The following is a 56,719-nucleotide window of genomic DNA, read 5'->3' as shown; positions in this document are numbered from 1 at the left end:
ACTGAGCCTGCGCAACCTGCAGGAAACTCACATTCTGTGGGTTGATCAGCTCAACACCTATGACGTCCTCGACAACGACGATGTCATCTTCACCAAGGGCGCCCTCGAGACTTTCCTCGGTACTAAGGAGGAGACCAAGTGAGCGCACTCGAATCCACCAAGAACCCGCGCGACATCATCTTGAAGCCTGTCGTGACTGAGAAGTCATCGATCCTGATGGATCAGGGCAAGTACACATTTGAAGTTGATCCTCGCGCCAACAAGACCGAGATCAAGATTGCTGTCGAGGCAATCTTTGGTGTCAAGGTTGCCTCTGTCGCGACCCAGAACCGTAAGGGTAAGGAATACCGGACCCGCAACGGAATCGGAAAGCGCAAGGACGTCAAGCGAGCAATCGTGACCGTTCGCGAAGGCACCATCGACATCTTCGGCGATCAGGCCTGAAGGCAGCCGGAGAGGTAGAGGAACATTATGGGAATCCGCAAATACAAGCCCACAACGCCGGGCCGTCGCGGCTCAAGTGTGTCGGACTTTGCTGAAATCACGCGTTCTACGCCAGAAAAGTCGCTGCTGCGTCCGCTGAGCAAGACCGGTGGTCGTAACGCGCACGGCCGCGTGACCTCGCGTCACCGCGGTGGTGGCCACAAGCGCGCCTACCGCGTGATCGACTTCCGTCGCCATGACAAGGACGGCATCCCCGCCGTTGTGGCTCACATCGAATACGATCCGAACCGCACCTCGCGCATCGCACTGCTGCACTACGAGGACGGAGCCAAGCGTTACATCTTGGCACCGGCCAACCTGTATCAGGGTGACCGCGTGGAAGCAGGCCCACAGGCTGATATCAAGCCAGGTAACTGCCTGCCGCTGCGTAACATCCCTCTCGGTACCGTCGTGCACGCAGTTGAGCTGCAGCCCGGTGGTGGCGCGCAAATCGCGCGTTCCGCTGGAGCGTCTGTGCAGCTCGTTGCCAAAGAAGGCCGCTTCGCGCAACTGCGTATGCCTTCCGGTGAAATCCGCAACGTTGATGCTGCATGCCGTGCAACTGTTGGCGAGGTCGGCAACTCCGATCACTCCAACATCAATTGGGGTAAAGCAGGCCGTATGCGTTGGAAGGGCAAGCGCCCCCACGTTCGCGGTGTTGTGATGAACCCGGTCGACCACCCGCATGGTGGTGGTGAGGGCCGTACCTCTGGTGGTCGCCATCCGGTGTCACCGTGGGGCAAGCCCGAGGGCCGTACCCGTCGTCCGAACAAGGCCAGCGACAAGCTTATCGTGCGCCGTCGCCGGACCGGCAAGAAGCGCTGATAAGGAGCTGAAAATATGCCGCGTAGTTTGAAGAAGGGCCCCTTCGTCGACGACCACCTGCTCAAGAAAGTCGACAAGGCCAACGAAACCAATTCAAAAGCCGTCATCAAGACATGGTCACGCCGCTCAGTGATCACCCCAGACTTCCTGGGCCTCACATTTGCGGTGCATGACGGCCGCAAGCACGTCCCGGTGTTCGTCACCGAGGCGATGGTGGGTCACAAGTTGGGAGAATTCGCTCCCACTCGTACCTTCCGAGGCCATGACAAGGACGATCGCAAAGGACGTCGGCGCTGAGCCGGCCCTAGGGAAGAAAAGGCAGGATTTCATGGAAGCCAAGGCGCAGGCGCGTTACGTTCGCGTCACGCCCCAGAAGGCACGCCGCGTGGTGAACGAAGTTCGCAACAAGCGTGTCCTGGAGGCAGCCGACATTCTGCGGTTCGCTCCGCAGGCCGTCGCAACCGATGTCCAGAAGGTGCTTCACAGCGCTGTCGCCAACTCCAAATTCAAGGCTGAGCTGGCAGGGGAGGCTTTTGACGAAGCCGACCTGCTGGTCCTCGAAGCCTTTGTGGACGAAGGCCCGACTATGAAGCGTTTCCGCCCCCGCGCACAAGGACGCGCCGGACGGATCCTCAAGCGCACCAGCCACATCACCATTGTGGTGGGCACCAAGGACGACAAGCAGAAGGGAGACCAGTAATGGGGCAGAAGGTTAACCCAACCGGGTTCCGTCTGGGAATCACCACCGATCACCGGTCCCGCTGGTTCTCCGACTCAACCACCAAAGGCCAGAGCTACGCAGATTACGTAGCCGAAGACGTCGCCATTCGTCGCGCTTTGTCTGAAAGCCTTGAGCGCGCCGGCATTTCGAAAGTTGACATCGAGCGCACCCGCGACCGCGTGCGCGTCGACCTGCATACCGCGCGTCCCGGCATTGTGATCGGACGTCGTGGCGTCGAGGCAGATCGCCTGCGTCAATCTCTCGAGAAGCTGACTGGCAAGCAGGTCCAGCTCAACATCCTCGAGGTTCGCAACCCCGATCTGGACGCACAGCTGGTTGCTCAGGGCATCGCCGAGCAACTCGCAGCACGTGTCTCGTTCCGTCGCGCCATGCGTAAGGGCATCCAGTCCGCACAGCGTGCAGGCGCCAAGGGTATTCGTGTCCAGGTGTCCGGCCGTCTGGGTGGAGCCGAAATGTCTCGCTCCGAGTTCTACCGTGAAGGCCGTGTGCCGTTGCACACCCTGCGCGCGAACATCGACTACGGCTTCTTTGAAGCTCGTACCACCTTCGGTCGCATTGGCGTCAAGGTGTGGATCTACAAGGGCGACATGACCGAGCGCGAATTTGCTCGCCAGCAGGCTGAGCAGCAGAACCGCGGCGGACGCCGCGGTGATCGTCGCGGACCCCGTCGCGGCGGCCGTGGAGGCCAGGGACGCGGTGGACGTCAGCGCAACCAGGAACGCGCAAGCGAAAACACGCAGCCAGAAAAGGCTCAGACTGAGCCCCAGGCCGAACAGCCGGCTGCCGATCAAGGAACGGAGGCCTGAGTCTTATGCTCATTCCCCGTCGGACCAAGTTCCGCAAGCAGCATCGTCCACACCGCACTGGTGTGGCTAAAGGCGGCACCGAGCTGGCCTTCGGCGACTACGGCATCCAGGCTCTTGAAGGCGCCTATGTCACGAACCGTCAAATCGAGGCAGCTCGTATCGCGGTGACCCGTCACGTGAAGCGTGGCGGCAAGGTGTGGATCAACATCTTCCCTGACCGCCCGCTGACCAAGAAGCCCGCAGAAACCCGTATGGGTTCCGGTAAAGGCGCTCCTGAATGGTGGGTCGCCCCCGTCAAGCCGGGCCGCATTATGTTCGAACTGGGCGGCGTTTCCGAGGAGCTCGCTCGCGAAGCTCTGAGCCGTGCCCAGCACAAACTTCCAATGAAGACCCGATTTGTGGTCCGAGAGGGTGGTGAACTCTGATGGCCGACAAAGGTCTGACGACCGCCGACCTGGATGCAATGGACGCAGCACAGCTGTCCAAGGAGCTCGAGAAAGCTAAGGCTGAACTGTTCAACCTGCGCTTTTCCCAAGCCGTCGGTTCTCTCGAGGACCATGGACGCATGAAGGTAGTTCGTCGCAACATTGCCCGGATCTACACCATTAGCCGTGAGCGGGAGCTCGGCTTCCGCACAGCCCCCACTACGAAGGAGTGAGTCGCATGTCCGAGACCACTAATGAGGCTGTCGCACGTAATTTCCGTAAGGTTCGTCGTGGCTACGTGACCAGCGACAAGATGGATAAAACCGTCGTCGTTGAGCTCGAAGACCGCATGAAGCACGCACTTTACGGCAAAGTCATGCGTAAGAGGAAAAAGGTTAAGGCCCACGACGAGAACAACGAGTGCCACGTCGGTGACCTCGTTCGCATCATGGAGACCCGCCCGCTGTCAGCCACCAAGCGCTGGCGCGTCGCGGAGATCATCGAAAAGGCGAAGTAATTCGTCCTCATAGACCATCATCCGTTCGGTCAGGCTCTAGTGGCGCAACCGCGCTGCGATGAGAACCGGCACGACGACAGGAGTCACACACAATGATCCAGCAGGAGTCGCGACTGAAAGTCGCTGATAACACAGGTGCAAAGGAGATCCTGACCATCCGTGTTCTCGGCGGTTCGGGTCGACGCTACGCCGGAATTGGCGACACGATTGTCGCCACCGTCAAAGACGCTATCCCAGGCGGCAACGTCAAGAAGGGCGAAGTCGTTAAGGCGGTCGTCGTACGTACGCGTAAGGAAACGCGTCGTTCCGACGGTTCCTACATTCGATTCGATGAAAATGCCGCAGTGATTCTCAACAGCAATGGGGAGCCACGCGGGACGCGTATTTTCGGACCTGTCGGCAGGGAACTGCGCGACAGGAAGTTCATGCGCATCATTTCACTTGCCCCGGAGGTGCTCTGATGGCAGCGAAGATTCGTAAAGGCGACCTCGTCGAGGTTGTCCGTGGACGCACGTCAGACGAGGCCAAGCTCGCCAAGCGCAACGAGCGCCGCGAAGCTGAGGGCCTTGAACCCCTCAAGCCAGGTGACAAGGGCCGCCAGGGTCGCGTCATCAAGGTGTTCCCGAAGGAACAGAAGGTCCTGGTCGAGGGTGTCAACCTGAAGACACGTCATGTGCGCCAGGGACAGTCCCAGAACTCAAGTGGCGGCATTGAAACAGTGGAAGCACCGATTTCACTGTCCAAGGTCGCTCTGGTTGATCCCGACACAAAGCAGCGCGTTCGCGTGGGCTTCAGGGAAGACCAGGTTGAGCGTGACGGTCGTACCCGCACCGTGCGTGTTCGCGTGACCCGTGGTCGCGTGGCAGCAGGTATCGAGCAGGGCAAGGAGATCTGATCATGGCCCCGCGTCTGAAAGAAAAGTACAACTCAGAGATTCGTCAAGCGCTGCGTGACGAGTTCAAGCATAGCAACGTCATGGAGGTGGGCGGTCTCACCAAGATCGTCGTCAACATGGGCGTTGGTGAAGCCGCTCGTGACTCGAAGGCACTTGAAGGAGCACTGCGCGACTTGACGGCAATCACCGGCCAGAAGCCTGTGACGACCAAGGCCAAGAAGTCCATCGCACAGTTCAAACTGCGTGAAGGCCAGCCCATCGGCGCACACGTCACCTTGCGTGGCGATCGCATGTGGGAGTTCCTTGACCGTCTTCTGTCGACCGCTCTGCCCCGTATCCGCGACTTCCGCGGACTGTCATCGAAGCAATTTGACGGCAACGGCAATTACACCTTCGGTCTGTCGGAACAGTCCATGTTCCACGAGATCGATCAGGACAGCATCGACCGCGTGCGCGGCATGGACATCACAATCGTGACCTCAGCCCGCACCGATGAGGAGGGCCGTGCACTGCTACGTCACCTCGGCTTCCCCTTTAAGGAGAACTGACCATGGCTAAGACGTCTCTCAAGATCAAAGCCGCGCGCGCCCCGAAGTTCGGTGTCCGTGGCTACACCCGGTGCAGCCGGTGCGGACGCCCGCGCTCGGTCTACCGCAAGTTCGGACTGTGTCGAGTCTGCCTGCGTGAGCTCGCCCTTCGTGGCGAACTCCCAGGCGTGACAAAGAGCAGCTGGTAAGCACTACGTCGTAGGTCCCGGGGACCCCGGTGGAAACCGCGACGAGGAAGGGGAATTAGTCCCCATGACAATGACTGATCCCATCGCAGACATGCTGACGCGTCTGCGTAACGCAAACTCGGCTCAGCACGAGTCGGTCTCCATGCCGTACTCCAAGCTGAAGGCCGCCATTGCGAACATCCTGGTGGAAGAGGGCTACATTGCCTCGACCTCCGTCGAGGATGCTCGCGTTGGCAAAACACTGATCCTCAATCTCAAGTACGGCTCCAAGCGTGAGCGTGCAATTGAAGGTCTGCAACGCGTGTCCAAGCCAGGCCTGCGCGTTTATGCGAAGTCGACGAACTTGCCGAAGGTCCGCGGCGGACTGGGTGTGGCTATTCTGTCCACATCTTCTGGTCTGCTGACTGACCGTCAGGCATCCGACAAGGGTGTAGGTGGGGAAGTCCTCGCCTACGTCTGGTGAGAGGGGGAACCGACAATGTCACGAATCGGTAAGAGCCCAATCACAATCCCGTCGGGAGTTGACGTCGACATCAAGAGCGCCACAGTCACGGTGAAAGGCCCCAAGGGCGAGCTGAGCCATGAGCTTCCTCATCTGATCTCAGCACGCGTCGAGGACGGCCAGATTATCGTCGAGCGTGCGGATGACGGCCGCGAAGCCCGTTCACTGCACGGACTGAGCCGTTCACTGATCAACAACATGGTTGTGGGCGTGACCCAGGGCTTCAGCAAACAGCTCGAGATCACCGGCACCGGTTACCGCGTAGTCGCCAAGGGCAAGGACTTGGAATTCTCGCTGGGATTCTCCCACACCGTTCCGTTCAAGGCCCCTGAAGGCATTGACTTCACGGTTGACTCACAAACGAAGTTCACGGTCTCAGGCATCGACAAGCAACTCGTCGGTGAAACTGCAGCGCGGATTCGTAAGATCAAGAAGCCTGAACCGTACAAGGGCAAGGGTATTCACTACGTGGGTGAAACGATCCGCCGCAAGGTCGGAAAGGCTGGTAAGTGATGGGCTACTCCGTCAAAGGCAAAGGCAAAGTTGTTGCGCGTAAGCGTCGCCATCAGCGTCTTCGCAAGAAGATCAGCGGCACTGCCGAGTGCCCGCGCTTGGTCGTGACCCGTTCGAACCGTCACATGGTCGCACAGGTCATCGACGATACGGTTGGCAACACCCTCGTGTCCGCTTCCACGATGGAAGACGAATTTGCTTCGGCAGAAGGCTCGAAGGTGGACAAGGCTCACCGTGTAGGCCAACTGATCGCAGAGCGCGCCAAAGCTGCTGGCATCTCCGCAGTGGTCTTCGACCGCGCAGGATACAAGTATCACGGCCGCGTCGCGGCTGTCGCAGAGGCCGCCCGTGAGGGCGGATTGAACCTCTGAAAGCGACTGAGGGAAAGAGAGATCAACTGATGGCTGCAGCGCAGCGAAGCAGAAACGGTCAGGAATCCTCCGGGCGCAACGAACGTGACAGCGAGCGTCGCGATCGCCGCCAGGGGCGTAACACTGACCGTCGCGACAACCGTCGCAACGAAGACAAGAACCAATACATCGAGCGTGTCGTCACGATCAACCGCGTATCCAAGGTGGTCAAGGGTGGACGTCGCTTCAGCTTCACCGCTCTGGTAGTGGTGGGCGATGGCGAAGGCACTGTCGGCGTCGGCTACGGAAAGGCCAAGGAAGTTCCCCAGGCTATTTCCAAGGGCGTTGAAGAAGCTAAGAAGTCCTTCTTCCATGTGCCCATGATCCGCCGCACGATCACTCACCTGGTCCAGGGCGAAGATGCAGCCGGAATCGTGCTGCTGCGTCCCGCTACACCAGGTACCGGCGTTATTGCCGGCGGCCCCGTGCGCGCCGTCCTCGAGGCAGCTGGCGTACAGGACGTGCTGACCAAGTCGCTCGGATCCGACAATGCACTCAACATCGTCCGTGCAACGGTGGCAGCTCTGAAGCAGCTGGAAACACCTGAAGCAGTGGCTGCACGTCGCGGACTTCCGGTGGAGCGTGTTGCTCCGTCCGGCATGTTGCGCGCACAGGCAGAAGGCGAAGCGGAAAAGAAAGCTCAGGCCGAGCAGAAGGAAGCCGCCAAAGCCTCCGCAGGGGTGAGTGAATAATGGCAAAACTCAAGATCACGCAGGTTCGATCAACGATCGGCGCCAAGCAGAACATGAAAGAGACCATGCGTACCCTTGGGCTGCGCAAGATCCGCCAAAGCGTTGTGCGTGAGGATTCCGAGTCAGTTCGCGGAATGATCAACACAGTGCGACACCTGATTACAGTGGAGGAGGCTGACTGATCATGGCGAAATCAACGTCGAACAAGACGACTGAGGAAGCCTCCGCAGGCATCCTCAAGCTGCACGACCTGCGTCCCGCCAGGGGAGCCAATAAGGCCAAGATCCGTGTGGGTCGTGGTGAAGGCTCCAAGGGTAAAACCGCCGGCCGCGGCACGAAGGGCACCAAGGCCCGCCGTTCCGTCCCAGCTGGCTTCGAGGGCGGCGCCAAGCCGATTCATGTGCGTCTTCCTCAGCTGCGCGGATTCAAGAATCCGTTCCGCGTGGAATACCAGGTGGTTAACGTCGGCAAGCTGCAGGAACTGTTCCCCGAGGGCGGCTCCGTTTCATCGGAAGACCTGGCTCAAAAGGGAGCTGTTCGTGACGGACACCCGGTCAAGGTCCTCGGAGGCGGGGAAGTGACCAGCGCATTCACCCTGGATGTGGATGCATGCTCACAATCGGCTCAGGACAAGATCACGCAGGCTGGTGGCACCGTCACGGTGCGATAAGTCTGAAACACGGTGGGGGTGGTTTGTTAGCCAAACCACCCCCATAGTGTCGCAGGGCGATCACATGGGCGCAGATGGCGCGCCATTGGGTCGCCCTCGGCAATGAACTAACGAGAAACCGCGGTGTAGCCAATCCAATTGACGTGAGACGTGCTAACTCGGGTAGGCTAGGCACGGTGAGTAAAGTTGTGATTGCGTCAAGCTGTCACACCATCAACCTAGGAAGAGGAAGCCGTGTTAAGTGCCTTCACACAGGCGTTCCGCACTCCTGACCTGCGTCGGAAGTTGCTGTTCTCCTTGATGATCATGGCGGTATTCCGCCTCGGAGCATTCATCCCGACCCCAGGCGTCAACACTGTCAACGTGCAAAAGTGCCTGGCAACTCAGGAAGAAGGATCCCTGCTCGGGCTTGTCGACCTGTTCTCAGGCGGCGCGTTGCTCCAGCTGTCGATCTTCGCGCTCGGCATCATGCCGTACATTACGGCGTCGATCATCGTCCAGCTTCTGCGAGTTGTCATTCCTCGATTCGATGACCTGCACAAGGAAGGTCAGACGGGTCAGGCCAAGCTCACGCAATACACGCGGTACGGCACAATCTTCCTCGGCGTACTGCAGTCGACCACCATGGTGTACATGGCGCGCTCGGGCAACATGTTCCCCGGCTGCCAGCACGACATCATAGCTGACCGGTCCATCCCCATGTACCTCGTGATGATCGTTACTATGACCGCGGGTACCGCCGTCATCATGTGGCTGGGTGAATTGATCACTGAGCGTGGCATCGGCAATGGCATGTCACTGCTGATCTTCACGTCGATCACCGCTCGTATGCCTGCTCAGTTGTTCTCGATCGGACAAGGTGGCGGCTGGGGCAAAGTTGCCGCAATTGTCGGCATGATTCTCGTAGTCGCACTTGCCATTGTCTACATCGAGCAATCACAGCGCCGAATCCCCGTTCAGTACGCCAAGCGCATGATCGGCCGCCGCATGTACGGCGGTTCCTCGACATACATCCCGCTGAAGATCAATATGTCGGGCGTTATCCCCGTCATCTTCGCGTCATCGATCCTGGCTATGCCGGTGATGATGGCGAACTTTGGCTCACCAGAATCGACGTGGGTGCAGTGGGTGCGTTCAAACTTCAACCACCAGTCATGGCTCTACCTCGTGCTGTACGCCCTGATGATCCTCGGCTTCGCATTCTTCTACACTTCCATCACCTTCAACCCGGACGAGGTTGCCGACAACATGAAACGCTACGGCGGTTTCATCGTGGGGTACCGTGCTGGACGCCCGACCGCTGAATTCCTGCGTTACGTCATGAACCGCATTACCACGGCGGGTGCGTTCTACCTGATGATTGTCGCCCTTGTACCGTCGCTGATGATGATCCCACTCGGTCTGCAGAATGGACAGATGCCGTTCGGTGGTACCACGCTGCTGATTATGGTCGGCGTCGGCCTGCAGACCGTGAAAGAAATCAACACTCAGCTCGAACAACATCATTACGAGGGATTCCTTCGATGACAGCTATTATCCTGCTCGGTCCTCCTGGAGCGGGCAAAGGAACTCAAGCAAGCATAATTGCATGCAAACTCGGCATCCCGGCCATTTCAACAGGGGAAATTTTCCGCACCAACATTGCCGAACAGACGGAACTCGGCATCCTCGCACAGTCCTACATGGATCGCGGCGAACTTGTTCCCGACTCGGTCATCAACCCGATGGTGCATGCTCGCCTGAAGGCGCCTGATGCCGCTGAGGGCTTCCTGCTCGATGGCTATCCGCGCACTGTTGAGCAGGCACATGCTTTGCGTGACACGCTCGCTGACCTGGGAACCGAACTTGACGTGGTGATCGAGCTTCAGGCGGATGAAGATCAGGTTGTGCACCGCATGCTCAAGCGCGCAACCGAACAGCACCGCTCAGACGACACTGAGCCGGTTATCCGTCATCGCCTGGCGGTTTACCATACGCAAACTGAGCCGGTCGCCACGTACTATGTCGATCAGGATCTGCTCGAAGCAGTCGATGCGAACGGGTCGGTCGAAGAAGTCAGCGAACGCATTTTTGCCATTCTCGATTCACTGAACGGTGCCGGCTCCGGGAGCGGTGCTGACTCAGCGGACGGTGCCGGCGCGGATGAGGTGACGGGCGGCCAGGCCACCCTCGACGATCCTCGTGATCCGTGGTTCGAAGCCCACCAAAACGGTGAAGGAGAGTGCTGCGGGGCGGAAGAATTCCCCGAAGATGACCCAGCCGAGGCTTCGGAGCCTGCCAGCTCCAGCTCGTCTGACCAGGGCGGCGCTGCTGCCTCGGCAAATGCGGATGCTTCGGTCTCAGAAGGTCGCTGAGGACGATGGGTCACGCGCGTATTGAGCTGAAAACCAGGGATCAGATTCTGCAGATGCGTCGCGCAGGTTTGATCGTGGCGGATATCCACGCAGCACTGCGCCGCGCGGCTCAACCAGGCGTCACATTGACGGAACTGGACCGCATCAGTGCCGAAGTGATTTCCCAGGCGGGAGCGACCTCGAATTTCCTGAACTACTTCGGTTACCCGGCGACGGTCTGTATCAGCGTCAATGACACTGTTGTGCACGGCATTCCGAATGATGATGTCCTGCGCAACGGCGACATCGTCTCCTTCGACTGCGGAGCCTACGTGACGCACCACGGCCGTGGCTGGCACGGTGATGCCGCGTTCTCCATGATTGTGGGCGATGAACAGGCCGCATCTCAGCGCCGGCGTGAACTCAACGAAGTGACGCGCGCTGCTATGTGGCGTGCGATCGCAGCGTTGGCTTCTGCTCGCCGCGTCAGCGCGGTGGGACAAGCTGTTGAAGACACCTGCGAGGATTACCGGGACACGTTCGGGTGGGAAGCACAGATCGTTGAAGAATTCGGCGGACACGGCATCGGAACGGCGATGCATCAACCGCCCGACGTGTTGAACTACCGTGCGACCGGGATCAGCCCGCGTCTGAAGCCAGGTATGGTGCTGGCGGTCGAACCCATCCTCGTGTCGGGCAATCCTGCGACGCGCACCGAAGCTGACGGGTGGACTGTGCACACGCTGGATCACAGCGATGCCGCGCACTGGGAGCACTCCGTTGCCATCATGGAGGAGGGCATTTCAGTCCTGACTGCGCCAGACGGTGGGGTAGAGGGCCTGGCTCCTTACCGAGTAACCCCCATTTCACTGGACTGATACACGCAGCCTGCGTATTTCTGATTGCTGTGTGATCGGCGCTCCAGGCGTCGCCCTCGTCAATATGGAAGGCAACTCGAGTCCGGCGCGTGAGGGATATCCCACTGAATGGGCTTCACCGGCGTTGCATCCTCCTCTAGAATGGACAGTCGGGCTGACTTTCTTGCCGATTGGCGAGGGGAACGCCCGCCACGGTTTCGGCCGTGAGCCCTACTGACAAACGTAGAGGATAGACGGAGGACATGGCGAAGAAAGACGGAGTTATTGAGGTCGAAGGCACCGTTATTGAGGCGTTGCCGAACGCGATGTTTCGTGTTGAGCTCACCAACGGTCACGAAGTTCTGGGATACATCTCAGGAAAGATGCGTCAGCACTACATTCGTATCCTGCCTGAAGACCGCGTAGTCGTCGAGCTCAGCCCGTATGACCTTGAAAAGGGTCGAATCGTCTACCGATACAAGTAAACCGACACAACAAGCGTCGCCTGGCGACGTGGAGGTGCACCATGAAGGTCAAGCCTAGTGTCAAGAAGATCTGTGACAAGTGCAAGGTGATTCGTCGCCACGGCAACGTCATGGTTATTTGCGACAACCCCAGGCACAAGCAGCGTCAAGGATGAAAGCCGTAGCTGCTCAGTGGCAGTGAGCCACTGGCGGGCGATTTGCCCACAGCACACCGTCGACCGCGCAAGCGGGACCCCTGGTTCGGAGGCCGGGGCTGATTGATGGATCAGAGACGGGGTGACGACCTCCGAAAACCATGTGGAGAAAAGTCATGGCACGTATTGCCGGCGTTGACCTCCCCCGTGAAAAGCGGATGGAGATTGCGCTTACTTACATTTACGGTGTGGGACGCACCCGCGCCAAGGAAACACTTGAAGCAACCGGGGTCAGCCCCGACCTTCGCGTACGCGACGCCAGTGAAGAAGATATGGTCAAGCTGCGCGACTACATCGAGGCCAACTTTAAGGTCGAAGGCGACTTGCGTCGTGAGGTCCAAGCCGATATCCGCCGCAAGATCGAGATCGGATGCTACCAGGGCATGCGCCACCGTTTTGGCCTGCCTGTTCATGGTCAGCGGACGAAGACAAATGCGCGTACCCGTAAAGGACCCAAGCGCACCGTGGCTGGCAAGAAGAAAGCCACCAAGTAACTCATAGAGCTGGGTGATGAAACCTGGCCCCTCGACTTCAAAAGGAAAATCAATGGCTGTCAAGTCTACTCGCTCATCTTCGGCGCGTAAGCCGCGTCGTAAAGAGCGCAAGAACGTCACGCACGGTAAGGCGTTCATCAAGTCGACGTTCAATAACACGATCGTCTCCATCACCGATCCCACCGGCGCTGTCCTGTCATGGTCATCGTCCGGTCAGGTCGGTTTCAAGGGCTCACGTAAGTCCACCCCGTTCGCCGCTCAGCTTGCCGCTGAGGCTGCAGCACGTCGCGCGCAGGAACAGGGCATGAAGAAGGTTGACGTTTTCGTCAAGGGCCCGGGCTCCGGCCGCGAAACGGCGATTCGTTCGCTGCAGGCCGCTGGTCTTGAGGTTGGATCCATTCAGGATGTCACTCCGCAGGCTCACAACGGTGCACGTCCCCCGAAACGTCGCCGCGTCTGAAAGACCCGTGTGAGGGACGAGGGCGACCCGTCCGCGTCCCACGTCACGATGTTCCCACACAAGTGGGAACCATCTGCACCCTGTTTTTTCCGTCACTGTTCGCGTGACGGGACCACAAATCCGACATCATATAGCGGTTGTCGGAAAGAAAGGACCAAGACGTGCTCATTGCAGAACGCCCCATCCTCTCAGAGGAGAAGGTGAGCGATTACCGCTCCCGTTTCACTCTTGAGCCACTCGAGCCTGGGTTTGGATACACACTGGGTAACTCCCTGCGCCGTACATTGCTGTCGTCCATTCCGGGCGCAGCGGTCACCTCGATCCGCATTGACGGTGTGCCACACGAATTCCACACGGTGGAAGGCGTGAAGGAAGACGTCGCTGAGATCATCCTGAACATCAAAGACATCGTTCTGTCCTCTGAAGAGGATGAGCCTGTCGTGATGTACCTGCGCAAGGCTGGCCCCGGTGAGGTCGTCGCAGGGGATATCACTCCTCCTGCAGGCGTGGAAATCCACAACCCTGACCTTCATCTGGCAACGCTCAATGAGAAGGGCAAGCTCGAGATTGAACTGACGGTTGAGCGTGGCCGTGGCTACGTTTCCGCTGCTCAGAACAAGGATCCGCAAGCTGAGATCTCCCGCATCCCGATCGATTCGATCTACTCGCCGGTGCTCAAAGTGACATACAAGGTGGAGGCCACCCGTGTCGAGCAACGCACCGACTTTGATCGTCTGATCATCGATGTGGAAACCAAGCCAGCTATCAGTCCGCGCGATGCTCTCGCGTCAGCCGGAAGCACCCTGGTGGAGCTCTTCGGCCTCATGCGTGAACTGAACGAGGAAGCAGAAGGCATCGAAGTGGGCCCATCGACTACCGATGAGACCCTTGCGCAAGACCTGGCCTTGCCGATCGAAAGCCTGAACCTGCAGTCCCGTTCGTACAACGCGCTGCGTCGACGCGGCATCCTCACCGTGGGTGAACTCGTTGCCCACTCTGAGGCTGACCTGCTGGATATCCGCAACTTCGGAACCAAGTCCATCGAGGAGATCAAGGAAGCCTTGGCATCCTTGGGTATGACCCTCAAGGATGCAGTCATGCCTGAACGCGCCGGCGGAGAAGACGCCGGAAACGTTCAGTTCAGTGACGACCAGTCTTTCTGATCGAATCCACTTTGCGTCCGTGCCGCCTCCAGCGGCCGTCATCGATGGACGAGGACGCCCAAACAAACTGTGTAGGAGAAACTCATGCCCACCCCTAAGAAGGGCCCACGTTTGGGTGGCAGCCCAGCGCACCAGAAGCTGCTGTTGGCTAACCTTGCTGCTCAACTGATCGAACACCGTGCGATCACCACGACCGAGGCCAAGGCCCGCGCGCTGCAGCCGTACGTTGAAAAGCTGGTCACTAAGGCAAAGCGCGGCGACATTCACGCTCGCCGTACGGTTGCCCGCAAGATCCCGAACAAGGATGTCCTGTACATGCTGTTCGACGAGGTCGTTCCGGCCATGGATCCAGAGCGCAACGGTGGCTACACCCGCATCACCAAGCTGGGGCCGCGCCGCGGCGACAATGCTCCGATGGCTCGTATTGAGCTTGTCATGGAGAAAGTCGAGAAGAAGGCTGTCGTTGCCGACGCTGAGCGTACCGCTTCGAAGGCTGCTGCAAAGTCCGGTAAGGATTCCAAGGCGACCGGCAAGGCTGACGAAAAGGCCGAGACCGAAGCTGAAGCAGCAGAAACAGCCGAGCCGGCTGCTGACGAAGCCGCTTCACAGGAGTCAGCTGACGACAAAGCTGAAACCGAAGCTGAGGAAGCTGCCAAGTAGTCATGCACCGTCGTGACCTGCTGATCTGACTGGCACTGCGCTGATTGAGCGGTGACCAGTCCAGCGGATGGCTGATCGGAAGCTGGGTAAACCCCGTGTGGGTTTACCCAGCTTCCGTGTATTCGCGCGGTTGGTGTGCCGGCCGTGTCGGATGCTCTTTAGGTGGAGCCGGTGTGCACTCGCCCCTCGTTCCCCAACTGTCGATCTCACTGGGGCCGCGCAGCACGAACCCGACCCGAAATTGCTGTGACCAGCACGGATGTGTTGCAGGCCAGTCGGTGACCCCGCAGAGTTCACGCGAGTTCGACAGTTGGGGACATGCAGGGGAGGGGTAGAGCCGCGGATGGGTCGCCCTCGTCAATGAACAGGAAGCTGGCGCGGGGCGGACAGCTCGTTGGAAACCCGAGGTGAGAGCAAGCCATTATGCTAAGAACATGTCTGAAGAGATGACCCTCGCTGTCGACTGCGGCGGGGGCGGAATCAAAGCCTCAGTGCTCGACTCGCGCGGAACGCTGACCGCATCGCCGGTGCGCACGCCCACGCCCTACCCGCTCCCTCCCGAACTGCTCGTCAAGACCACACAGGACCTTGCCGCGCAACTGCCTGCCGCCACGCGCGTCACGATGGGAATGCCTGGCATGCTGCGCCACGGAGTGGTCATCACGACTCCGCACTACATCACGCGTGACGGCCCGCGATCACGGATCCTGCCTGAACTGGTCGAGCAATGGGCCAACTTCGACATGGGACGGGCACTTGAAGCTGCTCTGGGCATGCCGACACTGGTGCTCAACGACGCTGAAGTGGCCGGCGCAGGTGTCATCACGGGCACGGGCCTCGAAATGATCGTGACCCTGGGGACCGGGCTGGGAAACGCGGTTTTCGATTCAGGTGTGCTCGCGCCGCACGTGGAAGTATCGCAGGGATTTGTGCGATGGGGACTGACCTATGACGACTACATTGGCGAGCATGAACGCCTCCGGCTGGGAGACGCGCACTGGTCTCGACGAGTGCGCCGAGTGATCGACGGCCTGCGCCCGATGTACGTGTGGGATCGCCTGTACCTGGGTGGTGGAAACTCGAAACGCGTCACGGCGATGAACCGGGCCAAACTCGGTGACGACGTGGTGATCGTTCCCAATGACGCCGGCATCATCGGCGGTGTTCGCGCATGGACACTGTGAGGGCGCGGCTTGACCTGGCATACGACGGCACCTTCTTCCACGGCTGGGCCGCACAGCCCGGACTACGCACCGTGGAAGGTGAACTGGTTCGAGCCCTGTCGCTGATCGCCCGCCAGGAAGTGGCGGTGACTGTGGCGGGACGCACCGATGCGGGAGTGCACGCAGATCATCAGGTGGCTCACGTCGACCTGCCGGCGCAGGTGTGGGACAGCCTTCCGGGAAGGTCCTCGCGCACACCCGAAGATGCGCTGGTTGACCGTCTGGCCTCTCTGCTTACCCGCGCGCACGGTGATTTCATGAAGGCGCACGGGCTGGTGTCGCCGAGAGGGTACTGCGACGTTGCGCTTCTGAGTTCTCATCGCGTGCCGGAAACCTTCGATGCGCGTTTCAGCGCTGTGGGGCGTCACTATGTGTACCGGCTGCTTGACCAGCGCGCGGGCAGTGACCCCTTTTCCGGGCGACGCATCTGGACGGTTCCTGCACGCCAGACGCTTAATTTGGAAGCCATGGCTGAAGCTGCTTCCAGCGTCATCGGTGAGCATGATTTTCTGTCCTTTTGCAAGCCGCGTGAGGGCGCGACCACGATCCGTACGCTCCGCCAGCTGGACGTCGTGGCGGCGGGGGAAACGTCGCCGATCCTGGTGCGCGTCCATGCTGACGCTTTTTGCCACTCAATGGTGCGATCCCTGGTGGGAGCACTGATTGACGTGGGGACAGGCCGCCGCTCGCCGGCGTGGATGAGACATCTGCTGGATGCGCGTTCGCGTGAGGCAGCCGCTCCGCTGGCTCCGGCGCATGGCTTGACTTTGGCGCACGTGGACTATCCGCCTGCCGATCAGTGGGCACAGCGCGCGCAACAGACCCGCGCGGTCCGCTCTTTGGGCTGCTGCTAGGTGGACTGTTTTGCTGCCGTGTTGCAGATGACCGGCTTCGTTGGGATTCAGGATGGACGAGGGTGGCTCGGGCTTCCTGAGTCGAGCTCGTCGGAGTGGAGGATGGTGGTGCCTACTTTTTGTGAATGCGCTTGGCACTGGTGCGCCACGTGGGTGTGGTACTGACGCGCGTGTGGTGAGGCTCGCGAGCTGTGTGCTCAGCTTTGGGCGTTGAAATCGAGTCGATGAGCTGGCTGACAGCGGTTGCCGTCATGTCCTGCAGTGGCCACATCACCGTGGTCAGGCCCATGGAATTGTCTTCGTGCGCATTGTGATCGCCGAAGCCGATGACGGACAGATCGTTGGGGACATGCTTACCCAGGTCGCGTGCAGCGGAGAAGACGCCCGGTGCCTGTGTGTCATCAGCGCACCATACTGAATCAATGTCGGGGTGGGCGGTGAGCATGCGCATGCAGGCCTCGTACGAGTCGTGAGCACTCCAGGTGGGCAGGGAGAGAAACTCTGCGCGGTCCTGGAAATGCTCGAGGACAGGTACCTGACGGAAGTGGTTGATGTTGGGGCCTGCAAGGTAGAGGGCCCGTGACGTGTCCGTGGCGTCGAGGTCGCTGAGGATTTCCCGGACTCCTGTTCCTTCATCAATGCTGACGAGGCCCACTCCGCCGAAATGGTTCGAGGTTTCAATCATCGACATCCACATCACTGGAATGTCGAGCTGGCTGAGCAGGGGGCCAACGAACTGCTGGGTGGAGGTGGTCTCGCAGATTGCACCTGCCAGTTGAATATCGGAGAGCACCGATTGAATGAAACGGCGGTTGGCGGCATCGCCCTCAGGTTGGAAGAGCGGCAGAAGAAGGTAGCCGCGACGTTGAACCTCAATCATGGCTGTGGTCAGTACTTTGTGGACGACCGGCACGAACGGGTCTTCCGGCAGTTCAGCCATGATCAAAGCGATGATGTTGGTGGATCCTCGCCTCAGTGATCGTGCCGCAGCGTTGGGGACGTAGTTCATTTCACGGGCGACGTTCGTGACGTGCTCGATCGTAGCTGGTGCAATCTTGACTTCGTGCCCGTGGCCGTTGAGTATAAGAGAGACGGTGGATGGTGCGACGCCTGCTTTCCGAGCGACATCAGCCCGAGTTGTCCGTGTCATGGTGAATTCCTTCAAGAAAAAGTACCGCGAAGTCAGCCAGAGCGACGCAGCTCTGAGCGGTAACACAGTAACTATATCGTGTTAGTTCTGGAAAAGATATTTGGGTATTGGCCCTTTCGTGGATGTGCTGTATGAAGCTGGATTGACGTGGCCTGGCCGGAGTGTGGACTATCGTCTGGATACGCAGGGCGTCGATGCGTACAGCTGGCCGAACGCGCGGGAATTGCATCTGATTTTGAGGTGCCAGAGTGTGTGGTATGAGGTTTCTTACATTTGTGATCGACGGTGAGAAACGGTGGGTGGGTGCGGGGTGTGTCGCTCACGATATTTCCGATCGAAAACGTGCGGAAACGTGATGAGCGTTAAAGTCTGACGTACCGGTTTTGTCGCCGGTCGTAATCAAAGTGAGATCTTTGGGGTTAGTGAAAACCGTAAAAATGTCTTATTCTTTCACTGTCACCTAACACGAGATAGTTAGAGAGACGTCAACCGGCACGCAGCCGGCTGGCTTTCTTCTCGACCAATGGAGGTCTTTAAATGAGATTGACACGAGCAACACGCGGCGCCCTTGGGGTGCTTGCCGTTTCATGCCTGTCATTAACAGCGTGTGGAGGCGGAGCTGAAGAGAGCGGAACATCATCAGCCAGTGGCATCCCAACGCCCGACGTTGCCTGCGACATTCCAGAAGGCAACGTTGACGGCAGCGTTGTTGACACTTCGAAAGTGGAAGGCGAAATCACCTTCCAGACACAGGGCCTGCAAACCGATTTCGCCGACTTCTTCCAAGCCAAGATCAAGGAATTCGAAGAGGCAAACCCGGGGACCACCATCAAATGGACCGACCAGGGCGGAGGTACAGACTTCGACCAGGCCATCACATCCCAGGCAACAAACTGCAAGATGGCAGACGTCGTCAACGTGGCATCGTCATCCATCCTGGCGCTGTCCAAAGCCAATTTGCTGATGGACTTTGACGTCAAAGCACCCCAGATCGGTGACAAGTTCGTTGAAACCATCTGGAACTCAACGAACCTCGGCGCTCAGGATCATCACACCGCGCTGCCCTGGTACTTCGGCCCCTACATCACCACATACAACAAGGACGTCTTCCAACGTTCCGGACTGGATCCGGAAAAGGCGCCCTCGACAATGGACGACCTGCTGGACGCGGCAGCCAAGGTGGGGGCAGCCGGAAACGGCGACTATGGCATCTACGGATCACCAGACTGGTACCTGGTTGCGCAGCTGCATGGAATGGGCGTGCAACTGCTCAACGATGACCACACTGAGTTTGACTTCGCAGATAATGCAGATGCAGTCCGATACGTCACCAAGATGGCGGAACTGTACAAGACCAACGCCATCCCGAAAGACTCCCTGACCGGCGAGCCCGACCCGTCCAAGGCCTATTCCAATGGAAACCTCGCATTCGGCACTCCGAACGCCTCGTTCCTGAAAGCCATTAAAGACAACAACCCGCAGGTCTACGAAGCAACAGGTGTTGGCCCGTTCCCAACAAACGAAGGTATCAAACCTGTCTATGAAGGCCAGTACGTCGGCATCTCCGTGACCACCCAGAACGCGCCGCTGGCGATGAAATGGGCCGAGTTCATCACGAACGCCGAAAACGAATACGCCTGGGCACATGACGGTGGAGCAATCGTCTTCCCGGCTGCTACCGAGGCACTCGACAAGATTATGGAAAACCCGCCGGAGGTTGCACAGGATCCTGTCTTCAAGGCTGCATATGAACAGGCCGCAAATGCCGCTAAAGACGCAGAAGCATACTTGGACGTCTTCTACGTCACCGGTTCAGTTCAGAAAGCACTGGTCGACAACGTCAACCAGGCCATCCGCGGCGAAGTCAGCCCAGAGGATGCACTGAAGACTGCTCAAGAACAAATGAACCAGCTGCTGGACGATCTGAACTCCTAATTATCCGGAACCAGCGAAGCGTGTGTGGGCTTATTCAGGTCATCACATGACCACCATGAATAAGCCCACACCGCCTGACGCGGTCCACTTTTACGAACGAAGCGTACCCAGAGTGATGGAGGATAGCACTCATGGCGACTCAGAAGAAGACAAGCGCGCGTAGTCTCAATGGCGCAGCACGGTTCCGAAAATGGTGGGTGCCGTGGCTGTGGGTCACAATCCCCGTGCTGTGTATTATCACTTTCTATATCTACCCATTCATCAACACGGTCGTGACGTCCTTCACCAAGACGAAACCACTTGGCAGGCTCGGACGCTTCAACGGAATTGACAATTACGCGCACATTTTCTCCGACCCGGTGTTCTGGGAAGCCACACGCAACTCCGTGATCTACGCGCTGTGCGTTGTTCCCCTGATGGTGCTGCTGCCGCTGCTGCTGGCACTGCTGGTGCGCCAACACGTGCCGGGAATCGGCTTCTTCCGTGCCATCTACTACGTGCCGGCGATCTGCTCGCTTGTCGTCATCTCACTGGCGTGGCGATACATCTTGGACCAGAAAGGCCCGCTGAACTCCTTTTTCGAAGGTATCGGGCTGATCCAGTCGCCCATTCCCTTCCTGTCCAACGAGTGGCTGATCCTCATCTGCGCAATGATCATCACCTTGTGGCAGGGGTTGCCGTACTACATGATCCTGTATCTGGCTGCATTAACCAACGTTGATCAGTCTTTATACGAAGCAGCCGAAATTGACGGTGCAGGCAGCGTCCGCCGCTTCCTGACGGTCACCGTGCCGGGCGTGCGGGTCATGATGTACCTGGTCGGTGTCCTGTCGACGATCGGATCACTGAAAATCTTCACCGAGGTATATCTGCTGGGCGGAACGAACTCGCCCACACAGACCCTGACCATGTATATCCGTAACCGAATCATGGACCCAACGTTTGGATCACTGGGACAAGGCGACGCCGCTTCGGTGTTCCTGTTCCTGATCACATTCGGATTCATCATTGCCTCACAGAGGCTGCAGAACAAGGCGGAAGCATAATGACTCATTCACCCATGCACGCACCTGTCGCGACTGCGCCTCACACCAGCAAACTCAGCGAGTACCGCCACCGCCGCAAACTTGAACGCCAGAGCCGCCAGGTCGCATCCCGGCAAATACGCGGGTGGCGCCTCGTTGGACGCTACGCGGTCCTCATCATTGTGGCGTGCCTGCTGGTCGGCCCACTCTTGCTGCCTCTGCTTGTCGCATTCAAAGCCCCAGGTGAGCCCGTCTTCGGCCAGGGGGCAACGCTCTTTCCGCAGGACTGGTCGCTGGAATCCTTTGCGCGCCTGTTTGAGCGCACCAACATTTTGCTGTCCATCCGTAACTCGGCAATTGTGGCAGCGCTGCTGGTGACATCCAACATGGTGCTCTCATGCCTGGGCGGCTACATGTTGTCCAGGCGCGGATGGACAGGGCGAAACATCATGTACTTCGTGGTGTTGTCGGCAATGATCTTTCCGCTTGAATCCATCATGCTGTCCCTGTTCTCAATGATGGTGCACGTCGGACTGTACGATCATCTGCTGGGAGTGTGGCTGCCAATTCTTATTGGCCCATTCCAGATCCTTCTGATGCGCGCGGCCTTCATGGGAATCCCAGACGAGATCGAAGACGCAGCACTGATCGATGGTGCAGGCGAGTTGCGTCGTTTCTGGACGATCTTTCTGCCCCAGGTTCGCGGCACCCTAACGGTTGTCGGCCTGACAAGCTTTATCGGCGCGTGGTCTGACTTCCTGCTGCCACTGATCATGCTGCCCAGCCCGAAGAATCAGACACTCATGGTGACCCTGTCAGCCATTCAGAATTCCCCGCAGGGCACGAGCTACCAGTTGGTTCTGGCCGGAGCGGTCGTCGCCCTCGTGCCGGTTGTTGTGGTCTTCATGTTTTCTCAGAAGTACTTTTTCCGCGGCATTGAAGCAGGCGGCCTGAAGTTCTGAGCTTCATCTGACCCGGTTCGTCCCGGAAGGGATGCTGCGGCGGACGCGGATTTGCCGGGCCCGTTGAGCAAGCCGGTTCGCACTCAAGCTGCACGTGAATCACAGGTTCACGTGCAGCTTCTTCTTTCCGCCACGATCGAGGCAGCCCGCGCGTGAACGACGACATCTGCGGCTCTTCGTGCGAGCCTTTGCGATACGTCGTGTTGAGTGTTCCCCGGGGTGTGCGGGCACGGACTTTCCTGCCCCGCCCCATGTGTCGTTTACGACGAACCATGGACGAGGGCGACTACGGTCGCAATTGGCTGGCCTGCATGAATGCTCCGAGGGGTCTCCCACTGTCGGGCGAGCGCGCCTCGAGATCGACAGGAGGGGCACATGGACGGTACGGGCGGTCAGCGTCGCATCTGCAGCACGCTTCTTCCCGCTCCCCAGGTTCGAATTCGGCGGCGCTACGCTGTGCTGCAACAGCATGGGGCCAGTATCGTTGCTGGTCAGCGCGTAGGTGGCGGTGCCTACCCTGCTGAAGGCGCGTCGAGTTCGAACCTGGGGGGATGAAAGAAAAGGGGGAGAAGGGCGAGAGAGGAAAAGCAACCATGGGTGCCGCACGGCGCATGGATACGACGAAACACGGGGCGAAAGAAGGCCCTCGTTTAAGAAGGGGTGCTTCCTTAAACGGGGGCCTGACCGTTCACAGTCGAAGCCGAAGACGGCCCCGATGTGCGGCCAACCTATCGTCTGACAGCAAAGGAACGCCTGCGTGCAGCGTAGATGCTGACCGCTCCTGCCCCGAGAACCATCAGAGAAAACGGAATCACCTGTGCTGATGCACCCGAGTGCGCCAGGAAGCTCCCTGAATTGGTGCTCGATTTGCGCTGTTGATCGGACGACACGCCGGTGGTCGCAGGAAGGGATTGCGCAGAGCCATCGCTTTGTGATGACTGGGCTCTCTGGCTGTCAGCAGACTGCGGATCGGTCTGCGTGCCCTGGTCGGCAGTCGGAGACTCGCCGACCCAGTACAACAGGCGAGCCTGACCGCCACCGATATTGGACAGCGTCACCGTTAAATCAGAATCTGCGCTGCGAGACTGCGTCAATGGCGCGGGCTGAGCTTCAAAAGTGTTCGGATCAACCATCATGAGTTTCGCGTTGTCAAAAGGTTTCTCCACATGCAGTGTGACGTCCTGAGCGGTTTGCGCATATGAGCCGTCATCGGTTCGGGTGCTCAAGCCGTAAGAAGGCCAACGCGTTGTGCCGGTCAGAGCATTGACCACCATGAAAGCGCGCGGATCCTGAGTGGTCTTGCCAAAGATCTCCTCGGTCTTCGCGGCATCAAGCCCGGGCAGCTTCTCAAAGTAACCGACCACAACATCGCCCGGTTTACCGTCATTGACCGTTCCGGTATTGGTGACGTCCATTCCGGTGATGCCAACCGCCTTATTGGCGGCCTTGCCGTCGCCCTCGCCAAATGCTCCCAGTGCGTAACCCGATACGTTGGGTGCCTGAGGACGGTCCGCGTACTCACCGGCGTTGATGCCAACGTATGTTGAGTTCAGAGCAACTGCGTACTTGCCCAGCCCAGTCAGGTCCTTGAAAATTCTGCTGAATTCGTAGAAGGAGCGGGTAGGCGCGCCATCCTGATCGATGATCGAGGAGCGATCGTAGCCGTTGTATTCCATACGGAACAGCCCAAACCACTTTTGACCGGTGGCAAGACCGAGCGAAGGGACGACGGCTTTTTGAGACTCGGACACGTTGGCGTCCCAGTTGTAGTCCAGATACTGGCCGTACAGGATCGGGCTCGTACCGTCACCAGTAAGACCGGCGAGGGCGGCCTGACGCTGAGTCTTCCACATATTGTTGCCCAGCATGTCGTGAACAACGCTCGAGGGTGCCGACCCCCAGTTGGATCCGTAGTAATAGGTATCCCACGACAGCAGATCAGGCTGAGCGTTTTGCACGTAATACTCCATGTTTGCCGGCTGGCCCCAGTCAGCTGCGTTGTACTGGTTGGAGTGCACGACGGCTCCCGGGATGTTCTCTTTTGACCATTCGAACCATCGGCCGAATGCGTCAGACTCGGCGTGGCTGAAGCCGCCCTCGTCACCGTACTGAATGTCGATCAGGGTGTCGGCGTAGGGCTTCATCGCATCGGTGAGGAAAATGTGAGGCTCGCCGGCGTCCTGAATGCCGTTGCCGCCAGCTGGAGCCTTGGCGAATGCCCAGGGGGTTCCCTCGCCAATCTGTTCCATCACGGGAGTGTTGAACAAAGGCATGTCATAGAACATCGGGAATGCGCCGCCGGTCAGACGTGATTCGCGTGCGTCGAATGCGCCGCGACCGTAGCCTTCGGAGGGAATCCAGGCTGGCAGCATCACGCCGTATTGCAGCGCCAGAGTCTGAGCGCGGTTCACGCCCCACTTTCCGTCGCCGGGGTCAAAACCGCGATAAATGTCAGAGTGCTCGTTGGGTGCAATCTCGGGAGGCGTATGACCGGCGGGCAGACCCCACACCTCGGCTTCGTACACCGACATGCCTGTTGCCTGGTTACCGGGATTTCCTGGCTGCTGCTGCGGCTCAGTAGCGGTGTTGAGCCACACGCGGATGTGTTTTGCCTGGTGGTACTGGTTGAAGTCCCAGTACCACAGTCCGCCAGAATCACGGGTCAGTGAGGCATGCGTGATGATGGTCTGCCACGGGGCGCCGTCATCGGCTTGAACAGCAATCGCAACGGAAGAGCCGCCGTGCCAGCCGGGCGCATTGGCGGGCATCTGCGGCCAGCCCCATGCGCTCACGCGGTGCACGTAGCGCGGCTGGTCAAGATCGAGTTGGAAACCAGTGGTGTTGTCGCTCCACTCGTCGCTCTTCTTCAGAGGGGAAACTGTCCACCCGGTGGCCATGTTCTGATCGGTCAGCGCACTGATTTCCGCTTCACTGCCTCCATTGATGGTGGCGGCGGCATCGATCAGGACATTCCCGCGGAAATCGGTGTTGTGTTTCGTGACGTTGACAACGTAGGTAGCGCGTTGCCCTCCTGCTGTGATGGTCGCCGTGAAGGCGTTCATGCCTTCGCGCACCACGAGGTTGGATACGCGTCCGTCGCTGTCCGCCGGTAAACCGTTAACGCTGACGGAAGCAGTGGGATCAGCAGGACGGACGCGGATTGAAATCTGATCCGTGTGATAGTAGGCGTGTGCGATGTATGTATGAGTGGCCGGATCGAATGTGACAGGTTCGCCTGGCTCCCCAAAGGGAAGCTGGTCAACGAAGAAATCGGCGGCAAGGTTGTCACCGCTTCCTTCGCCCGGATCAGTGAACTGAGGCTGGCAGGGGATCAACTTGAGATCGGATCCTGACATGCCTTTCTTGTCCTCTGCCACTGCGCGCAGACCCACCAATGAAAAGGCCTGTGCTTTCGTGGGCGGAAATGAAATGGTCTGGGGATCGTTGACTCCTTTGAGTGCTCCGCGTGACAGGAGTGTGCCTGCCTCCATGGTGGAACTGTCCAGTCCCTGTTTCCAGGCGTTGAAGGCTTCGTCACCGCCTTGCCGCGGATTTGTCGGGGCAGATTCGAATGAATACAGCTGGAATGAACCGGGCGCATTTCCGGCTCCTTCGACTGCGCCATATGTGGGGCGCGCAGTGTATTGAACGCCGCACAGCTCCTGGTCAGGTCTGGGATTGGCGAAGGCCAGTGCGTGTGGGAAGTCTTCCTCGGTGCCTTTCCACTGGGATGTCCAAAATGACACGTCCTGGGCAGCTTTCCCTGAATCGTCATCTACCAGTGCAGATATCGGCCCGTTTGGAGCAACTTCGCCCTGAGTTTCTTCAGACGTTGCCCACAACATGGTGGGATGATACGGAGCCAGCGATGAGTCCGGGGCAGCGTATGTCGGCACTGATCCCACCACACTGATTCCCGCGCACAAGGCAGGCACCGTGAAAAGGGCGGCGATCCGATGCGTCTTTGCCATAACGGTCTTCCTTAAATCGGTGAATAAAAACGCATATCAGGCTCAGCACAGAACCTGATACAAATCACTACGCAAACGGTCACAACCACTGTGCTCGTCACGTAGGCCACAATACTAACACGTGTCAGTTGTGGTGGGTAATCCCGATGGACAGTGCGCCACCGTCAGCCAAGACCATTGGTGTGGCAGCAGTGTGCGCCGCCGGCCGCCCTCGTCGGGCACGAAAATCTGAACGAAGCGCGCGCCGGGCAACGCGGTGGGCCACGTGCAATGAGGAATTGCCCACAGTGAGGGAATAACTTTGACCAGGGTGCCTCCAGGTCGATAGACTTAACGACGCTGTGCGTTAGCGCTACTTGGGGCTTTTCCCACTCGCCCGGTATGTGCCAACGACTCGCGCGAACCGAATCGCAATGCGAGCAAGCGTTCCACCAATAAGTGGTGGTGATGTTTGCTCTTAGATCGAAAGAATTGAAGGTTACGCCCGTGCGCACCTATTCACCCAAGCCGGGGGACACTGAGAAGAAGTGGTACGTCATTGACGCTACCGGTGTCGTCCTTGGTCGTTTGGCGTCTCAAGTCGCCGCCCTCCTTCGTGGGAAGCATAAGCCGACGTTCGCTCCGCATATGGATCAAGGCGATTACGTCGTCGTCATCAACGCGGACAAAGTCGTGCTGACTGGTAACAAGCTGGACCAGAAGATGGCCTACCATCACTCGGGTTATCCGGGTGGCCTGCGGGCTACCAGCTACCGCCAAATGCTTGCCGAACATCCGGAGCGCGTCGTGGAAATTGCCGTTAAAGGCATGCTTCCTCACAACTCACTCGGCCGTCAGCAACTGCGCAAGCTGCATGTGTACGCAGGCAGCGAGCATCCGCATGCCGGCCAGACGCCAGAGAAATTCGAAATCACCCAGGTCGCCCAGTGAGCGCGTCGCGCTTCTGAGCCCACGAACTGCACTGAGGAGAACTGTGGCTGACACCACGCAGATCGAAGAGCTGGACGAAGAAACCGTCCCCAGCTCATACACAACTGAAACCGCAACAGCACCTCAAGGCGCTGGCCAATCCGTGACCGCACCTGGCGCGGGACTTGGTCGCCGCAAGGAAGCTGTTGCTCGAGTCCGTCTGATTCCCGGCACCGGCCAGTGGAAGGTCAACGGACGCACACTGGAGGACTACTTCCCGAATAAGCTGCACCAGCAGCTCGTGAAGTCTCCTTTCACACTGCTCGACCTTGACGGCCGTTTCGACGTCATCGCCCGCATCAACGGCGGTGGCATCTCCGGCCAGGCAGGCGCTCTGCGACTGGGCATTGCGCGTGCTCTCAACGAGATCGACCGCGAAGCAAACCGTCCGGCTTTGAAGAAGGCTGGCTTCCTGACCCGTGACGCACGCGCCACGGAGCGTAAGAAGGCCGGCTTGAAGAAGGCCCGTAAGGCGCCTCAGTACTCGAAGCGTTAATCGGTTTTCTTTCCTGCTGATCGGGTTCGAGGGGGTCCGCGCGAGTCGCCGTTTAATCGGGTGCGTGAAGCGATCCGAAGGAACCTGAGCTGGCTCGGTGCACGTGCATGGTGCGAGCGTTGAAGATGAAACGTGTAGCGCAAGGCACGGAGCTGAGCCAGTGAGCACAAAGTCATCACCGAAGGGGTGAGGTGGGCACGAGAGTGCCTGTCTCACCCCTTTCGTGCTGGTTCCGAATGGCTCGTGAGCAACTGTGCAAAAAGTTCGAATATCGCGGGCAAACTCGAACAGGACCGTAAATCAACCAGAGGTTCGCGTCGCGACGGATTAGGCTGTGTGCAGATAATGCTCGTGCGGTGGCCCAGCAAGAAGTGAGCTGCCGCCCGTGAAAAGAACGAAACAGGAGCAATGTGATGCCGCGACTATTTGGAACTGATGGGGTGCGCGGGCTGGCCAACGGCGAGCTCACCGCACAGCTTGCTTTGGAACTGGGTGAAGCAGCGGCTCGGCATATTGCTGGTGGTCCGAAGAAAAATGGCGACAAGCCTCGAGCGATAATTGGCCGTGATACGCGTATTTCCGGCGAATTCCTCGATCATGCAATTTCGGCTGGCTTGGCGGCATCAGGTATGGACGTCACGCGCATTGGCGTGGTGTCCACGCCGACAGTGGCACATCTGACAGCGGCAGAAAATGTTGACCTCGGCGTCATGATTTCCGCCTCACACAATCCCATGCCGGATAACGGCATTAAGTTTTTTGCCCGGGGCGGCTTCAAACTGGCTGACTCGGTCGAAGACGGCATTGAGAAACTTCTCGGCGCGGACTGGGATCGCCCAACAGGCGCTGCAGTCGGTGAGGTCCACTACGACGATGATTGGGCCAAGCACTCCTACATTGAGCACCTCGTCACCTCTGTCGGCTCTGATCTGCATGGCGTGCGAATCGCAGTGGACTGCGCGAATGGCGGCGCCTCTGACATCGGGCCACAGGCCCTGCGTGAGGCCGGCGCCGACGTCGTGGTCATGAACTCATCACCTGACGGGCGCAACATTAACGATAACTGCGGTTCAACGCATCCCGAGCAGATTCAGGCGGTGACCGTTGCATCAGGTGCGGACTTCGGCGTCGCCTATGATGGCGATGCTGACAGATGTCTAGCCATTGATCGCCGTGGCAATTTGATTGACGGCGACAAGATAATGGGCGCCCTTGCCCTCGCCATGCACGAGGCGGGCGAACTTGACCACGACACACTGGTCGTCACCATCATGTCGAACCTTGGCCTGAAACTTGCAATGGAGAAAGCTGGTATCACCACTGTTCAGACGGCAGTGGGTGACCGCTATGTCCTCGAAGCAATGATTGAGGGCGGGTTCGCGTTGGGTGGTGAGCAGTCCGGACATGTCATCGCGCGCCATCATGCCACGACGGGGGATGGTGTTTTGACGTCAATGTTGCTGGCTCGCCTCGTGCATGAAAGCGGTCGCGATCTGGCTGATCTGACCGCGCCGATCGAACGCTTGCCACAGACTTTGATCAACGTGTCCGGCGTGGACAAGGCTCGCCTCCATGACGATCAGGCGTTGGCCGACGAGGTTGCCGTTGCTGAGAAGAAGTTGGGGGAGACGGGTCGCGTGGTGATGCGCCCATCCGGTACCGAACCGCTCGTCCGTGTCATGGTTGAAGCGGCCAGTGAGGATGAGGCTGACAGGATTGCGCAGCACCTGGCCGATGTGGTGCGTGATCGCCTCGCACTGTAGACGGCCCTGAGTTGTAGCGGTCTTCAGGCCTGGGGGAGCAGCTGGTTGTGCGGTGCTGGAGCGAGAGCACTGGTTCTGCTGCCTTAGGCTGACTAAGCTGGACTAACTGCGCTGGAGAATCGGTGGTCGTCTGACCGTAATGAACTGGAGGTGCGGGGGTAGCCGTGCCAGATTCGTAGCGCTGCCACTTCGGGCGCTGCATCACGCGCTAGCCATCTGCGCATCGGGGCGCGTCTGAGTGCCGTCAGTGGCGCAGCCTCATTTCTTACCGCTGTCCCTGTCTGCCTCGCCCGCCCCGTCCCCCAGGTTCGAATTCGGCGCCCGTCTTATTGCCGAGGGTGACTTGCCTCGGCGCTGAACTGCATCAATAGCTGCAGTATCTGTCCGTGCCTGGCCAAATGCGTGCCGAGTTCGAACCTGGGGGAAGGACAGGTGGATGAACGCACGTTGAGTTCGAACCTGGGGAACTGGGGGAGGACGGTACGGATGGTAGAGCTCGACTGGCTCAGATCCTAACCGGAGCGAGGGGTGCTATTCCTTGCGCAGATGAAGGGATTCGACCCGGTGATCGGCGCCCTTGGTGAAAATCAGCGTGGCGCGTTCGCGTGTCGGCAAAATGTTCTCGTACAGGTTCGGCAAGTTGATAGCGTGCCACACCATCCGAGCAGTGGCCTCTGCTTCAGAATCACTCAAGCCCGCATAGGTCCGGAAGAAGGAATCCTCACGTTGGAAGGAGGTCGAGCGAAGCTGCGCGAATCGGTCGACGTACCACTGCTCAATGTCATCCTCACGCGCGTCCACGTAGATGGAGAAATCAAAGTAGTCTGATACCGCTAAACCGAGGCCGCCAGGATGGGTACGAGGCGGCTGTAACACGTTCAGCCCTTCAACGATCAAGACTTCCGGATGCTCGATCGTGGTGAACTTATCGGGACGAATATCGTATGTGACATGCGAATAAACAGGAACCTGCAGAGGGGAAATGCCCGCCTTCACCGACGCGACAAAGTTCAGCAGTGCTCCGCGGTCGTACGATTCAGGGAATCCCTTACGTGCCAGGATTCCTCGCTCTTCCAAGACCGCGTTGGGCAAAAGGAAGCCATCTGTGGCCACCAGGTCGACCCGAGGCGTGTGCGGTGATCGCGACAACAGGAGCTGCAACAGGCGAGCAACAGTGGATTTGCCAACCGCAACCGACCCAGCGATACCGATGACGAAAGGTGTCACAGGCGCATCCTCTTCGAGGAAGTCGGCCCGTGCGCGTGCCCGCAGATACCGTCCTTGTATGTAGACCTGCAACAGCGCGCACAACGGCCGGTAAATGGCGTCAACCTCGTTCATGTCGATGGGATCGCCCAAGGATGCCAGCTGTGAGATGTCCTCGTCGGTCAGCGGCAGGGGCGTGCGCGCGGCCAGTTTTTTCCAGTGCTCACGGCTAAACGATGAAAATGGGCCTTGTGCTCGGGCGGACTCGTCATTAAAGATCACGGCGCCATTGTCCCCTAATACAGCGGTCCAATGCAGGGATTTGACGTGAATGTGGCGGTCTGTGAGCAATCTTGGATGCGCTGGTCGCGTGGCTCCGATCACGAGGACCCGATGGTCATGCCCTGCGAGCGCTCACAACTGCCTGTCCTCTTGCGTCCGTCTTGCACCCACATACCTAACGGCCAGCTGGAAAATCAGCGCGAAGCCGACGCAATACTCGACTTGCACCCACATGCCTGCCGGCCAGCTGGAGCAAGACGACGCGGGCCGATCCCCACTGCCATGCATCCCACTCATGGCACGCGAGTCGACGCCACGGGCGTCAAAAACTCCCGATCGCCCCCTGCGTGTGTTGAAATGTCTAATATGTGTGGAATTGTTGGATACGTGGGGGAAGTCCCCTCCCAGCGCCCGCTTGACGTTGTCATGAAGGGCCTGGCAAATCTGGAATACCGCGGGTACGACTCAGCTGGAGTCGCACTCGGATCGGCCGACCGGCCCAAACCCACAGTCATCCGCGCGGTCGGAAAATTGTCCCAGTTGCGTGCGCAGATTGACAGTCAGCGTCCCGACGATGCTATTGAGGCGATCGGCCATACCCGCTGGGCAACACATGGCCAGCCGAGCGTTGCCAACGCACACCCGCATACATCCGCGGATGGGGAAGTCGCCCTCGTCCATAACGGAATTATCGAAAACGCCGACGCATTACGAACGCAGCTTGCCGCAGCGGGCGAAACCTTTGAATCCGACACCGACACCGAAGTTGTCGCGCACCTCATCGGGCGTCTGTACTCCGGATTGCCCATTGACGAGGGAGGTGTCGGCACCTCGGCTGACCGCGTGGCAAGTACATCCACCGCGCCGCGCTGGTCGGAAGATCTGACAGGCGTACCGGCAGAACAACGCGATGGTGCGCAACGCCTCGTGGGCGCCATGCGCGCGGCAACTGAGCAGATCAGCGGCACGTTCACTCTGCTGGCGATCTGTGATGATGCACCGGGCGTGATCGTGGCGGCACGACGCTCATCGCCTCTGGTGATCGGACTCGGTGAAGGGGAGAACTTCCTCGGCTCCGACGTGCTTGCTTTCAGCGAATTCACTACTGATGTCATCGAAGTGGGGCAGGACCAGCTCGCCCTTGTCACCGCGCAGCACGTGACGATTATTGACCAGGATGGCGCTGTTACCGAGCCGAAGAAGCTGGAAGGTGACTACTCGCGTCGACCGGTGACAAAAGAAGGCTTTGGCACGTTCATGGAAAAGGAAATCCATGAAGAACCCGGAGCGGTTGAGCAGACACTGGCCGGGCGGATGGATGCCTCAGGCAAATTGTCGTTGGATGAACTGCGCATTCCGGAAAGCGTACTGCGCAGCGTGGACAAGATGATCATTGTTGCCTGTGGCAGTGCTGCTCACGCCGGGCAGGTGGCGCGATATGCGATCGAGCATTGGTGCCGCATCCCCGTGGAAGTCGAGCTGGCTCACGAGTTCCGTTATCGCGACCCGGTTGTGTCCGAAAAGACGCTTGTTGTCGCCATTTCTCAGTCGGGGGAAACGATGGATACCATCATGGCGATTCGTCACGCCCGCGAGCAGGGCGCCCGCGTGATCGCACTGGTCAACACGCCTGGCTCCACGATTTCTCGTGAATCAGACGCTGTGCTGCTGACACATGCCGGCCCGGAGATCGCGGTTGCCTCCACGAAGGCGTACACCGCGCAGATCGCAGCGACGTATATTTTGGGGCTGTATCTGGCGCAGGTGCGCGGCAACAAGTACCCCGATGAAATCGCAGATTACATGGACAAGCTCTTTGCGATTCCCTCGAAAATCAGCACGATCATCAGCGGCTGGGACCAGATTCGCGACGTTGCGCGTTCGTTGACCGATGTCGAATCGATGATCTATCTGGGCCGCCACGTCGGTTTCCCCACCGCCCTTGAAGGTGCGCTGAAACTGAAGGAACTGTGCTACATCCACGCCGAAGGGTTCGCCGCCGGCGAGCTCAAGCATGGCCCGATTTCACTGATTGAAGATGGGCAGATCGTGGTGGTGGTTCTGCCCACGCCTCGCCGCCCCGAACTGCACCGCAAAGTGGTCTCCAATATTCAGGAGGTGCGCGCTCGCGGCGCTCGGACATTGGTGGTGGCCGAGCAAGATGACCATTCGGCTGACGAATGTGCAGATGTGATCTTCCGGATCCCGCCCGCTCCCACGTTGTACGCACCACTTCTGACGGTGATCCCACTCCAGATTTTGGCCTGTGAACTGGCAGGCGCGAAGGGGCTGGATGTCGATCAGCCGCGCAACCTGGCCAAGTCAGTGACCGTTGAATGATGCATGACGCTGATGACGTGACAGCCTATACACCTGAGGTTGTGCGCGAAGCTGAAGCGGTGCATGTGGATCGTGCCTGCCGCGAGGATGACCCCGACCGGCTCATGCGCAAGGCAGCTCGCGGCGTGGCTGATGCAGTGCTGGAGATGTGTCCGGCTGACGGGGCAACGGTGCGGGTCACAGCGTTGGTTGGCGGCGGAGACAACGGTGGAGATGCCCTGTATGCCCTGTCTTATGTGGCCTTGTCAGAAAGCGTTGGCGCGGCGGTCGCCCTCGTCATATCGGACCACCCACACCCTCGTGCCCTTGAAACAGCACGCCAGGCCGGTGCGCGCATAATTTTCGCATCGATGGACGAGGGGGACCTATGCGCGGATCTACCGCCAACCGACATCTGGATCGACGGGTTGTGCGGAACGGGACTGAAGGGTGCGTTGCGCGAACCGCTCGCTCGACTCGTGGACGCCGTCAATGAACAGGTGCAGAAAACTGGTGCGCTCGTCGTGGCGGTGGATGTGCCAACAGGGGTGGGGAGCGCTGATGGAGCGTGTCCGACCCATGCAGTTCATGCGACGCGAACTGTCACGATGGGTGCGCTGAAGACTCCACTGGTACTGCCTCCTGCGTGCTACCGCGCAGGAAGTATTGACGTGGTGGATCTGGGCCTTGCCGCTGATCTGGAACAAGCTGGCAGTGGCGGCAGGGGACTTGCTGGGGACCTTTCGCAAGCCGATAGGGCTGCTCGGCCTGACGAGTACACTCAAGGCGAATTCGATGCCCGACCACACGCGACGGTGCGTGTGCTGACATGCGCGGATGCTCGAAGATGCATGCGCGCCCCTGGCCGCCTCGATCACAAGTACACACGCGGTGTTGTGAGCATCTGCAGCGGATCCGAAACCTACCCGGGAGCCGGAGTGCTCGCCGTCAGCGGCGCACATGGCGTGGGTGTTGGGATGATTCGCCTTGATTCGACCGCCTCGGTGCGTACCCTTGCCCTGATGAGGTTTCCCGACATCGTGTGCGGCACCGGATGCGCGCAGTCAGTAGTTGTCGGATGCGGAATCGATGACGAGCGCTTGAGCCATGCCCGAGATGTCATCATTGACACGCTGAACCAGCACCTGCCGACGGTCATTGACGCGTCAGCATTACCTCTGGTGGTGGAGCTGAGTGAGACATGTGACATGTCCTCAGCAGTGCTCACACCCCATGCGGGGGAGGCAGCGACATTGCTTGATGCGCTGACTGACCGTTCGCCCAGCCGTACTGACATCGACTCCTGCCCTGCTCATTGGGCAGCTGAGCTGGCGCGCGCGAGTGGGGCGACCGTCGTTCTCAAAGGCGCAACAACGGTAATCTGTGCGATTGACGAGGGCGGTCTACCGCTGCTTGCGGTCAACGCTGAATCGTGTGGCTGGACCGGTGTGGCCGGCTCAGGAGATGTTCTGGCTGGCGTGATCGGTGCAGTGCTGGCTAATCCACAGTGTGCGGTCGATACAGCGGCTCGCCGCGTAGGAGCAGTGGGCGCTGCGGTGTGGCTGCACGCGCAGGCAGGGATCCAAGCAAGCGGTGCGCGCAGCACGCGTACCAGTCCATCCGACACGCGCAGCGATGCCGAGGACGTCGCTAAACTCCGCGAGGCCAAGAACCCGAGCAGACCGATCGGCCAGGACCGCGCACACCATGGGGTGATCAGCACATTCGGTGGGGGACATCCAATCGGTGCAGCCGACATTGCTGCGGCAATCAGCCCTCTCGTCGGCACTGTACTGCAACGGCCGACGGCCTCGTGAACAGCTCTTATAACGCAGCGCACAGTCGCGTGAATATGTACCGGCGACCAGCAGTGCAATACTAAAGGCGTGTTGTTGAACGAATCAGTCGGTGAATGTGACTCCATCGCAGTGGAAGAGTACCCCTCCCGCGCTGTCATCGACCTGGGTGCCATCGAGCATAACGCTGCCGTTTTGCGCCAGGATGGTCCCACGTGTCAACACATGGCGATCGTGAAGGCAGATGCCTACGGGCACGGGCTCGCTCAGGTCACATTGGCAGCAGCCCGCGTTGGATTCACCTGGTTTGGCGCAGCCCAGCTGGCAGAGGCGCGGCGCGTGCGAGCCGTCCTCGACCGGGCAGGATACTCGCGCGACGACGTCCATATTCTGACGTGGCTCGGCCCCAGCGACACCACGTGGCGCGGCGCGATAGATGATGACATTGACGTGTCCGTGTCGGTAGTGTCCACACTCGCCCGTCTGGCAGCCAGTGCCCGGGAGGCCGGCAAGACTGCACGCGTCCACGTCAAGATCGACACCGGAATGTCCCGAGCCGGAGCCACCCTGTCAACGCTGCCGGCCCTGGCGTCAGCATTGGCGATGAGTGTCCAGGACCAGACGGTTGATGTCGTTGCAGCCTGGACACATCTGGCTCGCGCCGATGAAGACTCCCCGGAAGGACTGAGCGCCACTGCCACTCAGCTGGACCGCTTCGACGCCGGCCTGGAGATTCTGGCCGACGCCGGGATCCACCCACGTATCCGCCACGTCGGTGCAACCTCCGCGATCCTGTGGCATGAGCGCGCATGCTTCGACATGGTGCGCGACGGTATCGGCCTGTATGGTCTGAGCCCCAACCCCGCTCAGCGCACCGCTCGCGACCTCCACTTCAGGCCTGCCATGCGCCTGGAAGCAAACCTCGAGATGATCAAGATTGTCGAGGGGGATCAGGCCGTCTCCTATGGAGGTACATGGACAACACCTGGGCCACGATGGCTCGGTTTAGTGCCGATCGGCTACGGCGATGGAGTACCTCGCGCGGCTTCGAATGCGGGGCCAGTCAGCGTGATTACCCCGACGGGCACCATCCGTACCCACGCGGTCGGCCGGATCTGCATGGACCAGTTCATGATCGACCTTGGACCGGTGAGCGACGCTGAAAACGCCCAGCCTGGCGAACAAGGACCCGATCTTGGCCAATACCATGAGCCACCCGCACCGGTTGGCAGTCGAGTCATTCTGTTTGGAAACCCGGATGATCCCGACACGCCGGACGTTCCACTTGCCGACGAGTGGGCTCAGGTTGCAGACACCATCAACTATGAAATCGTGACGCGTATCGGGCCGCGTGTACCCCGCGTGTATATCCCGGCCACTGCACGCCCATAACGAAAGATCGTGGAGATGACTCAGGTTCAGGAATCGACAATTCACGTCACCAGCGCCGACCATACGCGAGCCATTGGCAAAGCGTTGGCCAGCACACTGCGCGCAGGCGACGTCATCATGCTCAACGGCCCATTGGGTGCGGGAAAAACCACGCTGACGCAGGGGATTGGGCAGGGACTGAATGTGCGTGGCCACGTCACGTCTCCGACATTTACCGTCAGCCGTATCCACCCGCCGTTGGACGAGGGCGGGCTCGCCCTTGTCCATGCTGATGCCTACCGCATCACCGACCTGGATGATCTGGAAACCGTAGACTTGGACTCCACTACGCAAGACACGGTCACGGTTATCGAGTGGGGCGAAGGCAAGACCGAGCAGTTGTCGGATGATCGGCTGGAAATCGTGATCGAACGCGCCGAAGGAACCGCTGCCGGCGGTGACGATGAGGGCACAGATGCTCACTTAGGCCGTCAAACAGATGCTCACTGCGGCTGTCAGGCTGATGAGGCAGATGTTCACGCCGATGGCCAGACGCATCACGATGTGATCGACCTGGAAGATATTGACAGTGGCGAACGCACGCTGACCTTCATTTTGCATGGAACCCGCTGGGCTGGCGTACTCGATGACCTGGATGAAAAGGCTCGGGCGCTCGCAGGACTGGACGCGCCCACCACTGACTTACACGACGAAGTAGGATCCCACCGTGACTGACCTTTGTATTGACACCTCCGGCGCTACCGCCATCGCGCTTGTCCGCGAGGGTGAACCAACGCTGTATGCCTCCAATGACTCTGCTCGCCACCATGCCGAATCCATTGCGCCACTCATCCACCAGGTGCTGGCCGAAGCAGGTATCGAAGGGCCTTTGAACTCGGACGATATCGATGCCGTTATCGTGGGAACCGGTCCGGCACCCTTCACAGGTTTGCGAGCCGGCTTGGTCAGTGCACGCACCATTGCGCGCGCAGCCGGCATCCCTCTGTACGGTGTGTGCTCCCTGGACATGATTGCCCGAGCCGGCCTGGACCTTTTGCCACCAGATCAGCGTGTGATCGTGGCGACGGATGCTCGCCGTCATGAAATGTACTGGGCACAGTACGAAGCTCAAGGTCCCGACGATGTAGCCACCATCACCGAGCCGACGGTGGGGCCAGTGCGCACGTTGGCGAACGAACTGCAGGCCAGCGCCTCCATGCTGGTGACCACCGGAACACTTCCGTCTTTCGCTGAGGAAGCTCTTTCAGCCGTCCAGACAGTGCCTGTGACTCCCTTCGATGTGTCCGTGGCCAGCCGAATTGTCCGCTCCCGCCTCGAACGCGGCTTAGAGGACACACTGGACACGCAGCCCCTGTACCTGCGCCGCCCCGACATCCACGGACAGCGTCCCGAACGCATGTAAATGGCCAATTCGCCTGACAGTGCGCCCGCGCACGACACCAGTGAGCAGGTCCCCCTCGTCAATTTTCGACCCATGGGCGAGGGCGACGCTGCCATCATGGAAACCCTCGAACGCGACATTTTTGCCGAAGACCCGTGGACCAGCACCATGATCGAACAGGAACTGCGTGCACCCGGACGGTTGTACCTGCTCGCTCAGGCTGGCGGATCTGAGAAGTCTGCGGCGGAACCCGTGGGATACGGCGGAGTGCGGATTGGTCCTGACGCCGACATCATGACGATCGGTGTGACCCGCGCGTGGCGCGGCCGAGGGATTGGGCGCGAACTGCTCAATCGGCTCATGGAGGGCGCCTGGTCGGCTGGTGCTGAACGAATTTTCCTGGAAGTACGTTCGTCGAACGTCGCTGCCCAGCGCCTTTATGAGAATGCAGGGTTCGATGCAATGGGACGAGTCCCTCGCTACTTCCATCACCCGCTCGAAGATGCCATCACGATGCGCGCACTCGCCGCTAACCGGGACTTCCGTCATATTTGAAAGTTATGGGTTGCCTAATTGCGTGGTTCGCAGTGGGCGCCACACGGTCGCTGCTGTGGTGACAACGCGGAAACGGCCGGTAGCGCGAGGCGACGCAGGCGCGAAAATAAGCCAAAAACGCCCTCCTCAAGGTAGGAAGGGCGGAAAAATGGGTGGCGGTTTGGGCGTGATGGCCGTGTCAGGTCGATAGGCTAAAGCCATGGCCACGAAAACTGTTGTGACGAAGAAGCGACATGCGTGGACCACGTCAGTGTTCATGAAACAACTGATGGCGGTCTCCGGTCTGGTCTTCGTAATATTCTTGCTGTTCCACTCGTACGGCAACCTGAAAATGTTCCTCGGTCAAGAGGCGTACGATCACTACGCCCACTGGCTGAAGGGTGAAGCGTTCGTTCCAATCTTCCCTTACGGCGGATTTATCTGGGTATTCCGCGCTGCAATGATCCTCTTCCTGGTCATTCACGTTGCATCCGCCGCTCACGTCTGGCTGCGTTCACGCCGAGCACGCCCCACACGCTACGTCGTCAAGAAAGACGCGGCAGTTGCGTATGCGGCACGCACCATGCGCGTGACGGCAGTATTGCTGCTGATCGGCATCGTCTTCCACATCCTGCATTTCACGATGGGTGTGGTGCGCACCGGCTTCGCCCTCGAGAGCACGCCTTATGAGCGAATGGTTGCGACCTTCCAGAATCCGTTGATGGTATTGGTGTATGTCGTGTTCGTAGGCGCTGCCTGCCTGCACGTCAGCCACGGCTTCTGGTCGGCATTTCAAACCCTGGGGTGGGTGCGCTCCAACACCCGCAAAGTCATGGTGATTCTGTCAGGGCTCATTGGCGGCCTCATCTTTGTCATGTTCATGGCTCCTCCGGTTGCCATCGCGGTTGGCATGATCTCCTAGTAGGTAAGGCACAGATACAAAATGAGTGAGACATTAATAGCAGGCTTGTATCGCGAGGGCGACGCCATTGCCGACACGAAAGCGCCTCTGGACGTGCCCTTGTCACAATGCTGGGAGCAGCGGAAATTCTCCGCAGCCCTCGTCAACCCTGCAAACCGACGCAAACTCCACGTCATCATCGTGGGAACCGGTCTGGCGGGCGGCGCCGCTGCCGCGTCGCTGGGCGAAATGGGCTACCACGTCGACGTGTTCTTCTATCAGGATTCCGCCCGTCGAGCACACTCCATTGCTGCTCAGGGTGGCATCAACGCGGCAAAGAACTACCGCAACGACAACGACTCGGTTTACCGGCTCTTCTACGACACGGTCAAGGGTGGTGACTACCGCGCCCGTGAAACAAACGTGTATCGACTGGCAGAAGTCAGCGCCAACATCATTGACCAGTGTGTCGCGCAGGGCGTGCCGTTCGCACGCGAGTACGGCGGTCTTCTGGACAACCGCTCCTTCGGGGGTGTGCAGGTATCCCGTACGTTCTACGCACGTGGCCAGACAGGTCAGCAGCTGCTGATCGGTGCCTACCAGGCGCTGGAGCGTCAGGTTGCGGCAGGAACCGTCATCGAGCACTCACGTCATGAAATGGTCGAACTGATCGTCTCTGACGGCAAGGCTCGCGGCATCGTCGCTCGCGATATGACCACCGGCGAGCTGGAACCGTACGTGGCTGACGCAGTCGTGTTGGCGACCGGCGGATACGGCAACGTGTTCTTCCTGTCAACCAACGCAATGGGCTGCAATGCAACCGCCATCTGGCGTGCACACCGTAAGGGCGCATACTTCGCGAACCCGTGCTTCACGCAGATCCACCCGACCTGTATTCCTCAGCATGGCGATCAGCAATCCAAGCTGACACTGATGAGTGAATCCCTGCGAAACGACGGTCGCATCTGGGTGCCGAAAAAGAAGGAAGACTGCAAGAAGGATCCTCGCGAGATTCCGGAGGAAGATCGCGACTACTACCTCGAACGCATCTACCCCTCATTCGGTAACCTCGTTCCCCGCGATATCGCGTCGCGCCAGGCGAAGAACATGTGCGACGAAGGTCGCGGTGTCGGACCTGAGATTCAAGGCGTGGCCCGTGGCGTGTACCTGGACTTTTCAGAAGCCATCGAGCGTATGGGGCGCGAAGCCGTCAGCGCCAAGTACGGCAACCTGTTCGACATGTACGAGCGCATCACCGGTGACAACCCGTACGACGTTCCGATGCGTATTTACCCGGCAGTGCACTACACCATGGGCGGCCTGTGGGTTGACTACGACCTCGAGTCGAACCTCGATGGTCTGTACGTGGCAGGTGAAGCGAACTTCTCCGACCACGGTGCTAACCGACTGGGTGCATCGGCACTGATGCAGGGCTTGTCAGATGGCTACTTCGTTCTGCCCAACACCATCAACGACTACCTGGCGCGCGCTTTCGGCCTGCCGAAGCTTGACGAGGCCAGCCCGGACGTTGTGGCAGCGATGAAGGAAGCACAGGACAAGATCGATCGCCTGATGGCAGTGGGAGGCAACCGCTCGGTGGACTCCTTCCACAAGGAACTCGGCCACATCATGTGGGAATACTGCGGCATGGAGCGTACCGAGGAAGGCCTGCGCAAGGCGATCGATATGATCCGTAAGTTGCGCCAGGACTTCTGGGCAAACGTGCGTGTGCCCGGACGGTCAGTCGGAGAACTCAACCAGTCCCTGGAGCGCGCCGGTCGCGTCGCTGACTTCATGGAGCTGGGCGAGCTCATGTGCGTGGATGCGTTGCACCGCGAGGAATCGTGTGGCGGCCACTTCCGCGCAGAGTCCCAGACACCCGAGGGCGAGGCACTTCGTCACGACGACAAGTTCCTGTACGTCGCCGCTTGGGAGTGGACCGGTGAGGGGCAGCCCCCAATCCTGCACAAGGAAGATCTGATCTACAACAACATCGAGCTGAAACAGCGGAGCTACAAGTGAACCTGACATTAAGAATCTGGCGCCAAAACGGGCCCGAGGACCCCGGTGCCATGCACGAGTACGAAGTCCGCGGAGTATCCGAGGAATCCTCATTCCTCGAAATGCTCGACATTCTCAACGAAGAACTCTTCGAACGCGGGGAAGAACCGATTGCATTTGACTCGGACTGCCGTGAAGGCATCTGCGGTCAGTGCGGCCTGGTCATCAACGGCATCGCTCACGGACCCGAGGTGACGACCACATGTCAGCTGCACATGCGTCACTTCAACGATGGCGACACCATCACCATCGAGCCGTGGCGTGCCAACGGTTTCCCGGTTATTCGCGACCTGGTCGTGAACCGTTCTGCTTTCGACCGCATCATCCAGGCTGGCGGCTACATTTCCGTCAACACGGGTGCTGCGCCGGATGCGCACGCCACGCCGATCCCGAAGCAGGATGCAGACAAGGCGTTCGAAGCTGCTGCCTGCATTGGCTGCGGTGCGTGTGTGGCTGCATGCCCGAATGCATCGGCCATGTTGTTCACCTCCGCGAAGGTCACGCACTTGAACCTGCTGCCGCAAGGTAAGCCGGAGAACCTCAAGCGCGTCAACGCGATGCTTAACCAGATGGACGCTGAAGGCTTTGGCGCTTGCACCAACATCGGCGAGTGCGCGGCTGTCTGCCCGAAGCAGATCCCGTTGGATGTGATCTCCACGCTGAACCGTCAGCTCGGAAAGGCACTGTTCAAGGGGTTGTAAACTTCGAGGACCTGTCACCCATGGGGCAGTAGCCCCGACAGGTGCCAGAGTCTTGCAGTTGGGGGCGGGAGCCAAGTGAAAACTTGGCTCCCGCCCTTCATGCTGCCGCCCTCGATCCTGTCACCTACGCTGACGCTGCTGTCTGTGCTTTCCCTTCTGTGCGCGCAAAGCCTGCGTGACCTCGGACCCAACTATGCTGCTGGGTCCAACCATGCTGCCGAACTCAACCCTGCTGCGTCAGTGCCGCACCCTCCCGTACCCCGAGGTTCGAATTCGGCGCGGTTTGAATCGGTGTGATCGAAGCAGGAAGCTTGTGACCAGCGCTTTTATCGTGATCAGCCTCGTCGACTCGCCCTCGTCGATGCCGAATTCGAACCTGGGGGACTGGGACGGGACTGGGACGGGACTGGGACGGGACTGGGGTGAGATACGACTGGGTCGGGATGGGTACGAACGCTGGCATTTGTACTGGACTGGCTCTAGAACAGGGGGACGTGTAATTGGGCTCGGGGCCCTAGGACTTGGACTGGGGCAGGGCTCGGGGCTTGTGTCTGGGGCTTGAGGCGCGGGTGGATGCGGTTCGTCACCGGGTGGTGTCGCGGCCGCAGGGAACACGCATAATACAATCGACGCATTGGCAGTGCCGGTGACGCATGCGAACGGAGGTGTTGGCGATGCCGATATTCCTATCAGCGGGCGGGCGCCAACACACACGCATCGGCAGGAAAGCGCGGCGCCCTTTACCTGATCCGCTTGCACTTCGCACCGATCCGAAGACCGCCGCCGGTACGACCAGCGCTGCCGACCCTGACGGTTCTTCCAGCATTACCAGCACAACAAGCGCGGACAGTGCCGAGGGAGGTGAGCAACTCCGAGGTAGCACAGACTCCGAGATGCCGGCCTCCTATCCGCCGCAACCTTGGGATGACCCGACCTGTGAACGGCCTGGTCCATTTCCCCTTCGGCCTGTCTCACCTAAAGAAAGCGATTCGACCGGCAGTGACAGTGCGTACGCGGATCACAAACGCTTCCCGGCGCACACTTCCCATTCGGCAGGTGCAACCATCGCAACGGTGACGACACGCGTGGGAATTTGCCTGCTGGCCAGCATCCTTGTCGCGGTAGCGTTGGCATGGGACAGTCCCACCATCAGTGCGCTGCGTGCACAGGTGGAAAACACGCCAGCAGCCGCGAGCCAGTCGGCCAGTGACGATAACGTCGAGCCGGCGCGAGCAGTCGACGTGACAGCCAACCAGTCGCAATCGGCTGAAAACATGCCCATCGCGCACGACCCGTTCGACCACCCTGCAGTGGCTACAACTGCTGCGAGCTGGCAGGTGATGGATGCCCAAACCGGCGACCTGATCGCGGCCGAACAGATTGATCGCGCCGTCAGTGCTGCCAGTACTCAGAAGCTCTTCACCGTTGAATACGCCGTGAGTAGGCTCTCCCTCGACGATGTTCTCAGTGTCGATGAGGAAACACTTTTGATGCCGCCCGACAACTCCTCACTCGCTGGAATCGTGCCGGGCGAGTACACGTTGCGCGAACTGCTCACGGGGTTGCTGCTGCCCTCAGGCAATGACGCGGCATATGCAATAGCCGTGGGAACCGGCCGCGACCTGCTTAATAATGAACAGGCTGCGCCACAGGACGCCCTCGCTTCCTACGTCGAGGGGCTGGCGCAATTCCTAGCGGACCACGGCTACAACGATACGCACATCTCCGAGCCCTCAGGTCTGAACACCGTTGACCGATCGACTGTGCGGGACGTTTCGCGCGTGGTGACCGCACTCATGACCAAACAGTGGTTCCGCGATATTGTCGCAATGCCCGCAGCGTCAGTTCAGACCTCCACGGGCGAGTATCAATGGAAAAACACGAACTACTTCCTGGACCCCGACAAGCCGCAGTACGATCCGCATGTGTACGGAGTCAAAACCGGCTCAATCCCGGACCTGTTCAACATCGTCACCGCCTATCGAGCAGATAGTTCCGACGAGTATCTTCTTTTCGTCTACGGGTCAGCCACGGATGAGGACCGATACGCGGATACGAGGCTGCTCATTGACACTTTCATCACCGACAAATAGAGCTTCGTCGGCCACCCTCGTCGCTGTTGAGGTGTGCAAAATCGTCATCAGGGCGCGCAGGGGCTACAATCGCGTCTGTGACTGGCGAATCTGAACCCCTCATTCTTGGAATCGAATCGACATGCGACGAAACCGGTGTGGCACTGGTACGCGGAACTGAGCTGCTGATCGACCGCACCGCCACATCGATGGACGAATACGCTCGGTACGGCGGAATCATCCCCGAAATTGCGTCACGCGCACACCTGGAATCTTTCATTCCGACCCTCGACAGTGCATTGCACGAGGGAGGCGCCTCGCTATCCGATGTAGATGCCATTGCCGTCAGTGCAGGTCCAGGACTGGTTGGATCTCTGACAGTGGGAATCTGCGCGGCAAAATCGCTGGCATTGGCACTCGGTAAGCCACTGTACGGAGTCAACCATGTCATCGGGCATATGGCGGTAGACGGGCTGGCTGAAGGTCCTCTGCCGGAGCGCTTTATCGGTCTTGTTGTCTCGGGCGGACACTCCAACATCCTGCTGGTCGAGAACTGGGTCGATGGTGTGCGTGAACTCGGAGGCACACTGGACGACGCTGCAGGTGAGGCTTTTGACAAGGTTGGCCGTCTGCTCGGGCTGCCCTACCCTGGAGGGCCGCACGTGGATCGCCTGTCTCAGCAAGGAGACCGCGACGCCATTCGTTTCCCACGAGGCCTCCACGCCGTTAAAGACAAGGACCGTTACCGCTACGATTTCAGTTTCTCAGGGTTGAAGACCGCAGTCGCCCGATACGTCGAGGGAGAGAAGGCTCGCGGCGCTGAGCTTCGGGCAGAAGATATCTGTGCCGGCTTTTCCGAAGCGGTCAATGACTCGCTGACCGCCAAAACGGTGAGGGCATGCCTCGATACGGGGTGCGACACCATTGTGATCGGCGGAGGTTTCTCAGCCAACTCGCGGCTTCGCCAGCTGATCCAGGAGCGCGCCGAGGGCGCGGGGCTGACTGTGCGTATGCCTCCCATGCGTTTTTGCACTGACAACGGGGCGCAGATCGCGGCACTGGGAGCTCGTCTCGTTGCCGGTGGTGCGGCGCCATCGGACTGGGACTTTTCACCGGATTCTGCGATGCCGTTGACTCAGACGTGGATGGCGCCGACAAACGCCGACATGGCAGTGGTCTCCGAGTACGAATGTTGTTCACCTAACCGGTGATGCGAGGCAGAAGGTCGCCCTCGGCAATGCTGACAGCAGCACGCCGAGAGGCGAAAAACACTACTTCTTGGAGTCTCGGTCCGTGCTCGGAGCACCCTTGGAGCGGGTGTTGAGGAACTCGAGCGGGTTAAGCGGGCGGCCGGCACGCATCTCGGCGAGCAGCAGCTCGGTGACCGCTTCGCGAGAGTTGTGCCGTGCATTCTCAGCGACGATGCGTTGACGCTGGTAGGACGCTCCGAGTTTGAGGATCTTCTCAATACTTGCCAACTCGTCAGCGCATTTGAGGTCTTTCGCCACAGGCTCCAGATCGTTCAGCATGCGAACGACCGTGTCGGTGACCAATTCTTCGTTGCCATGCGCATCCAAAATGAGGATCGCTTCCATCCCGTAACGCGCTGAACGCCACTTGTTCTCAGCGACAAACCACTCCGGCATAGGCTCGATCTGCTCCCCGGCGTCGAGTTTGCGTGAATACCATTCGACCAGGCAGTGTGTCAGTGCTGCAAGGGCTGCGACCTCCGTCGCGTTGGTGGCGGCATCGAAGACGCGGTTCTCCACGGTGCCGAGCTTGGGGGAGGGGCGCACGTCCCAGCGCACCTCATCAAAACCATCGATGATGCCGGTGCGAATCATGTCTGCGGCGTACTTTTCCAGCTGGTCCCACTGTTCGAACTGTTGAGGGATGCCGGCCGTGGGAAGTTGCTGGAAAACCATCGCGCGGTTCGAGGCGTACCCGGTGTCGCGTCCTGACCAGAAGGGCGAGGATGCTGCGAGTGACTGCATATGTCCTAGGCGCGAGGCGAGGGCTGATTGAAGCGGGAGCACTTTGTCTCGCGACTCGACGCCGACGTGGACGTGGATGCCGTACAGGAGCATCTGACGACCCCAGTACTGTGTGCGTTCAACCAGCTCTGCGTAGCGCTCTGAGTCAGTGACGCGCTGGAAAGCTGGAGAGGCGAACGGGTGGGTTCCGGCGCTGCCGAGTTCGATGCGCAGGCGGTCCGTGACCGGTCGGAGAAGCTCGATCGTCTCGGTGATGTCGCGCATGCATTCACCGACCGTGTGCCGGGCTCCGGATGTGATCTCGATGGTGTTGAGCAGCATCTCGCGTTGAATGTGGGGGTGAAGTTTGCCGTCGACCTGAGCTTCGGGTGCGTCCAGAATGGCGTTGGCAGCCTGGCGCAGATCGTTGGAATCCTTGTCAATGAGCTGGAGTTCCCATTCAACGCCAATGGTGGATCGTTCGGACGAGGAGAACGTGAGGTGCATGTTCTCGGCCTTTCGGTGGATGAAACGCGTGGGCGGGTGGTGGCTGGTGCGGCTGGTTTTGGTTGAAGGGATGTCCGTGCGCACCGGCTGTTGTGCTCGCGCTCATGCGAATTAGTAACTGGATCATTGTCTCAGTCTGAAAGGCTGCGCGCGCGACAACTCGGCGAATTTCGTCAATCGCGATCGGGCGCGTGGGTGGGGTCGATGTTGAGCAGCTGGCTGCTTGGCGCGGTTGCGGCAATTGCATTCAGGCAGGGGCTGCTCGCGTTCGGCGACTCCTCGATCCGTTGATACTACGCTTGTTTCTTCTTGCGCCACCTTCCTCCCCATCCCCGAGGTTCGAATTCGACGGGATTTTCGAGGTGAACGAAGAGGGTGGATGGCTGTGACCTGCGGTTTCGTCCGGAAATACCTGAGAATGCGTGAATAACTGCTTCGAATTCGAACCTCGGGGATGAAGTGAAGAGGTCAGTAGGGCAGGAGTGGCAGTTGAAAGACGGCAGTGCGCCCGCTTGTCCACAGGTCTGCCTCGTCGATGGCCGGATTCCACAGATGCTTGCGACCGCTGAGCATCCGTGCCCGTACTCTCGCATACTGGCTCAATCGACGAGGGGGGAGCGGGCAACGCGGCGGCCTCAGAATGCGCGAATGTGAAAGGAAGGGCTCGATGGAGTCAGTCAACGGCGGCCACGGTCCACCAACGCTGCGGTGGGTTGCACGGTACATGGCCAAGACGTCGAGACGGCAGCGCCCGAAGCAGGTAGCGGCAGAAACTGGGCGCTTACTGATTCAGATCGTGCGCGGAATTTACCTGTCGACCGGCGTTTTCGATGGCATTGCAGAGCCGTGGAAAATACGGCGAATCATTGAGCTGTCGCGGATCATTGCAGCTGCCATGACCTACCGAGATGCAGTCGTGATTGGAGAATCGGCTGCACTGGTGCACGGCTTGTATACATATGAACTCAGCGGCGATGTCCATCTGCTGGTGCCCACACGACCTGGAAAAGCTGTTCCGACCATGCGAACGATTCGATTGGAATCGTGCAGGACCCAGGGAGGGGTGATCTACTGGTGGGAGCAGCGCAGTGGCGAATCGGTGACAGCGTCGCTGGCACGCGAAGGTTCGCAGCGGCAGACGGTCCATGTGAAAATGGCGCGGATCCGACGACACTCTTCGCGGTCCTTCATGAGCGAAAGACCGCGTCAGCTGGACCTTCAGATGGGGCGTGCGCTGCCAAGTGGCCACCGTCGCTCGCCTCGGTGCGTGATTTTGCGGTGCACATCGGTGAACGCAACAGCCCTGACGGCAGCTCTCACGGCGCCTCTGCCGTGCGCATTCGCGATGATGTGCGGTGCGCTGAATCGGACGTCGGGGTTCAAGCGGAGCGTCGAGCACCGTTCGCGCAAGCAGGAAGGCCGTGTGCGTGAGACGTGGCTACGAGCGATTCGACAGCTTCCGAAAGGGTTTCGCCGCAGACGCTGGGCCGAGTGGATATGCAGGCATAGTGATGCCGGATGCGAATCAACTGGTGAAGCGGCCCTTATGTGGGTGTTGAAATCTGGCGGCTGTACGGGTCTGACCACCCAAGTACGCTCACCTGCCGATCGACTCGGCGGATGCTTCTACATTGACGTGGCACTCGAAAAAGCCAAAGTCGCCATTGAGTTCGACGGCTATGCCAAGTACGGAGACAACCGCTTTGAAGTATCAGATTCCTATGCTCAGCAAATGCGGCGCCAGCACATCCTCGAAAAACGAGGGTGGATCGTCGTGCGTGTGACCTGGTCGGATCTCTTCCACCCCGACCATGTAATCGGCAAAGTATGGGCCGCTGTGGAGCAACGGTCTCGGCTATACGAGACAGTGAAACGAGGTGGACGCCCCAGGCGTCAGGTGAGCAATGACGCGGTCAGAGCCTAGAGGAATGACGCGGTCAGAACCTAATGAGAAGTGCGGTTTCCTGCATGATCGAGTCGACGGGTGAGGATTGCACGGTGAGTGTCGCCAAGCCGTGTTGCGAAAACGGTCATCTCACCGCCATCCGAGTCGGAAGAAAGCGCCGAGGCTAAAGCGCGCTGCATTGCTCCGGTATCGATTGAAGCACCGCGCTTCTTGATTTCAACCGAGCTGGGGTCGAATTCGCGAAGCGCCTTCTTGATGGCTTTCATGCGCAGAGGAACCACCGAGCACACCTCAAACCGTGTCCACCATTCGGCAGCGGGTAGCGAGTCTGCGGTGAGGTAAGCAATCGAACCGGAAATGAGGTGTGCACCGAATTGCTCGGCCAACGTGGCGATTCCTCCGGACCGGATCACTGCAGGATCGGGCTCAGTGAGCATCGAGCCAAGGACACCGACAGGTGCCTGCGCAACGCGTGCAGCGCAGTTTCCGCGGGCTCCCTCGTCAATCAGCGTCGAAAACACTGTGCCGGAAGCAGCGCTCCGCATGACACAAGCGGAGCGGCCCGCTGGCAGCCCCATCGCGGGGGAGTAGAGCAGTGCTTCGACTAGTTCCCCGTCGACGCTGGTCCACTGCGCATGCCAGGTTGGCGGCAGCGTGGCATGCTCGATTCCCGGAGCAACTTTGATGGCGACACGACCGATTGTCTTGGCCCAGGAAATCGCCTGTGACAAGGGCGGAGACCACTGTTCCGGATCGTAAATGCGTTGCGAACCGCGTGCAGCGCCGGTCCTCCTGGAGGGGTCAACGAAGAGAGCATCCACGCCGTCTGTGCGCAGTGTGTCGATATCGAGCGCTGTCACGTCAGCAACCCGCACGCGTGCAGTGGGGTAACTCGAGAGATTGGCGGTGGCCACGGCTGCGGTCGTTGCGTCCAGTTCGACGGCTTCAACTCCTAATCCCGCTTGGGCGAAGGCTCGCGAATCCGAACCGATCCCGCACCCAAGGTCCGCCACTGCATGCGCCCCTGCCTGTACAAATGCCGCCGCGTGGCGTTCGGCAATGACACCGCGCGTGGCCTGTTCGAGCCCGTCACGAGTAAAAAACATATCGGCTGCTGCTTCACCGAATTTCGCTTTGCCCTGGATTCGTAGGCTCGTCAAAGTCAGTGCCGCTGAGATCAGATCCGGCGCGTATCCTCGGGATCGAAGCTTGGCATTGAGCGTGTTGAGGTGCGGCTGAGCGGTGCGCACGGTGAGGCCTTCAGGCAGGAAACCTGTGATCTCGGAGAGGAGTTTCTTGCCGTCCCCGCTGATCAACTCGCCGAAAACTTGCGATGCATCCGAATAAACCACGCTCCTATCCTGACATGTATAAAGGGCAGAACGAGTGCCGCCCTCGCTGGCGTGGCTCACCAATGCTGGAGCGCGAGACGTTGTTGCCTGTGCGAATGCGCGCTGAGGAGTAAATGTCACTGGCAAATGCGACGAGATACGTGTCTTCCTGGGCTCTGACGTGCCAACTTATGCCGTATTAGGTTGGGTGTAGCGCACTCGCGAATACCCTCAGCTCTTCATCCCCGACGCCCGATCCCGAGGTTCGATCTCAACGACACACCCTGTGGCCCGACGTCCCCCTTAAGTCCCGAGGTTCGATTTCGGTGATCTACGAGGGGGACGTTGCTTCGTGACAAGTCTCTGACCAGCGGATTTATTAAGCCGTGTGTCTGTTGTGCCGATGAAACAGTGCCGAGTTCGAACCTGGGGAACAGGGGGGGAGGAGGGATGGCAAGAGCTGGTCGGTGTGGAGGCAATCCACTGAGATCTGCGCGCCCCAGGCCACGCGCTAGGCCATGGGACACGGTATTTTGGCACTCGGATTGTCAGAGTGCCAACTGAGCTTTAAAATAGATGCATACGTGAAGTTCGGATCCCTATCCAGCTTCGCGCAACAATGAATGTCTCCAGACCCTGGCCCCCGCGACGGCAGGCGTGAGGAGGCGACCATGAACCTGTTCGAATGAGAAAGGGAGTCAACGAAGTGTCGATCTCCATTAAGCCGCTCGAGGATCGTATCGTGATCCGTCAGCTCGAAGCGGAACGTACCACCGCTTCCGGTCTGGTTATTCCTGATACCGCCAAGGAAAAGCCGCAGGAAGGCGAAGTGATCGCCGTGGGTCCGGGCCGCATTGACGACAACGGCAACCGTGTTCCGATGGACGTGAAGGTTGGCGACTCGGTTATCTACAGCCGCTATGGTGGCACCGAGGTCAAGTACGACGGTGAGGAATACCAGATCCTGTCTGCTCGTGACGTGCTGGCAATTGTCGAGCACTGAGCCAACTGACAAGTAAGTGGTGGGGTTCTGCAGCTGAGCTGCAGGACCCCACCACTGTTTTAAAGCATGTATCAGATTGACCTGTAAGGCGTGTGTCTAAGCGGGACTTTCAGGTAGGCACCGACCTTATCCGGGAGATAGGCAGCCGATTTCCTCCAAGAGACCGGCATGCCAGCGACCTGATCAGGACACGCGGCGACGTTTACGCTGGACGATCTCGCGACGTTCCTCTTCGGTCATGCCACCCCAAATACCATAGGGTTCCTGAGAAGCAAGTGCGTGCTGTCGGCACTGCTCGATGACGGGACAGGTAGCGCACACTGCTTTCGCGTTTGCTGCGCGACGCCGCCTGGCAGCACCACGCTCACCTTCGGGATGGAAGAACATCTCGGTGTCCATGTCTCGGCACGCACCGTCGTACTGCCATTCCCACACGTCCATCATTGGGCCTGGTAGGCGTGACACATCGGTCATTAGAGCTCCTCACTGACTTTTAGCGCATAGGTTCTCAGGGGAAACGGAAGAGTGTTTCTGAGTCCGCTGATGCGGCTTTGATGAAAGGCAATAGCGTCGGGTCCGAGCGAAGTGTTCGGATCTTGAGCTGTTCCCGTTATCGCCACGAGTTAAGACTATATTTTTGTGCAGCTCTTATTCAAGACCGTCTGGAAAATTCCATGCGAATTCCCAGCTGTTCACGCTAAGAGCTGAACGATCCGAGGGGCCCGCGCCTATTCGTAGCCATTCGTTGAATAGAAATTGCGTAAGTAGTGAATAAGTTTCCGGTGGCAGGAAGGCGAGGGTGGGGCGAGAATCAGAGCTGAGGGCCGAGGCGAAGTGTGCTGAGCGCCTCGAGAACCAAAGGAGAGGGGCCGTGAGCATCTCGAACGGTGGCGAATTTGACTTCTCACACGCCCCACTGGCAACACCCACACTGCCACTGTCAACGAGCCAGCCACCCGAAATAGGCCCCGTCCCGCTCACCGTGACAGCTGTTGCCGAACGTCTGGGAATCTCCCCGTCGACGGTACGAACATGGGAACGCCGCTACGGAATGGGCCCACGCCGACGCGCAGGTGCTCACCGTCGCTATTTTGCAGATGACATCATGCGGCTGACCCGAATGGTCGAGCTGGTCCGCTCAGGAGTTGCTCCATCTGACGCAGCGGCAACGGTGCGTGAGCTTTCAGCCCGAGACCTGGCAGCGGCGGCGCCCGCGGCGCCACCCTCGTCCCCCGACCAGCTCCTTGATGCCGTGCAACGAGATGATTTCGCGGAGGTTGCCCGGCTGGTCGAAGCGTCAGTGGCGACGCACGGACTGATCCACACCTACACTGACTTCGTCGAACCAGTCACCGAAACGCTTCGTAACGACCCGGCCGGCGAAACCCCCGGCGGCGCATCCTCACTGATGTTGACAGCGATCGTGCTGCGCGTGCTACGAGCCCTCGCTCCGCATGCTGGCAAAGTCTGCCACAGTGACGAGGGCGGCCCACGTGACCGTGATGGGAAGACTCACATGCACGACGCTGCGAATGATGCTGTAGCACGCGATCATGACTCCGCACGATCCGCCGGCATGAACGCGCAGAGCGCCTGGTGCCATCACCGTCTGGTCATTATGGCTGATCCTGCGAACTTCATTGCCGCGCATATGGTTGGGGTGGATGTGCAATGGAGAGGCCTGCCAACCTCTATTTTGCTCACCGGATTGTCGGACGCAGCCAGCGCCGTACGGCAATTTGAGAGGCATCGGCGCGAACTGGGCTGCTCTGTCGTGATCGTCATGGGCAAAGGATCAGGGGCGCAGGAGCTAATAGAGCAGCTCACGCGCATAGACGATCTGCATATCGTGCTGGTGGGAGAACGCGCCCCCCACATTGTTGATGCGCGCATTCAGCGCGTGCGCACACTGAGCGCATGCGTCGACGAGACGGTGGCTTTGATGCGCGAATTGTGCCGCACGCCATGAGCTCGACGGCCGACCGTATTAGGCTGTCATGTAGCTATGGCCGAGGGCGGTGAACGCCCGCACCGTCATAACCGATAGTCAACCGCACCCGACTCGAAGAAGAACCGCAATGGAAATGCCCTGGTCCAACACCGATCTCATGGTCGGTTTCGATGAAGAATTTGACGCGATTGTCGACTTTGCACGCGCGAGCCGCGTAGATGGCGGATTCGGCTATCTGGATGCGGACGGAGTTGTTGACCCGACCCGGCCGATTGAACTGTGGATCACGTGCCGGATGACACACGTGTTCGCCATGGCCGCGCTCAAAGGTGATGACAGTGCGCGCGAATTTGTCGAGCACGGTGTCGCGTCGTTGCTTGGCCCCCTGCACGATGATGAGCACGGCGGCTGGTACTCAGCGATCACGCCTGACACACACGAAGTTGCCCTCGACAAGAAAGAAGCTTATGCGCACGCTTTCGTCGTTTTGGCGGCAACCTCCGCGCTGGCAGCGGGGATCCCGCAGGCTAACGAACTTTTGGATGAGGCGCTGCGGGTCGAAGAGCGTTACTGGTGGGAACCGGAATTTGGCCGCGTATGCGAATCGTGGGACCTGGCGTTCACTCGAAAAGAGGACTACCGCGGCATCAACGCCAATATGCATACCACCGAGTGCTTCCTGTCTGCTTGGGATGCGACAGGGGATCGCAAGTGGCTTGACCGCGCACGCGGAATCATCCGCTTCGTCTACGACCAGGCTTCCCAGCACGAGTGGCGAATCCCGGAGCACTTCTCAGCGAACTGGCGCATTATCCCGGATTACAACCGTGATGAGCCGGCCCACCCCTTCCGGCCCTTTGGCGTGACGCCTGGTCACGGCCTGGAGTGGGCTCGCCTGTTTGTCCAGGCGCATGCTGCACTGGCGCAGGAGGGCGAACCAGGCGACGACATCGCGTGGATGACCGAGGGCGCAGTACGCCTGTTTGAGCGCGCCGTGGCTGATGGATGGGACGTAGACGGCGCTCCCGGCTTCGTCTACACCACCGATTTCGAGGGTACGCCGGTTGTGCGTGAGCGCATGCACTGGGTGATGTGCGAAGCGATTTCCGCTGCTGTCGCGATTGCCCCCTTCTTGTCCGAGCATCCAGCCGGCAAGTCGCATGCTGGTAACGACAAGGGTGGTGCGCGCAGTCAAAATGATTTACGAGGTGAGGGTGACCTGCGCGATGAGTCGGCTCCGACGATTACCACGCGCAGCCTTCAGGAACTGTATGCGCAGTGGGTGGCGTACGTGGATGAATACCTGCGAGAAGCTCCCGGCCGCTGGTATCACGAGCTGACACCGGACAATGCTCCCGGAACACGCACATGGCCCGGGAAGCCGGATGCATATCACGTGGCTCAGATGCTGATTTTTGCGCGTCTGCCTCTCACACCGACGTTCGCTTCGGCTATCAAGGATGGGTTGCTCGCACCGCTGGATCGCTGATTGTTCTGCGGTGGAGACGCGCAACGGCTCCCTCGTCTGTGCTGCTGACCTGGCGGCGCGACCGGCCCCCTCGTACCTGTGCGTCTGCTCTGCGCATGCCCGAGCTGATCCCGGGGAGCTGCGACGTGTGCACAGAGCAGCCCCGGCTGATCCGCACACACCCGCGCTGATCCGTGACCATTTTCATTGTCATCGAGGGCGATTCGTCGTCCCGATTTGCCTACACTTTGGATATGGCAGACTTTAACGCACATAACCCGTTCGAACTCGTTGGTCTTACATACGACGATGTCCTGCTTCTTCCCGAACTGACAAATGTTGTCCCATCCTCTGTGACAACCCGAGCGCAGCTCACGAAGAGGATCTCCCTCCATATTCCGTTGATCTCGGCCGCGATGGATACCGTCACCGAAGCGCGCATGGCGATCGCGATGGCTCGGCAAGGCGGCATCGGCATCCTGCATCGCAACCTGACGATCGAGGATCAAGTCTCGCAAGTGCGGCAAGTCAAGCGCTCGGAATCGGGTATGGTGGAAGACCCCGTGACAGTGGGGCCCGACGCCACGATTGACGAGCTCGACAAGAAGTGCGGCCATTACCGCGTGTCCGGTCTGCCGGTTGTGGATGACGACAATGTTGTGGTCGGCATTATCACCAACCGTGACCTGCGTTTTGTGCCGATGGATCAGTGGTCGACGTTGACAGTACGCGACTGCATGACACCGCGTGAGCGCCTCATCACCGGCAAGGTTGGAATCTCGCGTGAGGACGCCAAGCAGCTGCTGGCTGATCATCGAATCGAGAAGCTTCCGCTCGTTGACGACGAAGGCCACCTGACCGGCTTGATTACGGTGAAAGACTTCGTCAAGACCGAACAGTACCCGAATGCGACGAAGGACGATCGTGGCCGGCTGGTTGTGGGCGCTGCGATTGGTTTCTGGGGCGACGCGTGGGATCGCGCGGTGGCTCTGGCTGAAGCCGGTGTTGATGTGCTGGTTGTTGACACCGCCAATGGTGGAGCCGAACTCGAACTTGAGATGGTGCACCGTATCAAGTCAGACTCTCGTTTCGACGGCGTGGATGTGATCGGCGGAAACGTTGCGACCACCGAAGGAGCTCAGGCTCTGATTGACGCAGGTGTGGACGCTGTCAAGGTGGGCGTTGGCCCCGGTTCGATCTGCACTACCCGTGTGGTGGCAGGCGTGGGCGTTCCTCAGGTCACCGCGATCCACCTCGCTGCACAGGCCTGCCGCCCAGCTGGAGTTCCGCTCATTGCCGATGGCGGTCTTCAGTACTCAGGCGATATCGGTAAGGCGCTGGTAGCGGGAGCTGACACGGTCATGCTTGGTTCCCTGCTTGCCGGTTGCGAGGAGTCGCCCGGTGAGCTGGTCTTCACAAACGGTAAGCAGTACAAGCGTTACCGCGGCATGGGCTCTCTTGGAGCAATGAGTTCGCGCGGCAAACGTTCCTACTCGAAGGACCGCTACTTCCAGGCCGATGTGACATCTGATGATCAGATTGTGCCCGAAGGTATTGAGGGACAGGTGCCGTACACCGGTTCACTCGCCGCGGTCGTCTACCAGCTGATCGGTGGCCTGCACCAAACCATGTTCTACCTGGGTGCTCATACGTTGGACGACTTGAAGCAGAACGGACGTTTCGTGCGTATCACCTCCGCCGGCCTGCGTGAATCTCACCCGCACGACGTGGAAATGACCACTGAGGCGCCGAACTATCACGGAGCCGGAAAGTAGTTTTACCTGGTCGCGCACCGACGCAGCTATTGCGTACCGTGCTGCGTTGCGCGCGTGAAGGGGTGCCTGTCCGCGCACCGACGCGACAGTGCCTGGGCCACCCTCGTCCATTCGTCATGAGATGAGCGACGAGGGTGGCTCTCGCTTGTCTATATCGTACGTGCTCATGGGCAGCGCTGGATGATATCTGGTCGTAGAAGGGCGGGCGGCTGTAAGCTCGGTATAACGTCCTATGAGAGGCGTTTTTCCGCGTAGAGATCAGCCAAAGGAGCTCATGATGACCACGCACGACACCTTCGTTCTTCGACGTAATGCTGATATGCAGCGCGAGGCGCGCGAACACATGCGGGACGGCGCAGGCACGGTGCACCTGACTCACATTTTGAAGCCTGAGGAGATGTTTGGGCGTGGCCGGATGTTCTCCGAGATCACGCTGCAGCCGGGTGAGTCGATCGGAGTGCATGACCATCAGGGTGAGTCCGAGTTCTACTACATTCTGGCTGGGCGCGGGACGTATGCGGTTGATGATGAGACGTTTGAGGTCGCGGCCGGCGATCTGACTGTTGTGCCTGATCATCATCGACATGGCATCGAGAACACCGGTGATGAGCCGCTTGTGTTCATTGCGCTGATCCTTTTCACCGACGACCACGAGTAAGGCACGCGCGGGAGAAATATAAAGGTCGGGTTAGACCGGCGCGTTGCAGGCCGGAAAAGGCCGGCACGGGATAGACACAGGCCGAGCAAGACTGGCGCGGGAAGGACGCAGGCGCGACAATACCTGCACGGGAAAGGCGCGGGCCGAACAATACCTGCACGGCCGGATATCTCATGCGCATCCCCTTTTTCTTTTCGTCCCCGAGGTTCGATTTGGCGTGGCGGTAGGTTCGTTGTGAGGCTGTGGGCGGTGCGTGTGGTTGGGTGGGTGGGCTTGTGACCTGTGGGAATGC

The 56,719-nt window shown here is 59.5% G+C and carries 58 protein-coding genes and 1 pseudogene (1 of these 59 cut by a window edge); 53 read left to right on the top strand and 6 right to left on the bottom strand.

Annotated elements, in window-relative coordinates; all coding sequences use genetic code 11:
- From rplD to truA, 30 genes and pseudogenes are all read left to right on the top strand, one after another.
- Positions 1-142, top strand: the 3' end of a protein-coding gene (rplD, locus tag AC1EJZ_RS09900) for a 50S ribosomal protein L4 (protein WP_058237856.1). The gene continues 515 nt to the left of window position 1, outside the view; 142 of the gene's 657 nt are visible here — the last part of the coding sequence; its start codon lies beyond the left edge, outside the window; it ends in the stop codon at positions 140-142.
- Positions 139-444 (top strand): 50S ribosomal protein L23, encoded by a 306-nt coding sequence (gene rplW / locus AC1EJZ_RS09895; RefSeq protein ID WP_058237166.1) that lies wholly within the window; start codon positions 139-141, stop codon positions 442-444. The genes rplD and rplW overlap by 4 nt, the downstream gene beginning before the upstream one ends.
- Positions 445-471: 27 nt before the next feature.
- Positions 472-1,308, top strand: a complete 837-nt coding sequence (gene rplB, locus AC1EJZ_RS09890; protein WP_058237165.1) for a 50S ribosomal protein L2 — start codon at positions 472-474, stop codon at positions 1,306-1,308.
- A gap of 15 nt (positions 1,309-1,323) precedes the next feature.
- Positions 1,324-1,605 (top strand): 30S ribosomal protein S19, encoded by a 282-nt coding sequence (gene rpsS / locus AC1EJZ_RS09885; RefSeq protein ID WP_058237164.1) that lies wholly within the window; start codon positions 1,324-1,326, stop codon positions 1,603-1,605.
- Between the two features lie 31 nt (positions 1,606-1,636).
- Positions 1,637-2,008: a 50S ribosomal protein L22 gene (rplV, locus tag AC1EJZ_RS09880; protein WP_058237163.1), complete on the top strand. Its 372-nt coding sequence runs from the start codon at positions 1,637-1,639 to the stop codon at positions 2,006-2,008.
- On the top strand, positions 2,008-2,856 hold the full coding sequence (gene rpsC / locus AC1EJZ_RS09875; RefSeq protein ID WP_058237162.1) for a 30S ribosomal protein S3: 849 nt from the start codon (positions 2,008-2,010) through the stop codon (positions 2,854-2,856). The genes rplV and rpsC overlap by 1 nt, the downstream gene beginning before the upstream one ends.
- Positions 2,857-2,861: 5 nt before the next feature.
- A complete protein-coding gene (gene rplP, locus AC1EJZ_RS09870) occupies positions 2,862-3,281 on the top strand; it encodes a 50S ribosomal protein L16 (protein ID WP_058237161.1) in 420 nt (139 codons plus the stop codon).
- Positions 3,281-3,514 (top strand): 50S ribosomal protein L29, encoded by a 234-nt coding sequence (rpmC, locus tag AC1EJZ_RS09865; protein WP_058237160.1) that lies wholly within the window; start codon positions 3,281-3,283, stop codon positions 3,512-3,514. The genes rplP and rpmC overlap by 1 nt, the downstream gene beginning before the upstream one ends.
- 5 nt (positions 3,515-3,519) lie before the next feature.
- Positions 3,520-3,798 (top strand): 30S ribosomal protein S17, encoded by a 279-nt coding sequence (rpsQ, locus tag AC1EJZ_RS09860; RefSeq protein WP_058237159.1) that lies wholly within the window; start codon positions 3,520-3,522, stop codon positions 3,796-3,798.
- A gap of 92 nt (positions 3,799-3,890) precedes the next feature.
- Complete coding sequence (rplN, locus tag AC1EJZ_RS09855; protein ID WP_058237158.1) at positions 3,891-4,259, top strand: 50S ribosomal protein L14; 369 nt, start codon at positions 3,891-3,893, stop codon at positions 4,257-4,259.
- Positions 4,259-4,693, top strand: a complete 435-nt coding sequence (gene rplX, locus AC1EJZ_RS09850) for a 50S ribosomal protein L24 (protein WP_058237157.1) — start codon at positions 4,259-4,261, stop codon at positions 4,691-4,693. Before rplN ends, rplX begins: the two co-directional genes overlap by 1 nt.
- A gap of 2 nt (positions 4,694-4,695) precedes the next feature.
- Positions 4,696-5,241 carry a 50S ribosomal protein L5 gene (gene rplE, locus AC1EJZ_RS09845; protein WP_480294758.1) on the top strand — a complete coding sequence of 182 codons (546 nt, stop codon included), beginning with the start codon at positions 4,696-4,698 and terminating at the stop codon, positions 5,239-5,241.
- A gap of 2 nt (positions 5,242-5,243) precedes the next feature.
- The gene (locus AC1EJZ_RS09840) at positions 5,244-5,429 is read left to right on the top strand and encodes a type Z 30S ribosomal protein S14 (protein ID WP_058237155.1); all 186 of its coding nucleotides are present in this window, start codon (positions 5,244-5,246) and stop codon (positions 5,427-5,429) included.
- 64 nt (positions 5,430-5,493) lie between these two features.
- Positions 5,494-5,892 (top strand): 30S ribosomal protein S8, encoded by a 399-nt coding sequence (gene rpsH / locus AC1EJZ_RS09835; RefSeq protein WP_058237154.1) that lies wholly within the window; start codon positions 5,494-5,496, stop codon positions 5,890-5,892.
- A gap of 15 nt (positions 5,893-5,907) precedes the next feature.
- Positions 5,908-6,444 carry a 50S ribosomal protein L6 gene (gene rplF / locus AC1EJZ_RS09830; RefSeq protein WP_285016234.1) on the top strand — a complete coding sequence of 179 codons (537 nt, stop codon included), beginning with the start codon at positions 5,908-5,910 and terminating at the stop codon, positions 6,442-6,444.
- Positions 6,444-6,815, top strand: coding sequence for a 50S ribosomal protein L18 (rplR, locus tag AC1EJZ_RS09825; RefSeq protein ID WP_480294763.1), 372 nt, complete (start codon positions 6,444-6,446; stop codon positions 6,813-6,815). The genes rplF and rplR overlap by 1 nt, the downstream gene beginning before the upstream one ends.
- A gap of 29 nt (positions 6,816-6,844) precedes the next feature.
- Positions 6,845-7,546: a 30S ribosomal protein S5 gene (gene rpsE / locus AC1EJZ_RS09820; RefSeq protein WP_058237151.1), complete on the top strand. Its 702-nt coding sequence runs from the start codon at positions 6,845-6,847 to the stop codon at positions 7,544-7,546.
- Positions 7,546-7,728, top strand: a complete 183-nt coding sequence (gene rpmD, locus AC1EJZ_RS09815) for a 50S ribosomal protein L30 (RefSeq protein ID WP_058237150.1) — start codon at positions 7,546-7,548, stop codon at positions 7,726-7,728. Before rpsE ends, rpmD begins: the two co-directional genes overlap by 1 nt.
- 2 nt (positions 7,729-7,730) lie before the next feature.
- Entirely contained in the window at positions 7,731-8,216 is a 486-nt protein-coding gene (gene rplO / locus AC1EJZ_RS09810) for a 50S ribosomal protein L15 (RefSeq protein WP_480294756.1), read from the top strand.
- Positions 8,217-8,450: 234 nt separating this feature from the next.
- Positions 8,451-9,743: a preprotein translocase subunit SecY gene (gene secY / locus AC1EJZ_RS09805; protein ID WP_058237148.1), complete on the top strand. Its 1,293-nt coding sequence runs from the start codon at positions 8,451-8,453 to the stop codon at positions 9,741-9,743.
- Positions 9,740-10,306 (top strand): annotated as a pseudogene (locus tag AC1EJZ_RS09800) (adenylate kinase); the annotation flags it as partial. The gene secY and the pseudogene AC1EJZ_RS09800, both read left to right, overlap by 4 nt.
- A gap of 269 nt (positions 10,307-10,575) precedes the next feature.
- Complete coding sequence (gene map, locus AC1EJZ_RS09795) at positions 10,576-11,427, top strand: type I methionyl aminopeptidase (protein ID WP_480289455.1); 852 nt, start codon at positions 10,576-10,578, stop codon at positions 11,425-11,427.
- A 242-nt stretch (positions 11,428-11,669) separates the two neighbouring features.
- Positions 11,670-11,891, top strand: a complete 222-nt coding sequence (infA, locus tag AC1EJZ_RS09790) for a translation initiation factor IF-1 (RefSeq protein WP_058237146.1) — start codon at positions 11,670-11,672, stop codon at positions 11,889-11,891.
- 41 nt (positions 11,892-11,932) lie between these two features.
- A complete protein-coding gene (rpmJ, locus tag AC1EJZ_RS09785; RefSeq protein WP_003790577.1) occupies positions 11,933-12,046 on the top strand; it encodes a 50S ribosomal protein L36 in 114 nt (37 codons plus the stop codon).
- A gap of 155 nt (positions 12,047-12,201) precedes the next feature.
- Positions 12,202-12,579 carry a 30S ribosomal protein S13 gene (gene rpsM, locus AC1EJZ_RS09780; RefSeq protein WP_058237145.1) on the top strand — a complete coding sequence of 126 codons (378 nt, stop codon included), beginning with the start codon at positions 12,202-12,204 and terminating at the stop codon, positions 12,577-12,579.
- 52 nt (positions 12,580-12,631) lie between these two features.
- Positions 12,632-13,039, top strand: a complete 408-nt coding sequence (rpsK, locus tag AC1EJZ_RS09775; protein WP_058237144.1) for a 30S ribosomal protein S11 — start codon at positions 12,632-12,634, stop codon at positions 13,037-13,039.
- Positions 13,040-13,200: 161 nt separating this feature from the next.
- Positions 13,201-14,202: a DNA-directed RNA polymerase subunit alpha gene (locus tag AC1EJZ_RS09770; protein WP_058237143.1), complete on the top strand. Its 1,002-nt coding sequence runs from the start codon at positions 13,201-13,203 to the stop codon at positions 14,200-14,202.
- 84 nt (positions 14,203-14,286) lie between these two features.
- Positions 14,287-14,862, top strand: coding sequence for a 50S ribosomal protein L17 (rplQ, locus tag AC1EJZ_RS09765; RefSeq protein WP_058237142.1), 576 nt, complete (start codon positions 14,287-14,289; stop codon positions 14,860-14,862).
- A gap of 434 nt (positions 14,863-15,296) precedes the next feature.
- A complete protein-coding gene (locus AC1EJZ_RS09760; RefSeq protein WP_058237141.1) occupies positions 15,297-16,046 on the top strand; it encodes an ROK family protein in 750 nt (249 codons plus the stop codon).
- The gene (gene truA, locus AC1EJZ_RS09755) at positions 16,034-16,939 is read left to right on the top strand and encodes a tRNA pseudouridine(38-40) synthase TruA (RefSeq protein WP_058237140.1); all 906 of its coding nucleotides are present in this window, start codon (positions 16,034-16,036) and stop codon (positions 16,937-16,939) included. The genes AC1EJZ_RS09760 and truA overlap by 13 nt, the downstream gene beginning before the upstream one ends.
- A 112-nt stretch (positions 16,940-17,051) precedes the next feature.
- On the opposite strand, the gene AC1EJZ_RS09750 is transcribed toward truA, so the two are convergent.
- Positions 17,052-18,089: a LacI family DNA-binding transcriptional regulator gene (locus tag AC1EJZ_RS09750; protein WP_480294754.1), complete on the bottom strand. Its 1,038-nt coding sequence runs from the start codon at positions 18,087-18,089 to the stop codon at positions 17,052-17,054.
- Between the two features lie 537 nt (positions 18,090-18,626).
- Between AC1EJZ_RS09750 and AC1EJZ_RS09745 the strand changes: the two genes are divergently transcribed.
- From AC1EJZ_RS09745 to AC1EJZ_RS09735, 3 genes are all read left to right on the top strand, one after another.
- Positions 18,627-20,024 carry an extracellular solute-binding protein gene (locus AC1EJZ_RS09745; RefSeq protein ID WP_058237138.1) on the top strand — a complete coding sequence of 466 codons (1,398 nt, stop codon included), beginning with the start codon at positions 18,627-18,629 and terminating at the stop codon, positions 20,022-20,024.
- A gap of 131 nt (positions 20,025-20,155) precedes the next feature.
- Entirely contained in the window at positions 20,156-21,070 is a 915-nt protein-coding gene (locus AC1EJZ_RS09740; protein WP_058237137.1) for a carbohydrate ABC transporter permease, read from the top strand.
- 14 nt (positions 21,071-21,084) lie between these two features.
- Positions 21,085-22,011, top strand: coding sequence for a carbohydrate ABC transporter permease (locus tag AC1EJZ_RS09735; protein ID WP_480294762.1), 927 nt, complete (start codon positions 21,085-21,087; stop codon positions 22,009-22,011).
- A 728-nt stretch (positions 22,012-22,739) separates the two neighbouring features.
- On the opposite strand, the gene AC1EJZ_RS09730 is transcribed toward AC1EJZ_RS09735, so the two are convergent.
- Positions 22,740-25,982: a cadherin-like beta sandwich domain-containing protein gene (locus AC1EJZ_RS09730; protein WP_058237134.1), complete on the bottom strand. Its 3,243-nt coding sequence runs from the start codon at positions 25,980-25,982 to the stop codon at positions 22,740-22,742.
- 486 nt (positions 25,983-26,468) lie between these two features.
- Here AC1EJZ_RS09730 and rplM point away from each other — a divergent pair, with 486 nt between their 5' ends.
- The 3 genes from rplM to glmM all read left to right on the top strand — a co-directional run bounded on the left by rplM (position 26,469) and on the right by glmM (position 29,210).
- The gene (gene rplM, locus AC1EJZ_RS09725) at positions 26,469-26,912 is read left to right on the top strand and encodes a 50S ribosomal protein L13 (protein WP_058237133.1); all 444 of its coding nucleotides are present in this window, start codon (positions 26,469-26,471) and stop codon (positions 26,910-26,912) included.
- A 43-nt stretch (positions 26,913-26,955) separates the two neighbouring features.
- Positions 26,956-27,447: a 30S ribosomal protein S9 gene (rpsI, locus tag AC1EJZ_RS09720; RefSeq protein WP_058237132.1), complete on the top strand. Its 492-nt coding sequence runs from the start codon at positions 26,956-26,958 to the stop codon at positions 27,445-27,447.
- A gap of 413 nt (positions 27,448-27,860) precedes the next feature.
- The gene (glmM, locus tag AC1EJZ_RS09715) at positions 27,861-29,210 is read left to right on the top strand and encodes a phosphoglucosamine mutase (protein ID WP_058237131.1); all 1,350 of its coding nucleotides are present in this window, start codon (positions 27,861-27,863) and stop codon (positions 29,208-29,210) included.
- Between the two features lie 531 nt (positions 29,211-29,741).
- Here glmM and coaA read toward each other — a convergent pair.
- Positions 29,742-30,695, bottom strand: a complete 954-nt coding sequence (gene coaA / locus AC1EJZ_RS09710) for a type I pantothenate kinase (RefSeq protein WP_070726995.1) — start codon at positions 30,693-30,695, stop codon at positions 29,742-29,744.
- Between the two features lie 369 nt (positions 30,696-31,064).
- Here coaA and glmS point away from each other — a divergent pair, with 369 nt between their 5' ends.
- The 11 genes from glmS to tsaD all read left to right on the top strand — a co-directional run bounded on the left by glmS (position 31,065) and on the right by tsaD (position 45,066).
- Positions 31,065-33,038: a glutamine--fructose-6-phosphate transaminase (isomerizing) gene (gene glmS, locus AC1EJZ_RS09705; RefSeq protein ID WP_480294753.1), complete on the top strand. Its 1,974-nt coding sequence runs from the start codon at positions 31,065-31,067 to the stop codon at positions 33,036-33,038.
- Positions 33,039-33,055: 17 nt separating this feature from the next.
- Positions 33,056-34,834 carry an NAD(P)H-hydrate epimerase gene (locus AC1EJZ_RS09700; RefSeq protein ID WP_480294751.1) on the top strand — a complete coding sequence of 593 codons (1,779 nt, stop codon included), beginning with the start codon at positions 33,056-33,058 and terminating at the stop codon, positions 34,832-34,834.
- Positions 34,835-34,909: 75 nt separating this feature from the next.
- Positions 34,910-36,205 carry an alanine racemase gene (gene alr / locus AC1EJZ_RS09695; RefSeq protein WP_227469333.1) on the top strand — a complete coding sequence of 432 codons (1,296 nt, stop codon included), beginning with the start codon at positions 34,910-34,912 and terminating at the stop codon, positions 36,203-36,205.
- A 15-nt stretch (positions 36,206-36,220) separates the two neighbouring features.
- A complete protein-coding gene (tsaE, locus tag AC1EJZ_RS09690; protein ID WP_480294749.1) occupies positions 36,221-36,919 on the top strand; it encodes a tRNA (adenosine(37)-N6)-threonylcarbamoyltransferase complex ATPase subunit type 1 TsaE in 699 nt (232 codons plus the stop codon).
- Positions 36,912-37,607 (top strand): tRNA (adenosine(37)-N6)-threonylcarbamoyltransferase complex dimerization subunit type 1 TsaB, encoded by a 696-nt coding sequence (gene tsaB, locus AC1EJZ_RS09685; RefSeq protein ID WP_480294748.1) that lies wholly within the window; start codon positions 36,912-36,914, stop codon positions 37,605-37,607. The genes tsaE and tsaB overlap by 8 nt, the downstream gene beginning before the upstream one ends.
- Positions 37,608-38,141, top strand: a complete 534-nt coding sequence (gene rimI / locus AC1EJZ_RS09680) for a ribosomal protein S18-alanine N-acetyltransferase (protein WP_227469332.1) — start codon at positions 37,608-37,610, stop codon at positions 38,139-38,141.
- Positions 38,142-38,340: 199 nt separating this feature from the next.
- Complete coding sequence (locus tag AC1EJZ_RS09675) at positions 38,341-39,042, top strand: succinate dehydrogenase cytochrome b subunit (protein ID WP_058237127.1); 702 nt, start codon at positions 38,341-38,343, stop codon at positions 39,040-39,042.
- Positions 39,043-39,063: 21 nt separating this feature from the next.
- Positions 39,064-41,043 carry a fumarate reductase/succinate dehydrogenase flavoprotein subunit gene (locus AC1EJZ_RS09670; protein ID WP_480294747.1) on the top strand — a complete coding sequence of 660 codons (1,980 nt, stop codon included), beginning with the start codon at positions 39,064-39,066 and terminating at the stop codon, positions 41,041-41,043.
- On the top strand, positions 41,040-41,783 hold the full coding sequence (locus tag AC1EJZ_RS09665; RefSeq protein WP_058237125.1) for a succinate dehydrogenase/fumarate reductase iron-sulfur subunit: 744 nt from the start codon (positions 41,040-41,042) through the stop codon (positions 41,781-41,783). The genes AC1EJZ_RS09670 and AC1EJZ_RS09665 overlap by 4 nt, the downstream gene beginning before the upstream one ends.
- A 674-nt stretch (positions 41,784-42,457) precedes the next feature.
- On the top strand, positions 42,458-43,876 hold the full coding sequence (locus tag AC1EJZ_RS09660) for a D-alanyl-D-alanine carboxypeptidase family protein (RefSeq protein ID WP_157886382.1): 1,419 nt from the start codon (positions 42,458-42,460) through the stop codon (positions 43,874-43,876).
- A 77-nt stretch (positions 43,877-43,953) separates the two neighbouring features.
- On the top strand, positions 43,954-45,066 hold the full coding sequence (gene tsaD / locus AC1EJZ_RS09655; protein ID WP_480294745.1) for a tRNA (adenosine(37)-N6)-threonylcarbamoyltransferase complex transferase subunit TsaD: 1,113 nt from the start codon (positions 43,954-43,956) through the stop codon (positions 45,064-45,066).
- Positions 45,067-45,126: 60 nt separating this feature from the next.
- Here tsaD and AC1EJZ_RS09650 read toward each other — a convergent pair whose 3' ends face one another.
- Positions 45,127-46,335: a glutamate--cysteine ligase gene (locus AC1EJZ_RS09650; protein WP_070726989.1), complete on the bottom strand. Its 1,209-nt coding sequence runs from the start codon at positions 46,333-46,335 to the stop codon at positions 45,127-45,129.
- A gap of 667 nt (positions 46,336-47,002) precedes the next feature.
- Between AC1EJZ_RS09650 and AC1EJZ_RS09645 the strand changes: the two genes are divergently transcribed.
- Entirely contained in the window at positions 47,003-48,259 is a 1,257-nt protein-coding gene (locus AC1EJZ_RS09645; RefSeq protein ID WP_480294744.1) for a hypothetical protein, read from the top strand.
- Positions 48,260-48,279: 20 nt separating this feature from the next.
- On the opposite strand, the gene AC1EJZ_RS09640 is transcribed toward AC1EJZ_RS09645, so the two are convergent.
- Complete coding sequence (locus AC1EJZ_RS09640) at positions 48,280-49,593, bottom strand: class I SAM-dependent methyltransferase (protein WP_480294742.1); 1,314 nt, start codon at positions 49,591-49,593, stop codon at positions 48,280-48,282.
- Between the two features lie 685 nt (positions 49,594-50,278).
- Between AC1EJZ_RS09640 and groES the strand changes: the two genes are divergently transcribed.
- Positions 50,279-50,575: a co-chaperone GroES gene (groES, locus tag AC1EJZ_RS09635; protein ID WP_058237849.1), complete on the top strand. Its 297-nt coding sequence runs from the start codon at positions 50,279-50,281 to the stop codon at positions 50,573-50,575.
- A 183-nt stretch (positions 50,576-50,758) separates the two neighbouring features.
- Here groES and AC1EJZ_RS09630 read toward each other — a convergent pair whose 3' ends face one another.
- Positions 50,759-51,049, bottom strand: coding sequence for a WhiB family transcriptional regulator (locus AC1EJZ_RS09630; RefSeq protein WP_058237120.1), 291 nt, complete (start codon positions 51,047-51,049; stop codon positions 50,759-50,761).
- Positions 51,050-51,446: 397 nt separating this feature from the next.
- Between AC1EJZ_RS09630 and AC1EJZ_RS09625 the strand changes: the two genes are divergently transcribed.
- The 4 genes from AC1EJZ_RS09625 (at position 51,447) to AC1EJZ_RS09610 (ending at position 56,427) form a co-directional block, all read left to right on the top strand.
- Complete coding sequence (locus tag AC1EJZ_RS09625) at positions 51,447-52,544, top strand: MerR family transcriptional regulator (RefSeq protein ID WP_480294740.1); 1,098 nt, start codon at positions 51,447-51,449, stop codon at positions 52,542-52,544.
- Between the two features lie 109 nt (positions 52,545-52,653).
- A complete protein-coding gene (locus AC1EJZ_RS09620; RefSeq protein WP_074026199.1) occupies positions 52,654-54,015 on the top strand; it encodes an AGE family epimerase/isomerase in 1,362 nt (453 codons plus the stop codon).
- A gap of 233 nt (positions 54,016-54,248) precedes the next feature.
- On the top strand, positions 54,249-55,769 hold the full coding sequence (guaB, locus tag AC1EJZ_RS09615) for an IMP dehydrogenase (RefSeq protein ID WP_092649129.1): 1,521 nt from the start codon (positions 54,249-54,251) through the stop codon (positions 55,767-55,769).
- A gap of 274 nt (positions 55,770-56,043) precedes the next feature.
- The gene (locus tag AC1EJZ_RS09610) at positions 56,044-56,427 is read left to right on the top strand and encodes a cupin domain-containing protein (RefSeq protein WP_307876266.1); all 384 of its coding nucleotides are present in this window, start codon (positions 56,044-56,046) and stop codon (positions 56,425-56,427) included.
- Positions 56,428-56,719: the final 292 nt, after the last annotated feature.

The organism is Pauljensenia sp. C0170B5, from assembly GCF_056590195.1.
Note: the sequence above shows the minus strand (reverse complement) of the source record. Positions and strands in the feature narration are given on the sequence as shown.

What these genes read in the sequence shown, in the direction of transcription:
- rplB (WP_058237165.1), top strand. Translation starts at nt 472, where the DNA reads ATGGGAATCCGCAAATACAAGCCCACAACGCCGGGCCGTCGCGGCTCA.
- rpsS (WP_058237164.1), top strand. Translation starts at nt 1,324, where the DNA reads ATGCCGCGTAGTTTGAAGAAGGGCCCCTTCGTCGACGACCACCTGCTC.
- rplV (WP_058237163.1), top strand. Translation starts at nt 1,637, where the DNA reads ATGGAAGCCAAGGCGCAGGCGCGTTACGTTCGCGTCACGCCCCAGAAG.
- rpsC (WP_058237162.1), top strand. Translation starts at nt 2,008, where the DNA reads ATGGGGCAGAAGGTTAACCCAACCGGGTTCCGTCTGGGAATCACCACC.
- rplP (WP_058237161.1), top strand. Translation starts at nt 2,862, where the DNA reads ATGCTCATTCCCCGTCGGACCAAGTTCCGCAAGCAGCATCGTCCACAC.
- rpmC (WP_058237160.1), top strand. Translation starts at nt 3,281, where the DNA reads ATGGCCGACAAAGGTCTGACGACCGCCGACCTGGATGCAATGGACGCA.
- rpsQ (WP_058237159.1), top strand. Translation starts at nt 3,520, where the DNA reads ATGTCCGAGACCACTAATGAGGCTGTCGCACGTAATTTCCGTAAGGTT.
- rplN (WP_058237158.1), top strand. Translation starts at nt 3,891, where the DNA reads ATGATCCAGCAGGAGTCGCGACTGAAAGTCGCTGATAACACAGGTGCA.
- rplX (WP_058237157.1), top strand. Translation starts at nt 4,259, where the DNA reads ATGGCAGCGAAGATTCGTAAAGGCGACCTCGTCGAGGTTGTCCGTGGA.
- rplE (WP_480294758.1), top strand. Translation starts at nt 4,696, where the DNA reads ATGGCCCCGCGTCTGAAAGAAAAGTACAACTCAGAGATTCGTCAAGCG.
- AC1EJZ_RS09840 (WP_058237155.1), top strand. Translation starts at nt 5,244, where the DNA reads ATGGCTAAGACGTCTCTCAAGATCAAAGCCGCGCGCGCCCCGAAGTTC.
- rpsH (WP_058237154.1), top strand. Translation starts at nt 5,494, where the DNA reads ATGACAATGACTGATCCCATCGCAGACATGCTGACGCGTCTGCGTAAC.
- rplF (WP_285016234.1), top strand. Translation starts at nt 5,908, where the DNA reads ATGTCACGAATCGGTAAGAGCCCAATCACAATCCCGTCGGGAGTTGAC.
- rplR (WP_480294763.1), top strand. Translation starts at nt 6,444, where the DNA reads ATGGGCTACTCCGTCAAAGGCAAAGGCAAAGTTGTTGCGCGTAAGCGT.
- rpsE (WP_058237151.1), top strand. Translation starts at nt 6,845, where the DNA reads ATGGCTGCAGCGCAGCGAAGCAGAAACGGTCAGGAATCCTCCGGGCGC.
- rpmD (WP_058237150.1), top strand. Translation starts at nt 7,546, where the DNA reads ATGGCAAAACTCAAGATCACGCAGGTTCGATCAACGATCGGCGCCAAG.
- rplO (WP_480294756.1), top strand. Translation starts at nt 7,731, where the DNA reads ATGGCGAAATCAACGTCGAACAAGACGACTGAGGAAGCCTCCGCAGGC.
- map (WP_480289455.1), top strand. Translation starts at nt 10,576, where the DNA reads ATGGGTCACGCGCGTATTGAGCTGAAAACCAGGGATCAGATTCTGCAG.
- infA (WP_058237146.1), top strand. Translation starts at nt 11,670, where the DNA reads ATGGCGAAGAAAGACGGAGTTATTGAGGTCGAAGGCACCGTTATTGAG.
- rpmJ (WP_003790577.1), top strand. Translation starts at nt 11,933, where the DNA reads ATGAAGGTCAAGCCTAGTGTCAAGAAGATCTGTGACAAGTGCAAGGTG.
- rpsM (WP_058237145.1), top strand. Translation starts at nt 12,202, where the DNA reads ATGGCACGTATTGCCGGCGTTGACCTCCCCCGTGAAAAGCGGATGGAG.
- rpsK (WP_058237144.1), top strand. Translation starts at nt 12,632, where the DNA reads ATGGCTGTCAAGTCTACTCGCTCATCTTCGGCGCGTAAGCCGCGTCGT.
- rplQ (WP_058237142.1), top strand. Translation starts at nt 14,287, where the DNA reads ATGCCCACCCCTAAGAAGGGCCCACGTTTGGGTGGCAGCCCAGCGCAC.
- AC1EJZ_RS09760 (WP_058237141.1), top strand. Translation starts at nt 15,297, where the DNA reads ATGTCTGAAGAGATGACCCTCGCTGTCGACTGCGGCGGGGGCGGAATC.
- truA (WP_058237140.1), top strand. Translation starts at nt 16,034, where the DNA reads ATGGACACTGTGAGGGCGCGGCTTGACCTGGCATACGACGGCACCTTC.
- AC1EJZ_RS09750 (WP_480294754.1), bottom strand. Translation starts at nt 18,089, where the DNA reads ATGACACGGACAACTCGGGCTGATGTCGCTCGGAAAGCAGGCGTCGCA.
- AC1EJZ_RS09745 (WP_058237138.1), top strand. Translation starts at nt 18,627, where the DNA reads ATGAGATTGACACGAGCAACACGCGGCGCCCTTGGGGTGCTTGCCGTT.
- AC1EJZ_RS09740 (WP_058237137.1), top strand. Translation starts at nt 20,156, where the DNA reads ATGGCGACTCAGAAGAAGACAAGCGCGCGTAGTCTCAATGGCGCAGCA.
- AC1EJZ_RS09735 (WP_480294762.1), top strand. Translation starts at nt 21,085, where the DNA reads ATGCACGCACCTGTCGCGACTGCGCCTCACACCAGCAAACTCAGCGAG.
- AC1EJZ_RS09730 (WP_058237134.1), bottom strand. Translation starts at nt 25,982, where the DNA reads ATGGCAAAGACGCATCGGATCGCCGCCCTTTTCACGGTGCCTGCCTTG.
- glmM (WP_058237131.1), top strand. Translation starts at nt 27,861, where the DNA reads ATGCCGCGACTATTTGGAACTGATGGGGTGCGCGGGCTGGCCAACGGC.
- glmS (WP_480294753.1), top strand. Translation starts at nt 31,065, where the DNA reads ATGTGTGGAATTGTTGGATACGTGGGGGAAGTCCCCTCCCAGCGCCCG.
- tsaE (WP_480294749.1), top strand. Translation starts at nt 36,221, where the DNA reads ATGACTCAGGTTCAGGAATCGACAATTCACGTCACCAGCGCCGACCAT.
- rimI (WP_227469332.1), top strand. Translation starts at nt 37,608, where the DNA reads ATGGCCAATTCGCCTGACAGTGCGCCCGCGCACGACACCAGTGAGCAG.
- AC1EJZ_RS09675 (WP_058237127.1), top strand. Translation starts at nt 38,341, where the DNA reads ATGGCCACGAAAACTGTTGTGACGAAGAAGCGACATGCGTGGACCACG.
- AC1EJZ_RS09670 (WP_480294747.1), top strand. Translation starts at nt 39,064, where the DNA reads ATGAGTGAGACATTAATAGCAGGCTTGTATCGCGAGGGCGACGCCATT.
- AC1EJZ_RS09660 (WP_157886382.1), top strand. Translation starts at nt 42,458, where the DNA reads ATGCCGATATTCCTATCAGCGGGCGGGCGCCAACACACACGCATCGGC.
- AC1EJZ_RS09650 (WP_070726989.1), bottom strand. Translation starts at nt 46,335, where the DNA reads ATGCACCTCACGTTCTCCTCGTCCGAACGATCCACCATTGGCGTTGAA.
- AC1EJZ_RS09645 (WP_480294744.1), top strand. Translation starts at nt 47,003, where the DNA reads ATGGAGTCAGTCAACGGCGGCCACGGTCCACCAACGCTGCGGTGGGTT.
- AC1EJZ_RS09630 (WP_058237120.1), bottom strand. Translation starts at nt 51,049, where the DNA reads ATGACCGATGTGTCACGCCTACCAGGCCCAATGATGGACGTGTGGGAA.
- AC1EJZ_RS09620 (WP_074026199.1), top strand. Translation starts at nt 52,654, where the DNA reads ATGGAAATGCCCTGGTCCAACACCGATCTCATGGTCGGTTTCGATGAA.
- guaB (WP_092649129.1), top strand. Translation starts at nt 54,249, where the DNA reads ATGGCAGACTTTAACGCACATAACCCGTTCGAACTCGTTGGTCTTACA.
- AC1EJZ_RS09610 (WP_307876266.1), top strand. Translation starts at nt 56,044, where the DNA reads ATGATGACCACGCACGACACCTTCGTTCTTCGACGTAATGCTGATATG.